Consider the following 52701-nt stretch of genomic DNA (forward strand, 5'->3'; position numbering starts at 1 on the left):
ATCATAATCACTGTTTCCTTAAACTTTTGAACAAATATTTTTTTACGGTTAAACCCTTATTGATTGGTTTACTAAATTTACTTCAATGTCGCTGTTACAAAGATTAAATCTTTCCTTCGATACACACTCAGTACAATACCTACAACCGTTGTATTTAGTACAGTGGGCATTAAACCATAGCTTAAATGGCAATGGGATACTAGTTAAAGGTAAAAAACCTAGCACCATAGAAATATTATAGACAGCATGAACAGTAAAGATAGAAATGTCACCCATGACTAGCATTCTTCCAAATTTGTCCGATATTTTATCGGTAAACAACGACCATTCTTGAAATCAAGAACGAAAGTATAATAACTAGTATAATAGCAATTATCCACCCTAACTCATATGCTACACCTAAAAAGGAAAAATCAGTGTGTGCAAACGGTACAAACTCTTTACCACTTTCATTTATCTGACCAAGCCAACCAGCATTTGACCAATACTCTCTAATGAACAAATAAAATTTTCAAATAGTTTTTTGGACCGATAATAAAAAAAAGCACACAAGGTGCCTAAAAAATTATTTATTCAAACAAATTAATATTTGGATCTTGTTTGTAATAATGAACTAATATCGCATGTAGCTGTCCTCTATGGTGATATAGGTGAGCGACAATTTCTAATAGCCAATCAAAACGGGTATATGTAACTCCCCAGTATGAAGTAGTCATTTGCATTAATTCTTTCTCACTATAAAATGCGTACCTTTCTTGCAATAACTGAACGTTATTCATTAACTCCTGTTTAATTTCCTCTTTGCTACTAAATACTTTTGATGAATAATAACTTTCCATTTCTTCTATCTTCTTTTCATCTGAAATATGTAAATCAGCCTCACAAATCATTGCGATATGTTTCAGTAGTTCACCGATTGAATGTTTATTTTCAGTAGGTCTTCTTGCTAAATCAGTATCCTCTAGCTTGTCAATTATGTCACATATTGATTGAGCAAGAACATTTATTTGCCTAAAGGCACTTTCACAAAATAGATTCATAACCTCACCTCAACTGACTCCCCTAATTGAGTGTCTATATATTAGTAACTACGTGTTATTTTACTAGATAAGATATCCACCAAAAACATTGACCAATCGTTATGTCTAAATTTCTAGCATAAGGTGTAAAAATTTCACGCAATTCAGCTTCGTTATAATAATTCTTAATTACTTCATATTGTGAACCGTTTTCTAATGTTCTTAATTTATATGTATCTTTACTACCTGCTTTTTCAATTAAGGATCCACCAATCGATTCAATATACACATTATCTGCCATAAAAATTTGTGCCCCTGTACCAACTCGTGCATGAAGTTGCTTTAAGAATTTTTCAATTTCATTTTTAGGAATATGAGAGAACCAATAGTTAGCAAAACTCGCATTAAAATTTCCTTGAACTTTATTCAACTCGTACGCATTTGCCTGCTGAAACAGAACTTTATTAGATGGTAGATTTTTTTCTACTGCTATCTCTAATACTTCTTCTGAAAAGTCAATAGCAGTAATATGGGATGCATCTTGAGCAACAAACTGCGTCCAATAACCCGTTCCACACGCAACTTCTAGCACATGTTTGTTTACAAATAGTGTACTCATCGATTCACGAATCGCCGCTTGCTCCTTCTGCCGTACTTCATCATTTCTATAATATACCCTTTCATACTCTTGAGCACGATTACTATAATATAAGTTCAATTGAATTCCCCCTTTGCACAAATTGGTTTATTTTAACATAACAAAAAGGTTATTTCAATACAGCTATCTCTTTAATTTTGATTTTATTTAGGTTCTTAATTTGCTGCTTTTTTCTCAAATTAGAACAGCTGCCCATTGTTTTGTTTTGGTTATTTTTATCTAAAAAATTTACAATAAAAATTTTTTTATGAATGATCATTAATTATAAATTTTCATTAAAAGAAGAGTTATATAGATGGGAATATATTGAAGCTGCTTCTTTTATTGGCATTGGTAATGGTCATAAGGTTATTAAGCTTACATACACGAACGGAGTAGAGCTTGAGCTTCAGGACGCAGTTTACAAAAATAATATGAAGATTATTAATGAAATTTTAAAGAAACATGAAGTAGCAATCGGAGTCAGTAATGAAAATGATAGGAAATAGTTCGTCCTTACTTTCTACTTTTCTCAATATGAATTTCACTACTATATTGCAAAAATAGTAGAAAAATGGTAAATTTTTTATAACTTTAAAAGGGGGATATTATGTATTCATCTAAACACACTATACTATTTTCAATAGGAGTCATTTTATTATTATCTTGCTGGCTAGCTCCTTTTTTCATTATTCGGATTTTTCAATCATTGTTTGTTGAAGGTTTGGAATATTCATGGTATTTTGCGCCGAACCTATCAGCATACTTTCTAATGGGAATAGCTTTAGGTCTTATAGGGCTAGCCTTAATGCTTTATGTTTTTTTATCAAGTAAAAAGGTGAAGAAGCTTATTACAAACAGTATGATGCTGATTGTAACTGTGATATCTGCAATCTTGATCTTCTTTGGTATGAATGATTATCTTTATATGACAAATGATGGTATCGTAGTCAATCAAACCACCTCTACAAAAGAGAAACTATACAAATGGGAAGATGTTGAAACTGCTAATTTAATTGCAAAAGAAAATGGAAAAAGAGTGATAGAATTTAAATATAGCAATGGTGATGTAAATGAATTCCGTGATAGGGTTTATATCCACAACGGTCAAATGATCAACCATATATTAAGAGGTAACGGTGTTGTAGTAGAGTTCATTAACAATAGTAAATAATGTTGGGACATTTAAGGTGCTGTCTCATAAGCCAAATAGCTTATGAGGCAACGCTCTTACAGGTACATTATGAATTACTCTATACAATGTCATCTCCTAATCTTATTTTCTTCCTACAATCATTTAATTAATCTATCTCACCATTCAGCCATGTACAGTTAATTATGAATCATGGCATGAAAAGCTACATTTATAAATTAACCTTTCATTCTTATATTCTAAAAATGATTAAATTCGATTCTTGTTAGAGATCTTAACCGAGTGATTAAGGACTATACTTTCTTACAAACATATATCATTTCTTGACTACTTTCATTTAACGGAGTTTGATCCCAAGAGCCGTAATCATCTATAATAGTGAACCCATGTTGATTTAATAACCTTTCCATTTCTAGCGGAAATACAAAGCGTAACGAAATACTATCTTTTTCTGTAGTAATCACATCTCCATCATTATTAATAATTTCTCTTCGTGATTTACAATGTAAAACTTGTGTAGGAGAATGATACGACTCACTGCGATATTCAACTACGCTTCGGTTACACTTATCAATATACATAGTTTTCTTTTCCGCTTTGTCGTCCCAATCCCTTACATTTGGATACCGAGCTATTATTTTCTAACGATAGCTTCGTACAATCCTGCATCATCCATTGAATTGATAACTTTGTATTATTCGTTTTCTTTGTTGCTTTTTTCAACATACCCTCATTTATATCGATACCTATCATACTAAAGCCACGTTTAGCTAATGGTATCGTTATTCTACCTGTACCACAGGCAAGATCAACAATCGTACCTTGCTGCTTCTCAGCCCATTCCAACAGTAGGATGTATAGGATGCTAGAATCATTAACAGTTGTTGGCTCAAATACCCAATTTTTAATTATTTCTCCGTAATTGTTAGACCATCTCCCATTACCGTTTGGTTTATCTAATTTTTCATATCTCCACGTTTCGCTATTTCCCACCTCTGGTAGATCAATAGTCTCTAAAACTCTCTCATATGTTCGACAAATTATGACACTACTTCACTTTAAATTATGGTAAATTAAAAAGCCGTAGATTTAAAAAGGGGGAAAACAGCTATGACTGAAGTGGTTCTCAAAGTTAATAAGCTAGGGAAGTATTTCAAGAAAAAATCCATCATTCAAGACATATCATTTGAGGTCCACAAAGGAGAGATCATGGCCATCCTAGGGCCTAACGGTGCTGGTAAATCAACAACGATCCGAAACATTATGGGTATTTTGTATCCTGACGAAGGATCAGTAGCTTTCAATAATCATGCTGAAAAGGAAATTCCACGCTACAAAATTGGCTATTTACCTGAGGAACGTGGGCTCTATAAAAATGTTACTGTAATGGATATCCTGCTTTATTTCGCAGAACTCAAGGACTATCCAAAAAAGAAAGCCAAACAACGCGCTTTACACTATCTTGCTAAATTAGGATTAGAAGGAAAAGACAAGGTTTCTGTTGAAGAATTGTCAAAAGGAATGGGGCAAAAAGTTCAGTTTATTGCTTCAATTATTCATGAACCTGAATTATTAATATTGGACGAACCGTTCTCAGGTTTAGATCCTGTTAGCCAAGAGCTATTCAAAACGGAAATTAAAGAATTGGCTAACAATGGTACAGCTATTCTATTATCTTCTCACCAGATGAACTTAGTTGAGGAACTATGTGATCGTTTATTTATGATTCACAAGGGACAAAAAGTTATTTCTGGAACGATGGATGAGGTGAAAACACAGTTTGCCAACTTTAAATGTACGATTCTAGGAAAAAATGACCTTGCCACATTAGAAAATATTCCTATGGTTGAACGTGTGGAACAGCATGAAAATACGTCTATACTTTATTTATCCCAACATGTAAGCATAAACAGTTGGTTAAAGGAAATTCCAAACGATCTAAACATTCAAGAGTTATCAATTGACCGTATTTCACTTCATGAAATCTTTGTTGATATTGCAACCGATAATCAATTACATCAGTCAGTAGGTGAAGCTAATGCGTAATAGTATGAAGGTAGCTAAATGGGAATTTAAACGCAACATTAAGAATAAATCTTTTTTAATCTCACTTATTATAACACCAATCATTTTTATCTTATTTGCAACATTACCTTCTTTATTAGAAGGGCTTGGAAATGACGATGAAGCAGTTACTGTCTATCTTTATGATGAACTGAACATCATGCCTCAAATTGAAAAGATTATAAAACAAGATGAATCCATAAATTGGTCCATCAAAAAAACAACATCTAATGAAGCAACAATGCTTGAGCAACTTAAAACTGAGGAAAATACAGCTTATATTCCTTTGTCGAAATCAATTTTATTAAGTGGGAATATACAAGTTTACACTAGTAAAGGTATAAACGATGATTTCTCAAGAGATCTACGTATCTTTACCCAACCTCTGCAATTATCAAGGTTGAATCAACTAGAATTAACCTCTGAGCAGTTGCAAGTGGTTACAAGTGAAATTGTATTTTCACCTGTGTTAGTAGAAGATACAGCTAAGGAAGGAAACAGCGCAACAGCTACTAGTCAAGACCCTCTAATAAGAATTATTCCTGGACTATTCGCTGGCATAATTTTGTTTTCGATAAGCATGACAGGAATGATGATATTCCAAAGTGCATCTCAGGAGAAAAAAGAGAAAGTAGCTGAAATTGTATTATCATCTGTAACGCCAGTAGAGCTAATGCAAGGTAAAATTATTGGTTACTTTTGGCTTGGAATGACTCAAGTAATTGTTTGGTTAGGGATCATTGTCCCAATCGTAGTCTTGAATTTCGATGAAATCCCAATTATTGAATATTTATTAGTTCCAGAGCTATTACTGTTATTATTTATCGCTATTGTTGGTTACCTTCTATTTGCTGCTATATTTGTAGGATTAGGAGCGACAGTAGAAGATGTCAATTCATCTAGTAATTTTCAAGGACTTGTATTGATGTTGCCATTTATGCCGTTTATATTTATTGGCCCTATTTTAGATAACCCATCAGGTTTAGCTGCTAAAATTGGCACGTATATTCCGTTTTCTTCACCTACAGTGCTATTAATGCGCCTTTCAATGCTAGAGGTTTGGCCATGGAAGGAGATTATTATTGCATTAGTCTTATTACTTATAAGCGTTTGGCTATTAATGAAAATCGCTGGGAAAATATTTAAAGTTGGTATTTTAATGTATGGTAAGAATGCTAGCCCGAAAGAAATTTGGAAGTGGCTAAGAGCATAAATTACAAAAAGGGCTGTCTACTAAGTCGTTTCTTGACTTATAGACGCCCCAGTTTAAAATTTCTACATTGGATATCATTTCTTTTTAATATTATCAATTCATAGAATGACAATGATATTAATCTTCATCCCAAAACAACTCATCTAGCGTTTTATTTAGTGCTTTACAAATAGCAAGACATAAGTGCAATGTAGGGTTGTACTTACCGAGTTCTATTAGACCAATTGTTTGCCTAGATACACCAACCTTGTTTGCCAATTCTTGTTGTGATAAATCATGTTCTACTCTGGCCATTTTTAGTTTTAAGTTTTTCACTTCCACTCACCTTGAATATCCTCCAGCCCTTTTCGTACAACTTGGCCACTCTTCTTGTTTGTAATTAGGAACGGTATGGATATAATACCAATAAAAAAAGGTACATACATCATAAAGGATGCGATGAAAACAATAATAAAGAAGTAGATAGATTCTCCTTTACTATTTGAATAATTTATGGCACTACTTGTTGCTAAAATGACTGATATAAATATTCCAATGATAAGACCAACAATTACATTTTTCGTAGATAGCTTTATCTTGCTATTACGATCATGCATCTCTGCTTCATCTGTAAAAATTCCTAAGTTCCCCGCTCGTATCATATAATACAAACCCGTAATAATTAAAATAATCAATTCTGTCAAAATAAATTTTGAACCTATCCCATACGCTATAAACTTTACAATTATTGAGATAATAGCTATACACATGATCATGAAATATATTTCTTTGTATATTTTGTTTTGCATATTCACAAGGCGCTCATCAATTTGTTTATGTCTTTTCCACCCTAACAATATTTTCACCCCTCGTTTTGTTTGGACACTTAAACCTATGAAAAATTATACAACTACATATTTCTTATTGCAATATATATATGTCATTTTAGCTTTTATATTTATCATTTAATGGTTTTATCATTAATACTTCTGACATATATTTCAGCTCGTCCTACGAAATGATCAAATAAAAAAAGCACCTCTGATGATAGGCACTAATTACTAATATTATATAATCACTATATAAATTTTAAAGCTCATCGTACAATCCTATCTTATTTCCTTACGAGCCATCAAAGGTAATTAAAGCAACTGATGTTCCTTCTATTGTTACGATGTCTTTAATATTGGCTGTTTTCGCATTGATAATTGTTTTTCGTATTAAGAAATAAACACGCACACAACTAGAGTTCGTGGCACCTTTACTTCTTTACAACGATGACTAACATATAGAACCACTGTTTATGGTGCTAATTTGGTAACAATAATAACAAAGTTTACGAAAAGAGCCTTAATTTTAGTACTTAATTCTTCTATGAGACATTCTCTTTCTAGCTCCATATTTTCTATACCTACACTCAAAAAGCCATTCCCAATAGGTGGTTGCCCCTCTGCAACTTGGAGCCATGCATTTTGTACAATTTTCCACTTTGCAAAACTCTCAATTACTACGATAAAATCAGACTTCCTATTGAAAAGCCTCTCGTTCCATCGCACCCCATCTTCTTAATCAGGTACTCTCACTTAAAAAGCGACACCTATATTCATTTCTAACTAAATCCCCTTCTATCTAATCATTCGCTGTAATATTCCAAATTGCATCTTTTCTTATATTATGTAACATTCAAATGATTTTAAAAGAAGACTAGCAAGATCATACTTTACTATTTATATATGCTTATTCTGGCTGACAACAAAGTTCGCCTTCACCCTTCTCTAATGCAGATTTCAGACTTCCAAGTGCCCCATGCCATGCCATCTCATGCCATTTAAATGCTTCTTCCCAAGCTGCTCCGAATCCCCACCCAAAATGCTCAAGTGTAACCTTGGTTTTTTCTTCCTCTTCTTCAAAAAGAACATTTACAAGTGTAAGATCATCTTGGTTGTTCATAATGGAAGCAAACTGATCAGGACCTTTCCAAGTGAATTCTAATTGCTTTGTTGGAACAAACCTTTTTATTTTGCAACCTTTTGTATTCATACCTTCAACATTTTCAGGGTTAAAATATAACTCAAATGCCCCACCTTCCTTAGGTTCAACTACGGTTATTGGTGCAAACCATTTGGAGACTCTATCGGAATTCGTCCATGCATGCCACACAAGATTTAATGGAGCATTAATAAGAACATCCTTTTTCAAGATACTTTTTCCTGTAGATGTTTTCAACAAAACCCTCTCCTTATAAATATGGACTTTATTTTATTGATTGCGAAAATATCATGTAATACTATACCCTCAAGCACCATTGAATTTAGTTTAGACTGTTTTCGCATAGATTGTTGTTTTTCGTATTTAGAAATACAACTAGCGTTCGTTGCATTTTTTCTTCTGTACAACGATGACTAACAATATATATAACCACTAAATTGATAAACAATAGGAATAAGCCTTAGTTAAGATTAGTAAATTCCTCGTTGTTTTTCTAATCATAACGTTTATTATTCATCGCTCTCTGCTTTTAGCTCTTTACACTTGTCGGTTACTTCAGGAAAATAAAAAGGTTGAATTGTGAAGCTCATGGAAAACAAAATTCCTTGACCGTTCTAAATGCACAAATATAATCAATTAAAGTTTGAAAACTCAACAAGTTCAATTTGATTTCCTGCTGGATCCTCTATGACAAGGTAACGACCCGGCGGGCATGGTTTAGGTTCACTGAATAGGAGCCTTACCCCTCTGGATTTTAACTCCGTCAAATCCTTATCAAGATCCTCTGATATAATACCAAATAGCACATTTTGGTTTGATGCGGTATTTTTCGTCCCTGTTTCCTCTAGAACAATCGGTACTTCATCTTGTACTAAACTAACTATCTTGTCACCATAATGCTCAGACACTTTAAAGTCCAACATCTTTGTATAAAAGTGAATTGCTTCTTGCATATTGTCTACTTTAACCGTAATGACACATACTTTATTTAACATAACACGACCTCCTTATTGTTCACATCCTTATTTTAACAATAATACATAGATAAAATTTCTCCTAGTTTGCTTTTTATTGTAACTACAGACAAGGTATTCTTTGTCTTGTGCAGTAGAGGGTGATGGAGTATGCCCCCTCATCATAAGCAGATAAAGTCTATGAATAAACGTGTTGATATGCACATCCTTTTCAAGTGATTACAGTCATTTTTTCCGTACTTTTTGTACCTGTTCTAATAATAATTGTGGTAAGTTGATTAAGATCGGTGGATCGAACGGCAAAGGGCTCCTTAACTTAATGTGTATCTCCTTATCTGTAGTACCTGTAACGTGAATCGGATCATCGTACATCCCACGGAAAGCATGTTCTAGCAAGAAATAATCTTTAGGATTCATACTTAGCGGTATACCTGCAGCAAGAGCATAATAGGTCCCAGTAGGGATTTGAGAAAATATACAACTCGATTGTTTTTGGGTAAATGCAGTTCCAATAGCTGGTCTTTCATCAGGGATCGGTCGAGGAAATAAGCCAACAAATATGAATCCTTTAAATTGCGCTGGTGCTTCTATATGACACGTTAGAACTGGTGGATGAAAGTATTGAATAACTGAATTTTCTCCTTCTGTGTATTGATTAACAAAATGATATAAGTCGTTTGTAGTTACCTGAAACTGCTTCGGTGGTAAACCTACAAATTGTTTGAATTTTGCACTAAAGCTTCCTAGGCTGCTAAAACCTATGGACATCATCGTCTTGATAATAGATGGAGAGGAATGTCTGACAAGCATTTGCTTACCCGCCTCAATGCGTAGCGCAGACAAATAATGACGAGGTGATATTCCTGTCACTTCTTTAAAAAACCTTGAAAAATGGAAAGAGCTATAGCCTACAAGTGACGCTAATTCTTCAGTCGTAATCTCTTTATCTAAGTTTTTTTTCATATATTCTACCGCTTGGACAACAGCTTTGACATGATCACCATTTCTTGTCAAGTTGTTCACCTGCTTTAAAAAATCTATTTTTCTTTTTTTAGTATGAGTTTTCTACATCACATCATTTCTTCTAGTTGACAGAATGCATTACAGGTATCATTAACTGAAAATAAGTTGCATCCTCACTTTCGTAACGCTCCATTTTTTGACCCTTAGGAATAAACCCATACTGCTGGATAACTTTCATATAATGAAAACAAATATACTCATTATGAATAGGATACTTGATCGTAGTGAAAAGCGTAGGTGGATAAGATTCGAAATTAATTCCTTCTTCGCTTACTTCATTATAATAACTCTTAATTTGGAAGCCAATTTCTCCTGTCATGTGAGTGTTATTTGTTTCATGTGTTCTTATGTAAATTTCAGGCATAATCGTCAAGCCAAGTTGTAGAGCTTTATGTCGGTCAGACTCAATAAATGCGTGAAATGGGTTCATTTTTCGTTCAACAGTATGTGTAAACCATATAAAATCTCTAGGTTCATTCCATTTAACTAAGTAAATGCCTTCATTTTCGGGATGAAAGCCTCCTAAATACTTTTGTGCAATATGTAATGCAGAAAGCTTTGATTCGATATTTTCTCTCCAACCCATAACAAGCTTTGATTTCGTTTCATGATCAGCTGTTAAGTATAGTTGGATATCAGTGATAGAAACATCTGCCTGTCGAAGTGAATGTATAAACTGAGCTTGCTTAATTTGATTTTCCGTATACATACGGTATCCGTTAGCTAATCTTTCTTCAGGGACAAGAACTTGTTTCCGATCATAAAAACGTAAAGTACTAGATGGTATACCTGTTTTTTGTGCAAAATCGTTTATCTTCATCTATATTCACATCCCAATTAAAGTTAGCTCATCTGATACGTCCACAGATTTATGCGGTTACCATCTGGATCATACACATGAAAACCAGCCCACATATTTGGATCCCCAGCAATTTGGGACGTTATTACTCCTCTTTCTTTAAACAATTCATACGTGTTGAAGAACATGTTCTTTTGTTTTAAATCAAAATAAACTCTTACAGATGGGTTAGAATGTTCAAAATCACTGTCTATCATTTCTTCTAATAATATTGGTATTCGTTCTCTCTTCTCATTCCATGATGAAGTAAAAGCGTGCATAAGGACCCCTCGAGTATCTGGAAAGCTAGTTATTATTTCCATTCCAAAATTATCTATATACCAGTTTGCTGATAACTCAAGATTAGAAACTCCTATAATAGTAGATATTGCAGTTCCAAATTTAATTAACCTAGCATGAGGATACTCTCCTTCAAGCTCGGGGTTATGTATAGCTGTTAATCTCGCGCCATTAAAAGCGCTTATATCAAATGTTTTTATCCCATTAGCGAGTTTCATTACATCAGAAACAACAATGTTGTTTGTTTGAAAATAATCCAGCGTCTTATTAATATCTCCAACATCGAATGTTAGCCTAGCATGACCTTCATTTTGAGCATCCTTTTGAAAATGCTCTATATTTGATTCAAACGATTTCAATGTAATTTGTTCAAAATGATCACGAATAGGAAGACGAAAGAATGCTTTTTTTCCTACATGAGTTTGGAATTGGTCGATACATTCCCACCCCATATACTGCGTATACCATTCACCCCCCCTCTTCAAATTTATCAGAATCGACCATAATGAAACCACCGTCCCAACCAATAGATGAACATAACATATTGAGCACCTCTTTCAAAAAAGATATTTTCATAAGATAAAGAATGGGTAGATTATAAAAATATTGTAATTAATAGGTTTTTCGTACATAGCTATTAGCAGTACATCTAGTGCTCGTGGCATACTTTTAAAATTATTGAGTTCAAAAAATAACTATTCATATTGTCCATTTTTAGTAAAAGTAGCAACAAAGTTGACGAAATAAGCCTATTCCTTATACAATCTTAAAAATTTATCTCCTAATGAAATTTATCATAAAGGTTGTAGTTGATTTAAGGTCAATAGTTTTTTTACTTAATAACATCTTAGTGACCGTTTATTTATAAAAGAAACTATTTTTCTAACAACTTCCTAAGTAATTTTTCGAATTTTTGTGAACTCATTATTTCATGAGTAATAAATTTACCGTCATAAAACAAACCGAATGTTGTCCAAACAGTTGGAGCATTTTGTGCTTGTTCTTTAGTTGTCAATTGATGAGTTGTAAATGGCACTGCATAGCTTTCTGCTACCTTTCTTAAACCTTCTAAAGTAACTAATGCAAAAGGGCATTGTGCAGTATAATATATAGCTATTCCTTTGTTAACGATTGAAGATTTATCCTTCGAATTAAAAGCTGGTCTAGCAGTTTGATCACCCCAACATAATGAAACTAAATGAAAATAATCCACTTCATCCACTAATTCAAAGCCCATATGCTCAAAAAAGCGTTTTTCACTTAAGTACGGATATTTTTTCTTCCCAACAATATGAACAATGCCGTCCATTCCTCGAGCGATTGCATCTTCTTTACATTTGTCTATTAACTGTTTGCCATAATCATTGCTTTTGTATCTACCTGAAACCCATAAACAATTAATATACATATAATTGGGAGCATGAATAGGCACCCATGCCATATGAGCTGGCAAATATTCAATAAAAACTTTTGCTCGTTCATTTAACCGATAAAACACTAACCCCTCGTCCATTCTTTCAGTCAACCATCTCTTTTTCGTATGTACAGCATCCTCATATTGCTTTGCACCTAGAGCACAACATACGTGTTCACTATCAATATTTTCCTTTGTTATTTGGATAAAAGCCATTTTTCATCCCTCACTAATTAATCATGCCTAAACAAACAGTTTACTTTTTCCACTTATTTGGAATTGATTTTTTAATAGCCGCTTACGATATTTCACGTAATTTCACACTATAAAACCTCATTGCTTTAGGTACACCTTGAATCTCAAACACACCATTCATGATTAAATGTCTCACTCGATATTCAAAGAACAAATCACCGTGGTATTGCTCTAAATGACCCATTACATGACCTATCACTCGTGCACACTTCAAGAAATCAGTATGTTGTTGTTTTTGATGTAATTCTTTTGCGGTATTAATAATATATTCATCATAATAATCTTCATTAACACTAAGTATTTTGCCTTGTTCCCATATTCTCAGTACTTCTTGAGTCGTTGATAAACCTACCCATTCTTCTACGAGCTGTATTCGTTCTTCTTTAGAAATAGGCTGAAGCTCATTATTCTTCTCATAAATATCTAACAATTTATCAGCATCAAGTTCTCCTGTATGCAATGGCTTATAATTAATTTCATGATTTTTATATAAGTCTATATAAGATAAGGAAGAATTTATATAAAATATAGGGTTACGTTTATCTTTTAACAAGTGCAAAACAAATCTTAATCCAGTTTGTTCATGAGCATTTTCTCCAGCCCAAATAACGATAGGAATATGTAAAGGAATTGCATTCAACTCGCGTATTGTATCTTTAAAGCGTATAATATCTTTCTCTATTTCCCCATCTTCTAATATTAAATGATTTTCTAACCAGTGATATCTATTGCCTACACCGCTAGAATCCCCTAAATCTGTTAGTGGACCTACAGAGAAAGTGTCTCGGAAAGAGATAATTTTCTCAGTATGATGCTTGTCTAAATTTTTTAACCCATTTTTAAGACTACCTCCAGCTGAGTCACCAAAGACGATATGTACTTTTTCAAACTCTTTATAATCTATAGATTGTTCTCTTTTTATACGAATAAAGTCATCAATAGTCTGTTGAAGATATTTTATGAGATGCTGTGCCTCTTCATTGTTTGGTTCTTTTTCCAATTCAATTCTACGCAACATTAAATACAAAAATGATTTTGCTTCGTTTTCTGGTAGGTTTTCTATCATGTTTTTTAGCTCTAACATCGTTTCATCTCCCCTTAAGTTAAGCTATTCTATGTAAGAAGAATATTTCCTTTCAAAGTTACACAAACATTTTGGTAGAATTTTGTCGTTTGACCGATATCTATTAGATTTTGACCTAATAATATCCGAATTTGACCCGTATATATTCAAAACTGACCCAATTAATGCGAAAGTTGACCTATAAAACCTTATATTTGACCCATAAAAAATCTCTTTCAAGTTTTTTATAATTGGTGACAAACATAGTGTCACTAATTCATTGTTATAATGTCTTTAGATACTTGTTAAGGAGGTGACACCATGTGAAAAGGGCTGACAGGCTGATGGCAATACTCATTGCATTACAGCATAAATCAGAAACTGCACAATCTTTAGCAGATAAATTTGAAGTATCAAAAAGAACCATCTTACGAGACATGCAAGCATTATCCGAAATCGGCATCCCTCTATATTCTATGACTGGTCCTAGTGGAGGTTTTCATTTAATGGATGGCTATCAGCTACCACCACTACAATTTGATGTAAAAGAAGGGTTAGCTATACTATTCGCTCTTCGTGCAATGACCAAAATACAAGACACTCCTTTTAATCAAGAACGATGGACAGCACTAGATAAAATTAAAGCAATCATACCTGATGAAACATTGGAACAAATAGACCCGATTCTTAATCATGTCGAATTAGAAGTTCCTAATAGAAATTATAAAACCCCTTTGTTAATGTCATTGCTAGAATATACGGTAAACTCACAGTGGTTGAACATAAAATATAGATCCAAAAATCATCACCGCTGGGTCGAAATCCTCCCTAAAAGAGTATACACTGCTCACGGATTTTGGTATTGCGAAGCCTACTCTCATTTGCATAAAGAAGATCGCATTTTTAGAGTTGATCGCATGGACAACATTGAAGTCATTGAATCAACAGATAACATGACACCTAGTCAAAAACCTAGTGGAAAGGACACAACAAGACCTGCCCCTCCTATACGAGTTATTGCAAAGTTAACTTATCAAGGTGCATTACAATTGGAGCAAGACCCTCATATCGGACATCTAGTAAAAAACATCACAGACAACGAATGGGAAATTGATTACATGTGCCCAGCAACAGAGTGGAATTATACTGTGAACTACTTTTTCTCTCTCGGATTAAATGCTCATGTGATAGAACCTGAAGCTATGCGAAATGAAATTTTCCAGCTTGGACAGAACATGTGTTATCGTTATTCAGCTAAAAAGAATCCAATTGAGAAAGATACATCAGAAATTAATTTAAAGGAGCAAATCTAATGAAACTAAAAAAATTTACAACAAACTTTATTGTAAAAAATATTAACCAATCCATAATATTCTATCGAGATGTTTTAGGTTTTCAGATCGAGATGATCGTAGATCGTAATCAAAATACCGACAATCAAATAAATGAAAATAAAGACTATGTTTTTTCCATTATGAGCAAGGATCAAATACAGCTTATGTTTCAAACACCAGAAAGTATGGCAGAAGATGTGCCTGCATTTAAAGACATAACATTTGGGACATCTGCCTGCTTTTATTTAGAAATAGAGGGAGTGAAAGAATTCTACGAAGAAATCAAAACAAAAGTTGAAGTTGTAAAAGACTTATACACAACTTGGTACGGTATGGAAGAATTCCATATCAAAGACTGTAACGGGAATTTAATAGGGTTTGGAGAAAGAAGTGAGAACGCATAGTTAAAGGATTACCATGTGGAGAGCCTACCCACATGGTTTTTTATAAGACTCTTTTCGTAAACTATGTTGTTTTTTCACTTATATTTGTGACTGATAAAAAGATGCAGAACGTGTTTAGCACTTATGTCGAAAAGCTTATAAACCTTTAAAAAGCTTTTCGAGCTACATTTGTTGCACTTTCATTCAATAAGTTCTGTCAGAGAAAATTAGTACAAAAACAACACCTACTGCGTAAACAGTCTTACAAAATATAAGTTATTGATCGAATTTCCCTCTTAAGCTATCATGCTTTCAAACATTCAACTAAACCGTGTTTCTCTCTTTTAATCTTTCATTGTTTCCACCATATCCATACCTCACCCTCTTTCATCATGCCCAAGTACTCCTTGCCATTATTACTTCACAACAATAGTTTTACTAGCCTTCACCTAAGCACTTCATTACTGTATCACCGAAAGACCTAATATCCGCTAAGTAGTCGTTCCCAGGGGGTGAACCAAAACTATTAAACATACGGACTGCTACAGTATCATATTTAGGAATAACCAACACGGCAACATTTGTGTATCCTAAAATCTGATACGACCCTTGTGGAACAAGTGCTCCAATCTCTGTCTTTTTTGCGGGCAAATCTTTAACAAACCATAAAAAGCCGTTCTGTGGAAGGTCATCATGTATTAATTTTGGACTTTGAAGGGATGTAGCTAACCTCAAAAGCTCTTTATCAATTAGCTGTTTCCCATTAATTTCACCTTGCTTTAAATGAATATATCCCCAGTAAGCAAGATCTCTCGTAGATACATACATATTCATTTTGTCGCCGTCTTCACTTTTGTGAGATGTCCAATGTCTGTCACTATCTCTAATTACTTCTACTAACTTGTCATTATATTCTCCATGCCACCCTGTTTCATTTAGCTCTAAAGGATGAAACACTTGTTCATTAAGAATTTGAGCGACTGTTTTTCCTGTAGTATTTTTTACAATTTGTGTTAATAAATTTACCCCTATATTACGATAAGCCCAATTTTCACCTGGTAGAAATTCTCTAACGATCGTTCCGTTAGCAGTTTCCATTAAACCATGTGTATGTGTAAGCAAATGTCTTATCAAAGTGTGCTGTAATGACTTTGAAGTCTTCATTGGAAGGTACTTTGTCACTTCATCATCTATTGATTTTATGAACCCGTGATAGACTGCATACGCGACAGCAAAACCAATATAGCTTTTTCGCACAGATGCGACATGAAATTGAGAATCTTCTTGAATTAGTCTTGCAGACGGAGCTTTTGAATGCTTACCCCAATATTTTTCTAAAACCATTTTATTCTTGTGAATAACCATCACACTTGAACCTGTACAATTTACATTATTGGAGGAATTTCTCACATGAGTGAGCAAAGAGTTGAACTGGTTAGTGATTTTTTTATCAATGTTCATACTTGATTCCCTGCTTTCAATAAAATATCCCTTTATTACACCAGTATTATAAGTTGGTGTAAATATCCAAAAATTACGATAAACGCTATTATATGTCGATAAGACGCTATTTAGTTGATATATAATCATTATTCATACCAAATACTTACTATTTCGTTAATATACTCCTAATATTGTTCAAGCTTATTGAAAGCGCATTCAATACCGTGGTAGCATAATTTTACATAGCACATAAGGAGGGTAATCAATGGCAAGCTTATCAATTACATCCTATCTATTACTATTTAGTATGCCTTTGTTAATCGCATTATCTGTTTTGACTTATCTACTTGAAAGGAGAAATTCATAATGCATGAAGCAACTCTTATTACTTTCATTGTATATCTCATTTTAATGCTCGTTATCGGTTTTATCTCCTACCGTTTAACAAAAAACTTATCAGATTATGTATTAGGTGGGAGAAATTTAGGTCCAGGAGTAACGGCACTTAGCGCTGGGGCTTCTGATATGAGTAGCTGGTTGTTATTAGGTTTACCTGGATCAGCCTACCTTTCAGGTATGAATGCGCTATGGATTACAGTAGGATTAGCCATCGGTGCTTATTTAAATTGGCAATTCGTGGCACGGCGACTTAGAGCCTATACTGAAATATCCAACAACTCAATTACGATTCCAGATTTCTTAGAAAACCGCTTCAAAGATCGATCAAAAATTTTACGCATCACGTCTGCTGTTGTCATCCTCATATTTTTCACTTTATACATATCTTCAGGAATGGTTGGCGGAGCCATTTTGTTTGAAAACTCATTCGGTTTATCTTATAGCTCTGCTTTATGGATTGGTGCACTCGTCATTGTTTCATATACATTTTTAGGTGGTTTTCTTGCTGTTAGTTGGACAGATTTTGTGCAAGGTATTTTAATGTTTCTTGCTTTGGTTATTGTCCCTATAGTGGCCATCACCGAAATGGGGGGGATCGGTGAAACGATAGACCGAGTAGCATCGATTGATCCAACATATTTAGATGCTGCTGCCAATACAACCTTTATTGGAGTTGTTTCCTTATTAGCTTGGGGACTTGGGTATTTCGGACAGCCACATATTTTAGCAAGATTTATGGCTATAAAGTCAGTAAAAGATATTCCCACAGCTAGGTTAATAGGGATGACTTGGATGATACTAGCTGCGTTAGGTGCAGTTTTTACCGGCTTTGTCGGAATTGCCTATTTTGCAGATGTGTCTTTAGCAAATCCCGAAATTGTATTTATCGAATTTACGCAAGTATTATTTGATCCTTGGGTTTCTGGGTTTTTATTAGCTGCAATATTAGCTGCAATTATGAGTACAATTGATTCTCAGTTACTCGTATCATCAAGCGCAGTCGTTGAAGACTTTTATAAATCGTTGTACAAAAAGCAAGCTGGCGATCGTGAGTTAGTGTGGATTAGTCGATTATCTGTTGTAATCATCGCTATTATTGCCATCCTTCTAGCCTCAAATCCTGAGAGCTCCGTACTAGAGCTAGTAAGCTACGCCTGGGCAGGCTTTGGTGCTGCATTCGGTCCAGTAATCCTCTTTTCGCTATTTTGGAAGCGGATGAATGGAAGTGGAGCAGTTGCTGGGTTGTTTGTAGGGGCACTGACTGTTATGCTTTGGAAAAATGCTGAAGGTGGCCTGTTTGATCTTTACGAAATTGTACCAGGATTTATTTTTGCGTCATTAGCCATTGTGATCGTAAGTTTAGTAGGAGAAAAGCCCTCTAAAGAAATTGAAAACGAATTTGAACAAGTAAAATGAACTATGGTATAAAATATTAAAAAACTACTCTCATATCCTTTGGGAGTAGTTTTTCATTTAAACTCTAGAAAAATATTTTCATAAAATTAACACTTACAAATCATTAAGTGATTTCCGTCAGGATCTTTGAAATTAAAATAATGATTATGTTCAATTTCAGAAGTTAACTGAACCCCTTTTTGTTTCATATATGTATAAGCTGCCTCAATATCTTCAGTATTAAAGTGGAATAAAGGCGTTGTAAAAATATTATCCTCTGAAAATATTTTACTGTCTAATACAATACCTGAACCTTTCATAGGTATTACATATATATGGCCAAATTGTACTTCTCCGTCTACAGTTAAACCTAAAATGTCACAATACCAATCACGTGCATTTTCTATATTACTTACTGGTATAAAAACGGTCCCAATTTCATTCAAAACAGGAATACTCATAACCATACCTCCTACTTTTTTAAAAGACTCATTTTTTAAACTAGTTGCTATTGTTCCTAAATCAAAAGAAATAGCTTTAATTTTACAGTAACACGAAAAATGTCAATTAATGCGAAAATAACGCTTGATCACCCTCTAGGTCAAGATACCATAAATACAATTATTTCAAATAATAAGAATTTTTACAATATATTTTTTAGTATTAGACAAATACTATCAACAATGACTACGAATAATATTATATTAATTTATACTTACTTTAACTACATGTTCCTTCTACGTAATTTTTATTGTTGCGAAGCCCTCTACCAGGAGAATAAGAACAACGATCATGCGAGAACAGCCTGTTTTAAAAGAGAAAATGGCTCTTATAATCAAATTACAGTAATAAAGAAAAGTGGGTGATGAAAGGCTAGATTTTTAGAAGAGAAGCCGTCAAACGTTTTGGTAAGCTTGGAATGAAAGAGAGATTGTTGTTTCTTATGTCAATATTTTTATTAAAATTATAAGAATGATACGTGAAAAATTGTAACATGAGATTAAGTTCTTAAAACCAGCGTATGAAAACGAAACCTGATCATTTTAAAGAAATGAACAAGTCGGAATACTTTTTTCGATTCTTCAAGATCAGCTAATGTCTCAACAATCAAGTCTTCAATCTCATCTACCGTTTTGTTTGTATAATCAATCCCTAAATCCTGTGCATATCTACGAAATGGCTCTGATGGCGATACCATATATTGTTTGGCAGTTTTCATGACTTATTCCTCCTTGTAAATTTGGGATTAGCTTGATTTGCTACATATTATTATTGCTCTATGATTCTAATCATTTGCTTTACTTACTACGTATTGTACAAGCTAAATCTTAAATCTAAAGTATAATAAAAATGAAGAATTTCTTAAGAACCATCATCATTATTTTAAAATCTTAAATACAAAAAGCACAGATCATGGCTAACTGTGCTATGTTGAAATGAGACAGTATAGAATATAGAAGGTTATAAGGGAGCTTTGTATATTTCATTAATTTCAGACACCACACGCTCAGCTGATCGTAGGGCGCCTTCAAGATGTCCACCAAACTCTGAATCAGTTTCTGTACCAGCAAAAAATAACTTCTTTTCCCACGCACGAATTCCTGTCGGAGGACCATACCTTGGAAAATCGCTAAGTGAAGTGATGTCCTCTGCTACTACCGTCTCATTATCAGTTGACCAATCCTTATATAGCAAATCTACTGGCTTATTCGCTGATGCTCCAAATAGCCGAGTCAACTGCTCCACGACTAGTTTGAATATCTTTTCCTCGCCTAGTCCTTGGCGCATTTTCGCAGGTATCCTAAAAAAACCAAAGAGTGCGCCTGAACCCGATTGAGGTGACGCATCATGTATTTCCTGCAAGGGACCAATCCAGCTCGTAACTTGACCAGAAAGTCCATGTTCTCTCCAAAAAGGTCGGTCATAAACCGCAATCACCTTTGCCTGTCCTCCCATCCACGTAGGCTTATTAAGGAGGTTTCCCATAAGTTCAGGTGAAAGAGAAGGTGAAAAATCAATATGATTTGCTACAAGTCTTGGGGGCAATGCAAGAATGACAGCTCTTGGGCGAAAATATATTTTTTTGTTTCCAACGAGCGCTTCAACAGTAATTTTTTCTTCATCTTCCCGTCGAATTGTCGTTACACGTGTGTTCATCTCGATTGTCCCTGGAGGTAGTGTAGCTACCACGGCATCAATGAGAGATTGTACTCCACCTTTGAAGCGGGTCGACCTCTCAACAGCCCCTTCAGGTAACAAATATCTCTGTGCTGGTTCATTCTTAAACCTTTCCAAAAGATTATCTCCTTTGATGTGCTGATCAAATGTATGTAATCCAAGCTCTTTAACAAGCCTAGTTATAACCTGCTCATAGTGCGGCCAGAACCATGTCGGCCCCAAATCAAACTTATCAAGACCCCGACTACCTAAACCCAAACTACTTAAAACTCTACCTCCAATTCTCCCTCTACTTTCCAAAACCCTACAATTGATACCTTGCTCAATTAATAAAGACGCAGCACGTAGACCGCTTAAACCAGCACCCACAATTATGATAGGGTCGTTCATCTTCTTTTACCTCCATTCCTAAATTTTTCACTGGAAATAATATTAAAAGCCCTAGATTTATATGTTGAACCATCGTGCCCAAAAAATCTTAATTACCAACAAGATCAGGCTAACCGTCTCATACGTTTCTTGGTTTTCGTACTATGAAATAAATATACCTCAGTACTCGTTGTACCTTTCTTCTGTAACACTATGAAAACCGTAAAAGCTCTTTTTAAGCTAATTTTAGTAAACACAGCAACTATGTGTACTAGAAAAGAGTTATTTGTATAATTTCATTCACAAACATATAATCTATAGCTTTCATTCAAATGAAGCTGTATTTACTAATAATATATTTTATCTACTAATAGGTAAATTTTCAACAGAAATGATTATAGCCATCAACCAACCCTAAGCTAAACGTTTAGAATTCATTTGAATAAATAGTTTAGCGTACGCTCAGCAAAAAGCATAACAACATGGCTGATTCCATATCACCAAGTGAATGGCGGTATGGAATCATCAATGGAGCGTATATCAAATCCTTGATCAAGCAGATAAACTATTACTGCTTCTATATGTTCACTTGTAGCTTTTGTATCATGAAATAAAATAACGGGTTGTTCATTCTTTAGCTCAAGTTTCTTGACATCATTAATGACGTTTTCAACCATTCTTTCATCTTGGGTAACCCAATCTTCGCTATCTATATTCCAATCCCATATTTGATAGCCGATATCTTGAATCGCTTCCTTCCACCCTTCCTCAAAAAAAGGTTTACTTCCATATGGCGTACGAATTAATGTAGTATCAATACCGGTTATTGTTTGGAGGGTTATTCGTTCTTTTTCCATTTCATTAATAACATTTTCCAATGATGCATATACATGACGAGCATCATGGGTCACACCATGAAGGCCGATACTGTGACCTTTCTTTATTACTTCTTTAACAATGTTTGGATATTGTCTCATATAGCCATCGAGCATAAAGAAGGTTACTTTTACATTATATTTATCAAAAAGATCTAAAAACTGCTCAGTATATTCCGAAGGGCCATCATCTATAGTTATATACGCCACCTTACTTTTCGATGTAGTTTCCTCTGTATCATCATGCTCAGCTTTTACAGGATTAACCGCATAGAATAAACAAGAAAGTAGAATGAAAAGAATCATGAAAACCCTGAAAAATATAACGACGGTGTTTAGCGTGAAAAATGGCTTAATACAAAGCTTCTTTGTATAATGTTGATTCACTATCCTTCTCCTCCCTTGTTATTATCTATATTCTTCCACAATTAACAGACCAATTATCCTCGTACAAAAAAATATATTTTCAACTATATAAACAATCTTTTTGTAACTATTTTTACTAAGACCACTTTGTTGCTTAATAATGGACAGTACGAAGAGTTTTTATGAAACTTCAATTATTGTATATTAGTAGAAAAGATGACATGAACGCTAGGGTGATATGTTCTTAAATCTTAGAATGTAAAGTAACAATTAATTCGAAGACAGCTACAATAATTTAAAGACACTTATCGGTATTCTTTCTGTTAATAAAATTAGCAACGATCTGCATAAGAATAGTAATAGATGCTCACTTCATCATTCATTTTCTGGTGATGTAGCGAAATTGCAAGACTGATGGCTAAGGAAGCTTAACACGTTCCTATATAAAAAGGAAAGCAGGTGAATTTGTGCAAATCTTTGTTTATTCTTTTGTTGCAGTTATGATTATCGTTGGGTTTTCTTCAACCATGCTTAGCAAGCGGAAGCCAACATTGTACTGGTTACCAGGAACAGTTTTATCCGTTATTACTTTGGCATTCGCGATAATTAGTTTTTTTACTCTAAATGGCTGGGATGCTATGGGCTTGTTCTTTATGTTTATTAGTGTATTTTTTGGCTCCGTAATAGGAACATTCATTGCAAAGTATAAGAAAGCGACGATACATTAACAAATAGTAGCTAACTATACTCATTTTAATTTCTCCTCATAGCTGTTTTTGTAAGGTTGCTGTCTATCATACAAGAAATATTCCTTCTATATATACAAACAATCTAGCACTGAAATCTAGTCTAGCTGTTCTAATGAAGCATAAGTTGCAACTAAAGATATTAAAGAAGAACCTTCAATAGAAGGTTCTCAATTTTAGCGGGGTTAAACCGTCCCTCATCACTAGCAAAATTAACCGGCCCATACTTACATTTAAGATATTTTTCACACTATAAATTCATAAACATCAAAAAAACAGCAGCTTCCTAAGCTACTGCATCTAATCGTTTATACATCTCATTTCATTTAAATATTTTTAATATCCCGAACATGAAAGTAATAGCTAATCCAATAATGGAGATGAATCTGAGGAAATAGAGCTCAAACATAAAACTAATTATTACAATAGGTAGTCCAATCATAATCATAAGAGATATAAATTTCCTATAGCGAATCACTTCTTCTGAAAGCTCTGGTTCTTCCTTGTACATCCATCTATTTCCAAATAACATACTTTCCTCGGGAGAAATATAAGTCCAAATTAGCAAAGCATATATAGGAATCATAAAAATTACTGCTAAAATCGCTGTAATCATACAGTCTCCTCCATGAGTATTACATTTTAGTTTGTATTAAATACTGTAGACCCCCCACCTGAAGGACCTCATATAATTGCACCATACTTAAGTAAATAAGCTGTTTTTGCATTGATTGTTCCTTGTCGTTCTAAGATATAAGTACTTATACTTCTAGCGTGCTTTTTTACTTTTATAATCATTGAGCTCTCTTAAAACTCATCACACTGTCCATTTTTATTAAAAAGCCCTTTAAAATGTTATACGTTTTCTTGCTACAAAGGTTTCACCGATTTTGCTATTTTACTGAGAGATCTCATTTATATGAAGAAATATAATAAAACAATTAGAACAATGGCATGATTAATAGCCGAAAAATAACAATCCAAATGCAAACCGCAAAAAGTAAATCACCATAGGGTGATGGCATTTTTACAATGTCATTACACTCCCCTAACCTCCTTCTCTTTACTATCCTTTTGGCAATCGATTCATTTTGCTTAACAATTACTTATAAAAAAAATAGGGGAATTTCCCCCTTCGAATAGAGAAGTTCCCCGATATGTAATCTCCTTTCCCTCATTTACAATTGAATTATGGTAATTGTTCGTGAATAAGGAGGAGTTTACATGCAAGCAAAAGCTGCAGTCAATGAAAAAACAGGAAGCCATCTAAACAATGCGTTTGCATCGAACTTTGCTAAGTCAATGTTCTTATCAGTAACAGCACTTGCAATTTTATCTTTCATAGGGACTAGGATGTTTACACATATAGACTTGAACCTCTATGGATATATGGTTGGAACAATCGTCTTTCTAGGAGGCTTCTTCTATCGATTTATTGCTTGGGGAGAACGTCCACCAACAAAGATCATTTTGAAAAAAGGGCTGAAATTGTTATTTAGAAAGTCTACACCAAAAACTTCCGTTGATCATCTTGCAACATACAATTTCATTTGGAATAGGGGAATTTACCGATGGACTCAACATGTGTTAATTGGATGGGGATGTATTCTATCTTGCCTCGTCACCTTTCCTCTCGTTTTTGGATGGATGTATTTTACGATGGATGACAATGGCTTCTATAACATTATTGCGTTCGGCATAAAAGTAATGACTGTCCCTGCGGAGGGCATCATCGCAAACCTTTCTTACAATGCACTAAACATCACTGCGGTTATGGTCATTACGGGCGTATGTATGGCATTGTACCGTCGCCTAAAAAATATGCAAGCAAGAGCAGAGCAGAAATTCCTTTATGACTTCATGCCTCTATACATGCTACTTCTTGTGAGCATAACAGGCTTATCTCTAACGTTTATGAACATCTTTTTAGACGGTACTGGACAGCCAGCAATGTCATTAATTCATCAGTGGTCAGTCATTATTACATTAATCTATCTACCATTCGGTAAGCTAGCACACATTCCTTTCCGTCCAATGAGTGTTCTAGCAAGAAACTATAGAGAGCATTATGCTGAGCAATCGATGAAAGAATGTAAAGTTTGTGGAGATCAATTTGTGTCATCAGAACAATCGCAAGATGTCGTCGATGTGCTTAACGTGAATGATATTCAATTCACAACGAAGGAAGGTCATCATCTAGCGGAATTGTGTCTTCCATGCAGAAGAAAGTATCGGATTTCACAATTTTCAGGGTTCCCTACCCATGAAGTGAAGGTCAAGGAGGCAAACCAGAATGCAAAGGGATAAGTTTTATAAGGAAGTTGAGAATGTATACCATCCAAATGAAACATTAGTCAAAACACATTGCAGTTATTGTGGTATGCAATGCGGGATGAATCTACGTGTTAATACCCAAACAAATAAAATAATTGGGGTTGAACCTCGTTATGATTGGCCAGTTACGGTCGGAAAAATGTGCCCAAAAGGTGTAACAGCCTATCAGCAAACAAATCATAAAGACCGCTTGTTAAAGCCGTTGATCCGTGATAATGCTGCACTCAAAGGTACTACGGAAGGCTTTCGCGAAGCAAGCTGGGATGAAGCGTATGAGCTGATTTCAAAGAAATTCATAGAGCTTCAAAAAGAGTATGGTAAAGATACTTTATCGGTATTCAGTGGCGTGTCCATGACAAATGAAAAGTGTTATTTAACTGGGAAATTCGCTCGGGTTGGTCTCGGAACGCGCTATATCGATTATAACGGTCGCTTTTGTATGTCAAGTGCAGCTGGAGGGTTCCTCCGTACATTTGGTGTTGATAGAGGCTCTACGCTTCCATGGACAGATATCCATGAGACAGACTGCTTATTTATCGCTGGAAGCAATACTGCTGAATGTCACCCAACATCCATGTTTAGGGTTTGGAACGTGCAAGAAAGAGGCGGCTATATCATTGTAGTTGACCCGCGTGAAACACCAATTGCAAGAAGAGCTGACCTTCACCTAGATCTACAGCCTGGTACTGACCTGGCACTTGCTAATGGCATTGTAAATCAGCTAATCCAATTGGGCTATATAGATGAAGATTTTATCAATAACCATACAAACGGCTTTGAAGAAACGAAGGAACTTGTGAAAGATTACACGCCAGAATACACGAGCATGCTGACAGGTGTAGCACCTGAAAAAATCATTCGTGCAGCAGAGCTGTACGGTAAGGCACCAAATGCAGTTGTTATGTTTGCCCGTGGAGTGGAGCAGCAACACAAAGGGGTAGATAATGTTTCTGGTTATACGAATATGGCGCTTGTTACAGGGAAAATTGGCCGTCCGAAGTCAGGTGTCGCAACTTTTACAGGGCAAGGGAACGGTCAAGGTGGCAGGGAGCATGGACAGAAATCAGACTTGCTTCCAGGATACCGTAAGATTACTAACCCTGAACATGTGAAAGAAATATGCAAGGTTTGGAATATTACACCTGATGAAATGCCACAAGCTGGTGTATCAGCCTATGAAATGTTCGAGCTGATGGAGGAGAAAACGATTCGAGGTTTATACCTCCTCTGCTCTAATCCGGCAGTTTCTGCACCAAATCTAAATTATGTTCGCAAAACATTAAAGAATTTAGACTTTATGGTTTGTGCGGATTTCTATCTATCAGAATCAGCACAATTTGCCGATGTCGTTCTTCCTGCAGTCACTTGGTCAGAGGATGAAGGAACAGTTACTAATATTGAAGGGCGTATTATCAAGATTAATAAAGCTCAGGAGCCTGTAGGAGAATCGAAGCCTGATTGGCAAATACAAGTTGAACTTGCTGAACGCCTAGGACGTGGTAAATATTTCTCTCATTTGACAACAGCTAAAGCTATTGCAGATGAGTTCAGATTGGCAACAAAAGGTGGTAATGCAGACTACTATGGTGCAACATGGGACAAAATCGATAAGCAGGATGGAGTGTTTTGGCCTTGTAAGGATGAGCATGATGAGGGTACTCCACATATGTTTTTAGATAAGAAATTCTATCATCCAGATGGAAAAGCAAAGATATGTGCACTTCCTTATCGTCCTCCTGCAGAGGAGCCATGTGATAAATATCCTCTTCGTTTAACAACTGGACGAGTTGTCTATCACTATCTATCAGGAAACCAAACAAGGAGAATATCGTTCCTGCATGACATGTGCCCAGAGCCATTTGTGGAGATTCATCCGGAAACAGCAGCTAAATACAATATGGACCATGAGGAACAAGTCCGCTTGTTTACTAGAAGAGGCGAAGCAATTTATAAAGTTAAAATAACAGAAGCGATTCGAAAGGATACCGTTTTTGTTCCGTATCACTTTGGTAACGAGGATTCTATTAACCTATTAACAATTGCAGCACTAGATCCTATGTCCCGTATGCCAGAATTTAAGGCGTGTGCTGCACAATTGGAAAAAGTCGAAATAAAGAAGGTGCAATAAATGAAAAAGAGGCTGTACTTAGAACTTGAAAACTGTATAGGGTGCCGTTCATGCCTCGCTGCATGTACGCAATGTGGTGGGCATGAAGAACGTAACAGGAACTACGTTTATGATGTTAACCCTCTTGTTAACCGGCAGACGATGCCTCTTATGTGTCTACACTGCGAAAATCCAGCATGTGCAAGAAGCTGTCCAGCCCAGGCTATCCAAATACATGAAACAGGGGCAGTATTATCAGCACTTGTTGAGAAATGCATCGGCTGTCAAAACTGTACAATCGCATGTCCTTATGGCATACCGAAATTTGATACAGAACAGAATTTAATGTATAAATGCGATTTATGTATAGATCGGACAAAAGACGGCATTCCACCTATGTGTGCTAGCGTATGCCCTTCCAACACACTTCAATGGTTGACAGAAGAAGAAATTGCAAACAAAAAGAAGCAGTTTAACCTAGATAACGACAAATGGGTTACGAGCATGCCATACCTAGAAGGTGAAACAAACGTGAAAGTAAATCTTCCTGGGATCTTGCAAGGCATTACAAAGTTATATTAGGAGGGATGAGGGATGTCTGATAACAACAAAATTCCCTTTAATGAAGATAATTATACTCATAATATAGAGCGGAATAATGAAAGAAGACTGGACAGACGCGGGTTTATGAAAACATTGGTTGGAGCTGCAGGTGTATTCGCAGTGTCTTCACTTCCATGGGGAGCAGTAGCAGCTAAAGAATTAATGGATCTAGGAGACAAAGAATATCCACTTAAGAAAATAACTGACGTAAGCAACTTACCAATTGGTGATGCAGTAGAATTCAAGTTCCCTAGTGAGCATGATGACGCCATTTTGATTCGCTTGGCAGAAAACAAATATGTTGCATATCAGAATGCATGCACACATTTACGTTGCCCAGTTTTCTGGGTGAAGGAGGAAGGTGAAATGATTTGTCCTTGCCATCATGGCAAATTTGATGTTGAAACAGGTGCACCTACTGCAGGACCTCCAAGAAGACCTCTGCCTGAAATAAAGGTCAAAGTTGAAAACGGTGCAATTTATGCAGAAAGGGTGAAGCGTTATGAAACGTAGCTATATAGGTGTAATCATCTTAAGCGCTATTTTATTATTAAATATTGTCTTTACCCAGTATATGGTTCATCAATACTATTATGAAAACTACGTAAATGTGTTGATTTTTGCCGGTTTAAATTTTGTATCATTCCCCTTAGCAATACTAGCTTATAAAAAGACGATTAACGTGAGGCGTGAGTGTGATGAACAGTGAAACTTATATTGATTTTTGTTTCGTAAGGAAGTCAACTGGCAACTTTATAGCTGTTGTTGAGCCTATGCTAACCGAGCTATTCAATGAGGTTAACTTAAACTGGTATCTTGAAGAAAAGAACGAGCAAGGCATCGATATCGTCGTAGCAGAGGTTAAGGGTATGAGCAGATGGAAATCTGAAGAAGAAACAATCCATTATATCGAAGACCACGCTCGCGACCAATTTTGGGAATATTTACAAGGATACAAAATGTATATATATCCTCCTAAGAAAGGGTGCAGCACTTGTGGAACTCGTTAACAAAAACGACTTGAATTCTTTTGTCCTACAAAATGTGGAGGTAGCTATTTTCGGTGATCAAGATGATGACAAAGCTCCCTTTGTACCTAGAATCATTCAAAAAACAGCTTTGTGTCCAGATGAGACTCATTTGCGCATTTATTTTGATCATATGAACTTCTTTGCAGTCCCGTTAAGTTCACATGTAAACAAACACGATAATGAATGGAAAGCTTTCGATTCAGAGCAAGAATTATATTACGTAATTAGAAAGGTGAGTGCCTAACATGAGTAAGAACAAACGAATTACCCAGTGGAACCCAGAAGATGACAAGTTTTGGCAACAAGAAGGAAAAAAACATGCGACAAGAAATTTGTGGATATCAGTTCCAACATTAATGATGGCTTTTATTGTATGGCAAATTTGGTCAGTAGTAGCTGTACGCTTAAATGATATCGGTTTTAACTTTACGGCTGAGCAGCTATTTACACTAGCTGCAGTTCCTGGACTTGTAGGCGCAACATTACGATTCTTTTATACTTTTGCGGTAGGAACATTCGGTGGACGTAACTGGACAGTATTCTCAACAGCAATCCTTGCAATTCCTGCAATCGGAATTGGGTTCGCGGTTCAAAATCCCGAAACTCCATATTCAGTTATGCTATTGCTAGCAGCACTTTGTGGACTTGGTGGAGGGAATTTTTCATCAAGCTCTGCTAATATGAGCTTCTTCTTCCCTAAGAAAGAAAAGGGAACAGCTTTAGGCATTAATGGTGGATTAGGTAATATGGGTGTGTCTGTAGTACAATTTGTAACACCACTTATTATTGCAACTGGATCTTTAGCGTTTTTAGGAAAAGGGCAACAACTCACAAACGGTGAAGTAATATGGCTACACAATGCTGCATTTATCTGGGTTGTACCTATCGTCATATTGACCATTGTTGCATATTTCGGAATGGATAATATTCCTACTGCAAAACAATCTGTGTCAGATCAATTTGTTGTTCTTAAACGCAAGCATACATGGGTTATGACCGTTCTTTACGTAGCAACATTCGGTTCATTTATCGGTTATGCAGCAGCTTTTCCTTTACTATTAAAAGCTCAATTCCCAGAATATCTATCTGTCGCTTTCCTAGGTGCATTTCTTGCTGCAGCAGCAAGACCAGTTGGGGGATGGATGTCTGATAAATTCGGAGGAGCAATTGTTACCGCTTGGGTTTTTATATCAATGATCTCTGGATCTTTAGGTGTAATCTATTTTACAAATATGGAAGTTTTCTCTGGTTTCCTTGCATCATTCCTACTGTTATTTATTGCATCTGGAATCGGTTCTGGATCAACGTTCCAAATGATACCTGGTATCTTCCCTGTTAAAGAAGCAGCTCCTGTTTTAGGAATTACGGCTGCATTTGCAGCATATGGTTCATTCTTTATTCCAAAACTATTTGGGTGGTCTGTTGAATCAACAGGAACACCAGTCAATGCTTTTTATATCTTTATTGGATTGTATGTCATTTCATTAGTATTAAACTGGTATTATTATCAGCGAAAGGTACACTCAAAAGATAAAGAAGTTGCAAAAGCATCATAAATAAGACCTGGTGTGCTGCAATCATACTTTACATGTTAAAGAAATAAGGGGGGTGCATGAAAGACATGCCTAAAAAGCAAAAGAATGTTTCATCATATATTATTCAGTCTCAAGAGGATGAAATTAAACGAATTGCTCTAGAATTACATGAAGGTGTGAGTCAAAACCTCTATAGCTTATATACGAGTATGGAATTTTTAAGAACGGCAATAGATCAACAAGGAATGAAAGAATATATTGATGATATGACGCAAATGTTAGAAAAAACAATAAATGAAATGCGTATTCTTGCTGTCGAATTGCATCCACCTACCCTTCCTACTCTTGGCTTACTGCCTGCTTTGAAAAGCTACTTAAAGCTTTATACTTCAACATATGGAGTTATTGTTGAGGTAGTAAGCGAAGGTGATGAAATGAGAATGGATGAACGAACAAACATTACGCTATTTCGAGTGTGTCAGGAAGCCTTAGCTAATATAGCAAGGTACGCAGATGTAATGAAAGCTCATATTACTTTCATGTGGAAACCTAAGGTGTTAAAAATAAACATTCACGATTCTGGCAAAGGCTTTGATGTGAACACCGGCATGAAAAAATCCACAGGTCTTGCAGCTATGATCGAACGATTAGTGTTAATCGGAGGCACGTGTACCATTACTTCTAATATAGGAGAAGGGACTTCAATAGACATCTCCCTTCCGTTATAGAGAAACATATACGCAAGGGGTGTGCATAGCATATTCCCTTGTTTCTTTTTTAACATAATGACTATAATATAAGTGCAAACATTAGTAAGGGGGAGCGGGATTGATTACAATTTTGCTATGCGATGACCATGCTGTCGTACGAATGGGATTAAAAATGCTATTAAACAACCAAGGGGATATGCAGGTTGTTGGTGAGGCTTCTGAAGGGAATGAGGGCATTCAACAGGCGCTTGAACTTAATCCAGATGTTGTCGTTATGGACTTAAGTATGCCCCATGGTAAAGATGGTTTATCCGCGACATCAGAATTAAAAAAGCTTATGCCTAATATAGCCATTCTCATTTTGACAATGCATGATGACGAAGAATATTTATTCAGAGCTATCCAAGCAGGTGCATCAGGCTGTATTTTAAAAAGTGCGCCACATGATGAGTTGGTTGCTGCTATTCGCTCTGTTGCGATTGGCGACGCCTATTTGCACCCTAATGCTACGAAACGATTGATGGAAGAATATCTCGGAAATGTGAAAGATGGAAATGCCGACACTTTTAACTTATTATCAAATAGAGAAAAAGAGGTCCTTACATTGATTGCTAAAGGCTTTTCTAATAAGGATATTGGTGAAAAATTGGTCATCAGTGTTAAAACTGTGGAAACGCATAAAGGAAATCTGATGGAAAAACTTAAAATGAAAACTCGTCCAGAGCTTGTAGCTTATGCATTAAAAAAGGGGTTATTAGGCTATGGAATATAAAGTAAGTAGGTTGGCAGCCTGCGATGAGCAGATTAATCAAGTATGTGAAAAATTATTATTACAATTAAAATGCGATTTTATTGGCTTAGCCCTGCAAAATACGGAAGGGCCCAACATAAAATGGCATTATGCTGCTGGAAACAGCAACGATAAATATAAACGCATAACACTTAGGTTTGGCAAAGGGATAGCTGGGAGAGTGATCTCTACAGGTAGGCCCATGTATATAGAAAATTTCCCAGAAAAAATATTGGGAAAGGCGCTTGAGTATCCTATTATGCTTGCTGAAAATATTCTTTTTGCGTATGCTGTCCCGATTTTTTTAAATAACATCCCTAAAGGAGTCATATTGGCAGGTAACAGGGAAAAAAGAGCTATAAATGAACCCGAACAAGCAACAGTTAGAGAAACAGCGAAAATATTGGAAGAGAAATTAAACAGACTAATTTAATGCAACTGGAGGCCAATAATATGGACAGGAATCATCTTTCACTTGATCCTACTAAGATTGATCCTGGTTCAAGAGATGCTACCATTCTCCTTAATGGTTCTGGCATCATCTCATATATAAACCAGCACGGATGTAACAATTTTGGTTATAAGGCAAAAGAATTAATCGGAAAGACGCTGTCATACATACTTCCTGACTTAGTTATAAATGAAAATCGTGAAGGTAAGATCATACACCAATACGGGAGACACCGTGATGGTCACACATTTTCACTTTTTATTAAAATAAGCTCTTTTAAACTACATAACGAGTTATTCTTCCTCATGAACTTATACACTGTAAAAGATAGGTCGAGATTAAACGAGCAACAAAGCTACCAATTGAATGAGCTTGTTGACCTTAAATTTGCACTCGATGCCTCCTCCATTGTCGCGATCACTGACCAAAGAGGTATCATTAACTATGTTAATGATCAATTTTGTAAAATCTCAAAATACTCAAGGGACGAGCTTCTTGGGAAAGATCATAAAGTTATTAATTCTGGCCATCATTCCAAAGAGTTTTTTAAAGAGCTTTGGACAACAATTTCCTCAGGTCATGTTTGGAAAGGCGAATTAAAAAACAAAGCGAAGGATGGTACGTATTATTGGGTGGATACTACTATTGTACCGTTCTTAAATGAGGATGGGGTACCTTATCAGCATTTAGCCATTCGCCATGAGGTGACTCAAAGAAAAAATGCTGAAGAAGAGCTTAAAAAAATGATGACAAAAATCATTGATATACAGGAAGATGAAAGGAAACGCCTATCACGAGAGCTGCATGATGGCATAGGACAAAATTTATATAGCCACCTCATAACGATAAATAGGCTGAAGGAAGAAATAAACCACCCACTTCTTGACCAACTTCAAGACGAAGCGACTGAAATTATTGAAGAGCTTCGTGATATTTCTTGGGAATTGCGTCCATCTGTTCTGGATGATTTAGGTCTCATCCCTGCCATTAGATCGTATTTAGTCCGTTATACAGAATACTATCATATTAGCGTCCATTTTGATTGTTTTTTAAATTATCGACTAAACTCAAACAAAGAAATCACTATTTATAGAATTATTCAGGAAGCACTTACGAACATTAGAAAATATGCTCATACCGAAGACGCAACTGTTACCATTAGAGAAATGGATGAAGAAATCCGTGTAGTCATTGAAGACAAAGGTAAAGGTTTTAATATTAATAATATTTCGCGTGGAGTAGGACTGTTCAGTATGAAGGAAAGAGCAAAAGCCGCTGGAGGTTCTATTCGAATACATTCCACCGAAGGCAAAGGAACGACAGTTGTCTTAGAAATTCCGCTGGGGGCCTGACCCCCAACACTTTAATGTAATAACGTCATAAAACCCCTTTGTTTATTTAATATATGTTGATTGAAACAAAGTTAAGCAGCCAAAAGAAAAATTGCTTTGAAAAAAATGATCTAAATGCACTGCTAATGTATTTACTAAACCTCTACTAAAACTGTTTTTGTAACCTTTTGTTTCTTGTTGTCATTACCATAAAGAAGAAGCCATGCCACGATCGTGTTTATGATTAGTGTGAAAACAACCTTATAAAATGATACCCTTTTTCCTGAAATGCTCATATCAATTTATTGCTTCTTAATAAACATATACATCCCCTTCCTTCACTTAGTATCTCAAACATTATAGTAGCCATGAAATCATGAAAGAAATTCCTAAATACAAGCAAAGAGGGGAGTATAATATTGTATCGTACTTTGAAAAGGTTGTATTTTTCACTCTCTTAAAGAACCCCAAATATTTAAAATCACCTATTGCTCTAATCAAAAAAATGAATGTAAGAATGATACTCGCCCATTTCACCCCAGAATTTAATTCCCAAAATGGAATGAGTTCATTTTGACCTAATAATATAACCCCCACACAAACTAACCCGACTGCAACAATGAGGGTTTCAAACCATCTAGGGGTAAACAATGTGCCTCCCTCTGTTTTTTCTGGTAATGAAGCTTGAAATCCCCATGTACCACCAAAAAGCCAATAAAAATGCAACAAACTAACTAAACCTAAAATCGTTACCGGTAAGTAAATAAACAATAGCTGCACCATATTACCTCCTAATGTAGGTTTTCGTACTTCGAGCCTCCATCAATTCCTTGCCAAACCACTTCAAACTGATCTTGGAAAATAGTAAAGATATCGTTACTTTGGCCTTCATTAACAGACCAACTAATTAAAGTATTAAAATAGATTCCTATTAATACTGAGGCAATCGTCTTTGAGGAAAAATGTGTAGGTAACATGTCGTTTGTTATAGCGTCTTCAAGCAATTCAGCTAAGCTTTCTTTAAAAAAACCAATATTCCTTGTTTCATCCTTTAATGCTGATCTAATGGTTTCAGATAGCGTAAGCTTTAGGAGATCAGTATTTTCCAAATAGACGGATAATAGTTCCTTAAAAATAAGTAGAAGCTTTTTTTTAATTTTTAAATCCTGATGTTTTTTTATGACCTCTTGAAGTAAATCATTTTGAGAATGACCCAAATACAATAAAACGTGTTCCTTCTTCGGAAAGTAATTAAAAAATGTTCCTTTAGCGATTCCACATGAAGAAGCAATATTTTCAACTGTCACATTGTCATACCCATATTCTTTAAACAATTCAATTGATTTAAGAAATATCTGTTTTTTTAATTCTTTTTTTCGTTCTTCACGTAACATAGATTTTCCTCCTCTCTATTAAAATGACCATAGTCAATTTATGACTATGGTCATTTTAACACATACTCCTTCAAATTACAAATAAATACATTTAATAATCTCACATTCAACTCAAAACACTTCTTATTACTCATCCGTTCACGTAATTAGATCCATACACGTGAGTTATTTCAACGGCTGCTTCATAGTATCATTGTTAACCAGCTATAACACTTAATGTAGTTTTTGTAGGTTCACCTAGATCAATGGTCACTTCCATCACATTGAATAACATTGCTTAATATGTATAATTTTATTCTTCACCAATTATGAATACTGTTCAGTCAATAATGAACTAAAATGAATGATCAGCTCTTGAATGACTTAATCATTTACTTAACAACCAACACTGAGACTGCTCGTATGGTTACTCAACAATCTCGGACAAATCATAAAGAAAGACGCTTTTTTAATAAGATCACCGAGAGTTTAACTCAGATAAACCTTTATATATTTCTAATGCTTCAATAAGAAATTGCTTATCATACCCAGTAATCATATATATTTTTTCTGACCATTCCTATACTGTGTTTAAAGGCTTTCATAGAGTAATCCATCATTCGTACTTAGTAAAGAGGATATTTTCTAACACCTACCACGGCCAAAACAATCACATAAAAAATATTTTCTAATGAGTCATGGTAGTCTTATATATTTAAAGCAAATAATTTAAGCTCTTCCGTATCATTTGGAAGTGTCATATACCCTTCAAGCTCCATACCAAGCTTCTCTAATAATTTGGCAGACGAATAGTTATCTTTCGAGGTGATTGCTACAAGACGGTTTAAGTTCAGTCCTTTAGCAAATTCCACTGTCCCTCTAGCTGCCTCATACGCATATCCTTTAGATTGATAGTCAGCCAAAAATGCGAAACCAATATCCACATCCTCAAGACTGGCCCTCTTAATCAACCCACACAAACCAATCGGAGTGTGATCTTCCTTAGTCTCTGTCAAGAAAAGGCCAAAACCCTCTCGTTCATACATCGCTCGAGGTCCAGATGCAATATAATCTTTCGCATCATCCAATGTCTTAATTCCCTTATCTCCTATGTATTGAAGCCATCCAGGCTCATTCAATAATGTTAGGATAAATGCATCATCACTGTATTCTACCCACCGAAGAATTAATCTATCAGTTTCGATAACTTTCACTCGAATCACCTCGTTTATGATCTCGATTTCTATTAAATAGTATAACATTTCGACCTAACTTATGACGTCATGCAACTTGGGAGTCACTTCTTTTTCGGGTTATTTATTTTTTCCTACAAGATTCTTTGTTTATGAGATACACATTATATTGATTAAGGACACACACAGAGGCTATTTCGGCGTTTATTTATTGCTTTTCGTAATAAGAGCTAAACATGAATATAACTAGTATTCGGGGCATCTCATCTTTTATAAAAAATGATTTAATGCACATCATGTCCTATAATGTAATCGAAAAAGCAACAAAGGTTACGCACAGATTTTATAAAGAACATTTGGATTAATTATCCTCTAATATTCCCCTGCCCACAATTTCTAGGACAGGGTACAAAGTCTATTACTGGATGGGATTGTAGCTCCACCTAGTCAATCGCTTGCTCTAGCACGGAGTTTTATATTTATAATATCTATACGCAGCATAGTACATAAAAAAAAGATAATTTCATTTAAAAGCATTTAGTCAATAATCGTCACATACACACCCCATAGTTACATAGGAAAGCTCAAGATAACTAGGATAAAATAGTGCTCATTTTTAATGATAATTTTATGTGCAATTATAGAATGTTTATGACCAAAATTTCCACCATTTTTTTTTCTTGGCTACGGCTTGTTTCTTTGCTTCCATACTTTGATTCAGCAACACCATTAGCTTTTCATCAATCATCTTTAATGTTTCGTCTAATAATTTCTGCTGTTCTTCAAACTTCATAACGTTGTATAAATCACTTATTTTGGAGACTTCCTTTTCCACAACCGCTTCGATATTTCTCTTTGTTGCCAATAATGATTGCAAAAGGACGACCTGACTGCCCGCATTATTCCCCTGTGGCCCTTGTTCTCCTTGCGGTCCTTGTTCTCCTTGCGGTCCTTGTTCTCCTTGCAGTCCTTGTTCTCCTTTCGGTCCTTGTTCTCCTTGCAGCCCTTGTTCTCCTTGTAGTCCTTGTTCTCCTTTCGGCCCTTGTTCTCCTTGCAGCCCTTGTTCTCCTTGCAGCCCTTGTTCTCCTTGCAGCCCTTGTTCTCCTTGCAGCCCTTGTTCTCCTTGCAGCCCTTGTTCTCCTTGCAGCCCTTGTTCTCCTTGCAGCCCTTGTTCTCCTTGCAGTCCTTGTTCTCCTTGCAGCCCTTGTTCTCCTTTCGGTCCTTGTTCTCCTTGCAGTCCTTGTTCTCCTTTCGGTCCTTGTTCTCCTTGCAGTCCTTGTTCTCCTTTCGGTCCTTGTGATCCCTGTTGCCCACGTGGTCCTTCTGGCCCCTGTTTTCCTTGTGGTGGTGGCGGTATGATCTTATAGCTGTTACAAACGTTATCTTTTTCATCGTTATACATCATTTTCACCTCATTTTTTTCTTTATATTATGAGGATTGAAATTAGCATGTATAGACGTGTGTGTAGTCAATCGAATGTATATATGTAGGAGATTCAACCAAACATAAATTGGTATTTACCTTGAGGGTGACTTCCGTTTTGAAAAACCACCTCTCTCACAAAGAAGGTAAGATCAATAATACTTACCTTTAGGTAAGTACCTGTACTAATTGTGCGTACTTACATATATGTGCTGTTGAGTTTATAATAAATTCCGAGGTTAAAATAAATAAAATTTAGGAGGATGACATGAAGACTCTTGTTGTCATAGCACACCCAAATATAGAAACATCCGTTGTTAATAATAGATGGGTTGAAGAATTAAAAAAACACCCTGAAAAATATACTATCCATGAGATATATAAAGTTTATCCTGATGGGAAAATAGATGTAGAAAAAGAACAAAAATTGGTTGAATCTCATGGAAATCTTATTTTTCAGTTCCCTATCTTTTGGTTTAATTGCCCACCTCTTCTTAAACAATGGATGGACGATGTTTTAGCTCACGGATGGGCCTTTGGTCCAGGAGGAGATAATTTACAAGGTCGTAAGCTTGCTCTTGCTGTATCTGCCGGAATAAGAAATGAAGATTACAGTGATAATGGAAGATATCAATTCACACTTGAACAGATTTTAGTTCCATTTAAAACAACTGCTTTATATTGCAAAGCAGATTATCGTTCGTTCTTTGCGTTTTATGGCGCAGAATATGAACCATCCAAGAGTGAAATTGAACAAAGTGCGCATGATTATCTAGAATTTCTTAAGGCACTATAACAAAAAAGAGTATTCTCTAATTCAGAGAATACTTTTTTTTATAACTCCTACTTGCCAACTTCGGAGACTGACAAACGATTTTTCTCTCCCCACTCGCACATCATATCTAATAACGGAATGAGGGAAAGTCCTCGTTCAGATAATGAATATTCAACTTTTGGAGGTATTTGGGGAAACTCTTTTCGTATAATGAGATCATCTCTTTCAAGCTCTTTCAACATGACACTTAACGTTTTAAATGGAATTGTAGCAATACACCTTTTCAACTCATTATGACGCATAACTTTATTTTCAAAAAGCCAATACATAATAATCATTTTATATTTACCGCCTATCAAGGACAGTGTATAACCAAAATCAGTACTTTTTAACTCAACACCAGTTGGAACGCATGTTTCACTCACAACTTATATCCTCCTTCTGATCAAATAGTACATCCTCTAAGTAGCTATATTTAATAATATATCATAGTCATTATTCATTATTCATCAAATAGGGGTTCAGTCCCGAACATGTGGATTTACAATGCTAAGCTATTTAAGGGCTTATAACCCCTCTTCAGCAACAACAATCGATCAAGCTTAGCTTGGCTATTTATTTGTTTGATTTTTTCACGTAGATAAATGAATGTCCAAACTCTGGAGCTTGAATGGCAATTTAAGTATTGATATGGCCTTTTCACCTTCTGTTTTTATCAATGATTAATAGAGTCGGAAAAATTCAGTTGTAGTAAAAATAATCAAGATCTAAATAGTAGAAAGTCTAAAAATAAGGATAATACATTCTACACATGCCCATTACTGTACCATCCCTTTGACTTGTTGTTTCACAAACGTATAGACTTGTTTGATTACATTTTCAAATACATGCAAAAAAACTGGTTAGCTCTATAACTAACCAGTTTTTTATTATAAAATCATTGTTCGAATCCAACCATTCAATATTATACTAATAAAGCTAAGCTGTAATTTGAAAACTCTTTTCTAAAATTTAATCAATCCTACTCAACAGTTACTGATTTGGCAAGGTTTCTAGGTTTGTCAACGTCGCAGTCGCGGTGTAGGGCTGCGTAATAAGAAATAAGTTGTAAAGGAATGACTGATACGAGTGGTGTGAGTAGCTCGTGAACAGTAGGGATGACAAAACGATCATCATCACTCTCCAAACCTTTCATAGTGATAATACAAGGGTTAGCACCACGTGCAACGACTTCTTTTACGTTTCCTCTAATACTTAAGTTGACAAGGTCTTGCGTGGCAAGTGCAATGACAGGAGTACCGTCTTCAATAAGGGCAATTGTTCCATGCTTTAACTCTCCGCCAGCAAAGCCTTCTGCTTGGATGTATGAGATTTCTTTTAACTTAAGTGCACCTTCAAGTCCTACATAATAGTCTATTGAACGACCTATAAAGAAGCAGTTTCTCGTTGTTGACAAGTACTCACGTGCAATTTGTTCAAATTCTTCTTTTTCATTACATAGCACTTCCATTGCATTTGCAGCCATTCCAAGCTCTGTCACAAGGTCAAAATCTAAGCGTTCACCTTTTCGTTCAGCTGTTACTGCAGCTAATATCGCCAGTACAGCGATTTGGGCAGTATATGCTTTTGTTGATGCAACTGCTATTTCAGGTCCAGCATGTAGCAATAATGTGTAATCCGCTTCACGTGATAGTGTAGATCCCGGTACATTTGTAATCGTTAAGGCTTTATGACCAAGTTCCTTCACTTGGACAAGGACAGCTCGACTATCGGCTGTTTCGCCACTTTGAGATATAAAAATAAACAGTGGTTTTTTCGATAACAGTGGCATATTGTAAGAAAATTCACTTGCTACGTGTACCTCAACTGGTACTTTAGCCATTCTTTCAATAAATTGTTTTCCGACTAAACCGGCATGATAACTCGTGCCACAAGCTACAATATAAATGCGATCTGCTTCGTCTAATGCCTCACTAATATGATGATCAATAGCCAATTTTCCACGGTCATCTTGATATTGTTGAATAATTTTGCGCACAACAAGTGGCTGTTCATCGATTTCTTTTAACATATAGTGTGGGTATGTTCCCTTTTCTATATCACTCGCATCAAGCTCTGCAGTAAATGGCTCACGTTCTTTGACGACGCCTTGTAAGTTTTTAATAACCATTTGCTGCGCCGTAACGATAACAATTTCCTTATCCATTAATTCGATGAACTGATCTGTTACTTGTAACATCGCCATTGCATCACTTGCAACAACATTAAAGTTGTCACCGACTCCAACTAATAATGGACTTTTATTTTTGGCTACATAAATCGTCTCATCATTTTCTGCATCTATCATTGTAATCGCATATGAACCTTTCAGCGCACTCATTGTTTTACGAAAGGCTTCTTCTACAGATAAACCTTCAACGACAAATTGCTCAATCATTTGGACAATAACTTCTGTATCTGTCTCACTTTGCAAAGTAATATTCTGTAAATATGCATTCTTTAACAATAAGTAGTTCTCTATTACACCATTATGCACTAACGTGAATCGACCAGATGCACTTTGATGAGGATGCGCATTAGTTTTACTAGGTACACCATGTGTAGCCCATCTTGTATGGCCAATCCCCATCGATGAGTCTACGTGACTATCTACATTTTCTCGTAATGTAGCAATTCGTCCCTTTTCTTTAAATACGTGTACACCAGATTCATTTACAACTGCTATTCCAGCTGAATCATAACCACGATACTCGAGTTTCTCAAGCCCTTTTAATAAAATTTCCTTTACATCCTGTTGACCAATATATCCTACAATTCCGCACATGTTTCTTCGTCCTCCCTAATAATAAGGGGGCAAGGAAGTATGGGGACTTACTCGCCCCCTTGCCAAGTTGTTTTTTTTGCTGATTATACACATACGCTTGTGCAAAAAGTCACCTCTTTGTTTTCGTATATGCTTGCGGTCGTAATCAGTGCAACCGGGAGGTATCCGCCGATAAATCGATAAACCTCCTCCTCGTCAACTAAGTTGTTCGTCCTTTACTTAGTTCAGGCGCTTAAATATGTCGTTTTCCTACCCTACCTTTCTGTCCTTGAATAAAGCTATACCTAATATCTTACATGATTTCCATTCGTATCGTCAAATTTAACTGTATATTTTCACCACTGACCTCTAATCTTAAGCTATTGCTCTATTTATAAAATATGCATGATAAACACATTACGTGTTAGTTAAGCTGCCCATGAGAGGATAGCATACTAAAACACCCTCACATATCTATTTCTTGTGAGGGTGTTTTCAGCTATTATTAAGAGCGAACTTGTACACATATTCTTCAAACGTTTAGCAAGCTTATACCTCTGATGTCTCTTCCTTCACGACAGCAACAATGCGTTCAACATATTCTTGGCACAATTCCTCTGTCGATGCTTCTGCCATCACACGAATGAGTGGTTCAGTACCAGATGGACGGACCAGAACTCGACCATTTCCATTCATTTCACGCTCAACAGATTCGATCACTTGTTTGATTTTATCATTTTCTAGCACTTTATTTTTATCAGTAACTCTCACATTCACTAGTAGCTGGGGAAACTTTTTCATTTCATTCGCTAGTTGAGACAATGGCTTTTGTGTTGCTCTCATAATGTTAACGAGCTGAATCCCTGTTAATAAACCATCACCAGTTGTGTTATAGTCTAAAAAGATTATATGACCTGATTGTTCTCCACCTAGGTTATAACCATTTTTCTTCATTTCTTCGACAACATAACGGTCACCTACCGCTGTTTGTATACTTTGTACTTCAATTTCTTCTAATCCTTTATAGAAACCAATATTACTCATTACAGTAGAAACGACTGTTTGATGCTTTAGGCGTCCCTGCTCTTTCAAATATTTACTACAAATAAACATAATTTGATCGCCATCAACAATATCACCGTTCTCATCAATAGCAATTAAACGATCTCCATCACCATCAAATGCAAGACCAAGGTCAGCCCCTTTTTCTTTAACGAGATCTGACAAACTTCCTGGATGTGTTGAGCCCACGTTATCATTAATATTCACACCATTTGGTGAAGTTCCCATCGTTGATATATCTGCTTCTAAATCAGCAAAAAGATGTGGCGCTAATGATGAAGTAGCACCATGCGCACAATCAAGTGCGACGTGTATGCCAGAAAAGTCTTCATCAACAGATTGTTTTAAAAACTGTAAATATTTTTGTCCACCTTCAAAGTAGTCATTCACTTGCCCTAAGTCGCCTCCGATTGGACGTGGCAACTCATCTTCAGGTCGATCCAGCAATTCTTCTATCTCTGCTTCTTGTTCATCTGACAATTTAAATCCATCAGGACCAAAGAATTTAATCCCATTATCTTGAACAGGGTTATGAGAGGCAGAAATCATTACACCTGCTTGAGAACCTAGCGCCTTCGTTAAGTAAGCAATACCTGGTGTAGAGATAACTCCTAATCTCATCACTTCGGCTCCAATTGATAGTAGACCTGCGACAAGAGCCCCTTCAAGCATATGACCAGAAATACGGGTGTCTCTCCCGATAAGGACTTTAGGACGTTCTTCATCCTTTGTTAGGACATACCCTCCAAAACGACCAATTTTGAATGCTAATTCAGGCGTCAACTCACTATTAGCAACCCCGCGCACTCCATCTGTACCAAAATATTTACTCATTTCCTTTATTCGCTCCTTTTTAGGACAATTACCGTTTATATATTTACTCAATACCAGATATATTAACTTTCACATTTTCTATAGGTATTTCCAAAGAAATATCAACTGGTTCAATGCCTTCTTCATTTAAAATAGACACCTCAACAGGTACTTCATAATCTCCTACAGGTAAATTTGCTACATCAATCGTTACTTTAATATTACTGTTGCTTATATTTTCAATAGAGCTCTTTCTACCTGTTACCGTTATATCTAGTCCTCCGTTTTCTAGGTCAGAAAAGCTTAGGGCTAAGCCTTCTCCTAAACCTTCAGAAACGATCGGTATATCGGTAAAAGTTTCTGTAACCTCTTCTTCTACATCAATCGCAACCTTCACTTCTACAGGATCTATTTTCGTAGCTCCTTCAGGAAGCTTAATAGGGATGATGATTTCTTCATCTTTAGTTATACTATTAAGATCGATAGGAATGTCGATGACATCATCTTTTGTAATACTATCAATGACGTTTTTCGGTCCATAGACTGTTACTTTATCCGGAACCATTTCAATGTTCTTGATGTATATACCTTGTAACGTTCCTTCTTCTATAAAATTAAGGGGTACTACTTTATTTGGACTTATAATAGAGACCCCAACACTAATGTTTGCCGGTTCAACCTCTACATTTAATGGTTGCCCGTCTTTATCATGTACTGTCACTGATGATTCAAGCGTTACATCATCAATAACATCCTGTAAATCAATATAAGCTCTTACGATTGCAGTCCTTTCAACCTCTTCTTTTGCCCCTGTTATGGAGACTATAGTAGGTTCAGGTACCAAGTTCTCTACAGTATATCCTTCTGTTACTAAAGATTCGTTATAATCCACTTTGATAGCGAATTCTTGCGTTACTTTTTCATGCAATGCTACCTCATATCGGGATGTGGGTTCAAATGTAACGTTTACCTTATCATCCACATTCTCATATTCAAGCGTTACTAAGTAATTGCCCTCTGATTTGTTTTCTAGGTTAGCGTAAACTTTTATATTTCTTAGTGCTATTATCGTTTTAACTTTGCTTGTTGGCCCTTCTAATCTCACATCAACTGATTGAGGAACACCTGTTACAACAAATCGCTCTTGATCATATAAAACCTCAACAGGTATATCTTCTAATATTTCAGTTGAATCATCAAAAAGAGGGAGTGTGAGGCTTCCATCACTCTGCTCTTTCTGTTCCTGAATATAGACAGACATATATAACATCAACGCCAATAACAGGGCGATAATCCTCATAAACCACCGATTGTTCATGAACTTATCCATTTTTTTGCCACCTCCATTGCCAACGAGTAGAAGTAGCTTGGTTTTGAGTTGGTTTTAGTTCATTTGTAAGAAGTTCTCGAAAAGAATCTTGTGTTAAATCTCTATGTAATTCACCATTCTTAGTTAGAGAAACACTACCAGTTTCTTCTGAAACAACGATCGTAAGGCTATCAGTTACTTCACTCACACCTAGCGCTGCTCGATGCCTCGTTCCAAGCTCTTTAGATATAAATGGACTTTCTGACAATGGTAAATAACACGCAGCTGCAGATACTTGATTATTTTGTAACACGACTGCGCCATCATGAAGTGGTGTATTTGGGATAAAAATATTGATAAGCAATTCGGAAGAAACCTTAGCATGAAGTGGTATTCCTGTTTCAATATAATCGCTCATCCCTGTTTCACGCTCAATCGTAATCAAAGCGCCAATACGACGTTTTGCCATATAATCTGTAGCTTTTACAATGGCTTCAATCGAGTTTGCTTGTTCTTCTTCCTCATTAATCGTAATTCTTGAAAAGAATCTACCTCGTCCTAATTGTTCTAGTGCACGACGTAGCTCAGGCTGAAAAATAATAATGATAGCTAAAAATCCCCATGTTATCACTTGATTCATTAACCATCCTAACGTTTTTAAGCCCAAATACTGACTTAATATGTGAATGGTTATAATAACAGTGATTCCTTTGAGAAGCTGTACAGCTCTCGTTCCTCGTACGACCATTATTAGCTTATAGATAACATACCAAACAACGAGAATATCGACGATAATACCTAGATAATTAAAGATTGAGAGACCCTCTGAAGACATTCTCACACTTCCTCCATTATTCAAGTACTTGACTTACTCTTCTATATAAATATGACTATTATAGCATATATCATACCAAACCTAATTAAACCTAAAATAATGTATTATATATTATTATTAGTATTAAGTTTTTTCGCAAACGTTGTAGCCAACGTGAAATTTACAAAAAAGCTATATGGGGCCTTCATTTCAAAAAAAAATATACGCTCTTTTCGTAAACCTTGTTCCTTTTTCTACTTTAATTTGAGTAAATGGTGAGTATTATATGGTTTACATAGTTTTAGAGGAGAAAAGATGCCCCTCGCTTAGAGATATTCGCGTTTAGCTCTTATTGCACAAACCAACAATTACTGCGAAAACAACCTTAGAAAAAAAGGGCATCTTTATTAAGATGACCCTCATTATTCTGTATCTACTTTGACTGATCTTGGTCAAATAGATTTACTGTATCCTTTGCAATATCCTTTAGATGATACCATAACCATTCAAATAATTCATTAATTTCCTTAATTTCGCCCGTAACATTACCAGCAGAAGCAAGATACTGGTCTCCATTAATCACTGTTGCATCACCGTTAATTTCTCCTTCTATTTTGAGCGTACCATTTTTTACAATGACTGGCCCTTCAACTATTTCACCTTCTGGAACGGTCACAGTAGTGTTTTGGATAATTAGATTCGGTTGCTTAGATACAGAAAACTGGTCATCCTCTGTCCAGTTTGAAAAAATACTACCTGCCATTAAGACGATAAAAAGCGATGCCGCTGTTAGAAAAGGATGATTTCTCAACCAACGCCTTGCGCCAGCTGATCGTTTTTCTTTAGGCAAACTTTGCATGACGTTATTTGTGAAATTGCTAGGTGCCTCTACATGTGAAATACTTTGGACGAGTGCAATTGATTTTTTAAGTTCATGGAAGTGCGCCTCACAGTCTTCACAACTTTTCACATGATCAATTAACATGTTTTTATCTTCTAGTGAAATATCTTCATCTAAATATTCATGCATTAAATAAACAATGTTCTCAGGACATTTCATTTTTAATCACCCCTTCATTATACATTTCGAAGTTGGTTTCTTAATGCTTCTCTACCACGATGAATCCGTGTCTTTACCGTACCTATAGGTAAATCCAATATTTTACTAATTTCCTTCAAAGGTAATTCATCAATATATTTCAATACGATGACTGTACGATATTTTTCTGGAAGCTTCAATATTTCGCCTTGGATCGTTTCATGTAATTCTAGTCTCTCAAGCTCTTCTTCAGGCAAAGCTTCATCGGCAGCTACATTAGAATACATAGTCAGCCCGTCTGTTCCAGAAACTTCTGCATCTAAATAATAGTCTGGTTTCTTTTTCCTAATTCTATCAATTGAAAGATTTGTAGCAATTCGGTATAACCAAGTCGAGAATTTGAGATCTTGATTAAAGCTTTGAATATTTGTATATGCACGAATAAAAGCTTCTTGGGCAATATCCTCAGCCTCATGACGATTTCCGAGCATTCTATAGCATAATTGAAATACTTTATCTTTATAAATCTCTACAATTTCTGCAAATGCGTTTTGATCTCCTTTAATAACTTGTTTTATTCTTTTTTTAACAATTGTTTCCATATCATTCATACCCCCGCTCCATGCGGCTAGCTTATTTACGTCTCTAACTTATAAAAGGTTTCAAAATATGCATATAAATATTTTAACAAAATTAAGGAAGGGTGTGTTTAAAATAGTATAATTTCCATGAGGATTACAAAATTCGATGATATAGGAAGGGAAAGTTCGTAATAAAGAGAGAGTTTATAGTAAGCAATCATTTCTAATATATTATATTATCTATAGTCAACGTGTTTCTTAATAAAATTAGGTGGAGATTTCACTCCACCTAAAAACACAGTCCATACATCTATTCATTAAAGTAGTTTTTCTCCAAATAGCGAGCCAATTAATGCTACTGCAACAGTAGCTGTAGTATTTCTTTCATCAAGTATAGGGTTTACTTCAACAAATTCAGCAGATGTAATAATATTTGCTTCTGCTAACATTTCCATTGCTAAATGGCTCTCACGATAGCTTATCCCACCAATTACTGGTGTGCCTACACCTGGAGCATCATGTGGATCCAAGCCATCTAAATCTAATGACAAGTGTACACCATCAGTACGATCTTTAAGGTAATTAATAGCCTGCTCCATAACATTAGCCATACCTAAACGATCAATCTCATGCATTGTATAAACAGTTATACCTTTTTCTTTAATAAGTTCTTTTTCTCCGTCATCAAGTGATCTTGCACCAATAATAACGATATTTTCAGGTTTAACCTTTGGAGTATATCCTGCTATCTCTGTTAAGGTCTTATGACCAATACCCATACTTGTTGCTAACGGCATTCCATGGATATTTCCTGTCGGAGAGGTTTCCTCTGTGTTTAGATCTCCATGAGCATCGTACCATATCACACCTAAATTATTATAACTCTTCGCAACTCCAGCTAATGTTCCAATGGCAATACTGTGATCTCCACCAAGAACTAATGGAAAACGTTTTTCTTTAATTACCCCCTGGACTTTATCTGCTAAACGTTCACTCGCTTCAGCAACCGCTTTCAAGTTTCGGAGTTTATGATTTTCAACGATAGCATTTGCTCTCTCAGGTTTACCAATTTCAATATCCCCTAAATCTTCTATTTCATAAGATAAATTCTCAAGTCTTTCTGTAACACCTGCGTAACGAATCGCGCTAGGTCCCATATCTACCCCTCTACGCATTTGTCCTAAATCCATAGGTACCCCAATTATTGATACTTGTTTCATCACAACATTTTCCCCCTTCTAGACTATACTTATATTTTATCTGTAATAGCATCAATGATTCAACTTAACAACATTTTGTATATATATACAAAGAAACATCTAAATCACATGATTTAGATGTTTCTGGTAGTATGTATTTTTACCTATCAAAAAGATATCGTCTTAAGAGTGAGCCATGGAGGACTCGAACCTCCGACCCTCTGATTAAAAGTCAGATGCTCTACCAACTGAGCTAATGGCTCAAAACAAAAAACTAAAGTGGCTGGGCTAGCTGGATTCGAACCAGCGCATGACGGAGTCAAAGTCCGTTGCCTTACCGCTTGGCTATAGCCCATTATTATTCAAAAAACATGGTGGAGGGGGACGGATTCGAACCGCCGAACCCTCAGGGAGCGGATTTACAGTCCGCCGCGTTTAGCCACTTCGCTACCCCTCCATATGTTTATAGATGGTGCCGGCGAGAGGACTTGAACCCCCAACCTACTGATTACAAGTCAGTTGCTCTACCAGTTGAGCTACACCGGCTTAATATTTAATGGTGGAGGATGACGGGATCGAACCGCCGACCCCTTGCTTGTAAGGCAAGTGCTCTCCCAGCTGAGCTAATCCTCCGTGGTGACCCGTACGGGATTCGAACCCGTGTTACCGCCGTGAAAGGGCGGTGTCTTAACCACTTGACCAACGGGCCAATACTTTTCATTGTAAGCTCCCAACCGGGCTTGAACCGGTGACCTCTTCCTTACCATGGAAGTGCTCTACCTGCTGAGCTATGGAAGCATGGCTCCACAGGCAGGATTCGAACCTGCGACCGATCGGTTAACAGCCGATAGCTCTACCACTGAGCTACTGTGGAACAATGAGCCTGGCAACGTCCTACTCTCACAGGGGGAAACCCCCAACTACCATCGGCGCTGAAGAGCTTAACTTCCGTGTTCGGTATGGGAACGGGTGTGACCTCTTCGCCATCGCCACCAGACATAATATATAGGAATAAGTTGATATTCCTTCAAAACTAGATAATAGACATTCATTGAACAAAGCTTGCTCTGCATTTCTAACTTGGTTAAGTCCTCGATCTATTAGTATCTGTCAGCTCCACGTGTCACCACGCTTCCACCTCAGACCTATCAACCTCGTCATCTTCGAGGGATCTTACTAGCTTACGCTATGGGAAATCTCATCTTGAGGGGGGCTTCATGCTTAGATGCTTTCAGCACTTATCCCTTCCACACATAGCTACCCAGCTATGCCCTTGGCAGGACAACTGGTACACCAGCGGTGTGTCCATCCCGGTCCTCTCGTACTAAGGACAGCTCCTCTCAAATTTCCTACGCCCACGACGGATAGGGACCGAACTGTCTCACGACGTTCTGAACCCAGCTCGCGTACCGCTTTAATGGGCGAACAGCCCAACCCTTGGGACCGACTACAGCCCCAGGATGCGATGAGCCGACATCGAGGTGCCAAACCTCCCCGTCGATGTGGACTCTTGGGGGAGATAAGCCTGTTATCCCCGGGGTAGCTTTTATCCGTTGAGCGATGGCCCTTCCATGCGGAACCACCGGATCACTAAGCCCGACTTTCGTCCCTGCTCGACTTGTAGGTCTCGCAGTCAAGCTCCCTTATGCCTTTGCACTCTTCGAATGATTTCCAACCATTCTGAGGGAACCTTTGGGCGCCTCCGTTACTTTTTAGGAGGCGACCGCCCCAGTCAAACTGCCCACCTGACACTGTCTCCCGAAGCGATTAGCTCCGTAGGTTAGAATTTCAATACAGCCAGGGTAGTATCCCACCGACGCCTCCACCGAAGCTAGCGCTCCGGTTTCTACGGCTCCTACCTATCCTGTACAAGCTGTACCAAAATTCAATATCAGGCTACAGTAAAGCTCCACGGGGTCTTTCCGTCCTGTCGCGGGTAACCTGCATCTTCACAGGTACTATAATTTCACCGAGTCTCTCGTTGAGACAGTGCCCAGATCGTTACACCTTTCGTGCGGGTCGGAACTTACCCGACAAGGAATTTCGCTACCTTAGGACCGTTATAGTTACGGCCGCCGTTTACTGGGGCTTCGATTCAGAGCTTCTCCTTACGGATAACCCCTCCTCTTAACCTTCCAGCACCGGGCAGGTGTCAGCCCCTATACTTCGCCTTGCGGCTTCGCAGAGACCTGTGTTTTTGCTAAACAGTCGCCTGGGCCTTTTCACTGCGGCTTCTCAGGGCTATTCACCCTAAAAAGCACCCCTTCTCCCGAAGTTACGGGGTCATTTTGCCGAGTTCCTTAACGAGAGTTCTCTCGCTCACCTTAGGATTCTCTCCTCGCCTACCTGTGTCGGTTTGCGGTACGGGCACCTCTCACCTCGCTAGAGGCTTTTCTTGGCAGTGTGGAATCAGGAACTTCGGTACTATATTTCCCTCGCCATCACAGCTCAGCCTTTATGACAAGCGGATTTACCTACTTGTCAGCCTAACTGCTTGGACGCACATATCCAACAGTGCGCTTACCCTATCCTTCTGCGTCCCCCCATTGCTCAAATGGTGAGGAGGTGGTACAGGAATCTCAACCTGTTGTCCATCGCCTACGCCTTTCGGCCTCGGCTTAGGTCCCGACTTACCCTGAGCGGACGAGCCTTCCTCAGGAAACCTTAGGCATTCGGTGGAGGGGATTCTCACCCCTCTTTCGCTACTCATACCGGCATTCTCACTTCTAAGCGCTCCACCAGTCCTCTCGGTCTAGCTTCGCTGCACTTAGAACGCTCTCCTACCACTGTCCGTAAGGACAGTCCACAGCTTCGGTGATACGTTTAGCCCCGGTACATTTTCGGCGCAGAGTCACTCGACCAGTGAGCTATTACGCACTCTTTAAATGGTGGCTGCTTCTAAGCCAACATCCTGGTTGTCTATGCAACTCCACATCCTTTTCCACTTAACGTATACTTTGGGACCTTAGCTGGTGGTCTGGGCTGTTTCCCTTTCGACTACGGATCTTATCACTCGCAGTCTGACTCCCAAGTATAAGTCTTTGGCATTCGGAGTTTGACTGAATTCGGTAACCCGTTGGGGGCCCCTAGTCCAATCAGTGCTCTACCTCCAAGACTCTTCACTTGAGGCTAGCCCTAAAGCTATTTCGGAGAGAACCAGCTATCTCCAAGTTCGATTGGCATTTCACCCCTACCCACACCTCATCCCCGCACTTTTCAACGTGCGTGGGTTCGGGCCTCCATTCAGTGTTACCTGAACTTCACCCTGGACATGGGTAGATCACTTGGTTTCGGGTCTACGACCACGTACTATTTCGCCCTATTCAGACTCGCTTTCGCTGCGGCTCCGTCTCTTCAACTTAACCTTGCACGGGATCGTAACTCGCCGGTTCATTCTACAAAAGGCACGCCATCACCCATTAACGGGCTCTGACTACTTGTAGGCACACGGTTTCAGGATCTCTTTCACTCCCCTTCCGGGGTGCTTTTCACCTTTCCCTCACGGTACTGGTTCACTATCGGTCACTAGGGAGTATTTAGCCTTGGGAGATGGTCCTCCCAGCTTCCGACGGGATTTCACGTGTCCCGCCGTACTCAGGATCCACTCTGGAGGGAACGAAGTTTCAACTACAGGGTTGTTACCTTCTTCGACGGACCTTTCCAGATCGCTTCGTCTACTCCGTTCCTTTGTAACTCCGTATAGAGTGTCCTACAACCCCAAGAGGCAAGCCTCTTGGTTTGGGCTTATTCCGTTTCGCTCGCCGCTACTCAGGAAATCGCTTTTGCTTTCTCTTCCTCCGGGTACTTAGATGTTTCAGTTCCCCGGGTCTGCCTTCAATACCCTATGTATTCAGATATTGATACTGCTCCATTACGAACAGTGGGTTTCCCCATTCGGATATCTCCGGATCGATGCTTACTTACAGCTCCCCGAAGCATTTCGGTGTTAGTCCCGTCCTTCATCGGCTCCTAGTGCCAAGGCATTCACCGTGCGCCCTTTCTAACTTAACCTTAAA

55 protein-coding genes, 8 tRNA genes and 2 rRNA genes are annotated in these 52701 nt (G+C 36.8%); 21 read left to right on the top strand and 44 right to left on the bottom strand.

Annotation, left to right across the window (positions count from 1 at the left end; translation table 11 throughout):
- Window positions 1-48 precede the first annotated feature (48 nt).
- The 4 genes from SLH48_RS22535 to SLH48_RS17580 form a co-directional block, all read right to left on the bottom strand.
- Complete coding sequence (locus tag SLH48_RS22535; protein ID WP_413785441.1) at window positions 49-285, bottom strand: hypothetical protein; 237 nt, start codon at window positions 283-285, stop codon at window positions 49-51.
- A gap of 22 nt (window positions 286-307) precedes the next feature.
- A complete protein-coding gene (locus tag SLH48_RS17570; RefSeq protein ID WP_320259216.1) occupies window positions 308-502 on the bottom strand; it encodes a hypothetical protein in 195 nt (64 codons plus the stop codon).
- Between the two features lie 67 nt (window positions 503-569).
- A complete protein-coding gene (locus tag SLH48_RS17575; RefSeq protein ID WP_320259217.1) occupies window positions 570-1040 on the bottom strand; it encodes a DinB family protein in 471 nt (156 codons plus the stop codon).
- Between the two features lie 55 nt (window positions 1041-1095).
- A complete protein-coding gene (locus tag SLH48_RS17580; protein ID WP_320259218.1) occupies window positions 1096-1737 on the bottom strand; it encodes a class I SAM-dependent methyltransferase in 642 nt (213 codons plus the stop codon).
- 191 nt (window positions 1738-1928) lie between these two features.
- Between SLH48_RS17580 and SLH48_RS17585 the strand changes: the two genes are divergently transcribed.
- Both SLH48_RS17585 and SLH48_RS17590 read left to right on the top strand, forming a co-directional pair.
- Window positions 1929-2165, top strand: a complete 237-nt coding sequence (locus SLH48_RS17585) for a hypothetical protein (RefSeq protein WP_320259219.1) — start codon at window positions 1929-1931, stop codon at window positions 2163-2165.
- A gap of 101 nt (window positions 2166-2266) precedes the next feature.
- Complete coding sequence (locus SLH48_RS17590) at window positions 2267-2830, top strand: hypothetical protein (protein WP_320259220.1); 564 nt, start codon at window positions 2267-2269, stop codon at window positions 2828-2830.
- Between the two features lie 272 nt (window positions 2831-3102).
- On the opposite strand, the gene SLH48_RS17595 is transcribed toward SLH48_RS17590, so the two are convergent.
- Together SLH48_RS17595 and SLH48_RS17600 are read right to left on the bottom strand one after the other, a co-directional pair.
- Window positions 3103-3390 (bottom strand): hypothetical protein, encoded by a 288-nt coding sequence (locus SLH48_RS17595; RefSeq protein ID WP_320259221.1) that lies wholly within the window; start codon window positions 3388-3390, stop codon window positions 3103-3105.
- The gene (locus SLH48_RS17600; RefSeq protein WP_320259222.1) at window positions 3380-3802 is read right to left on the bottom strand and encodes a class I SAM-dependent methyltransferase; all 423 of its coding nucleotides are present in this window, start codon (window positions 3800-3802) and stop codon (window positions 3380-3382) included. Before SLH48_RS17600 ends, SLH48_RS17595 begins: the two co-directional genes overlap by 11 nt.
- A 117-nt stretch (window positions 3803-3919) precedes the next feature.
- Between SLH48_RS17600 and SLH48_RS17605 the strand changes: the two genes are divergently transcribed.
- Both SLH48_RS17605 and SLH48_RS17610 read left to right on the top strand, forming a co-directional pair.
- Window positions 3920-4855, top strand: a complete 936-nt coding sequence (locus tag SLH48_RS17605; RefSeq protein WP_320259223.1) for an ATP-binding cassette domain-containing protein — start codon at window positions 3920-3922, stop codon at window positions 4853-4855.
- Window positions 4848-6086, top strand: a complete 1239-nt coding sequence (locus tag SLH48_RS17610; RefSeq protein WP_320259224.1) for an ABC transporter permease — start codon at window positions 4848-4850, stop codon at window positions 6084-6086. The genes SLH48_RS17605 and SLH48_RS17610 overlap by 8 nt, the downstream gene beginning before the upstream one ends.
- Window positions 6087-6203: 117 nt before the next feature.
- On the opposite strand, the gene SLH48_RS17615 is transcribed toward SLH48_RS17610, so the two are convergent.
- The 10 genes from SLH48_RS17615 to SLH48_RS17660 all read right to left on the bottom strand — a co-directional run bounded on the left by SLH48_RS17615 (window position 6204) and on the right by SLH48_RS17660 (window position 13942).
- Window positions 6204-6401 (bottom strand): helix-turn-helix transcriptional regulator, encoded by a 198-nt coding sequence (locus SLH48_RS17615; protein WP_320259225.1) that lies wholly within the window; start codon window positions 6399-6401, stop codon window positions 6204-6206.
- A complete protein-coding gene (locus SLH48_RS17620; RefSeq protein ID WP_320259226.1) occupies window positions 6398-6922 on the bottom strand; it encodes a DUF6773 family protein in 525 nt (174 codons plus the stop codon). The genes SLH48_RS17615 and SLH48_RS17620 overlap by 4 nt, the downstream gene beginning before the upstream one ends.
- A gap of 444 nt (window positions 6923-7366) precedes the next feature.
- Window positions 7367-7621 carry a hypothetical protein gene (locus SLH48_RS17625; protein ID WP_320259227.1) on the bottom strand — a complete coding sequence of 85 codons (255 nt, stop codon included), beginning with the start codon at window positions 7619-7621 and terminating at the stop codon, window positions 7367-7369.
- Between the two features lie 181 nt (window positions 7622-7802).
- The gene (locus tag SLH48_RS17630; protein ID WP_320259228.1) at window positions 7803-8291 is read right to left on the bottom strand and encodes an SRPBCC domain-containing protein; all 489 of its coding nucleotides are present in this window, start codon (window positions 8289-8291) and stop codon (window positions 7803-7805) included.
- Between the two features lie 395 nt (window positions 8292-8686).
- Entirely contained in the window at window positions 8687-9049 is a 363-nt protein-coding gene (locus SLH48_RS17635) for a VOC family protein (RefSeq protein ID WP_320259229.1), read from the bottom strand.
- 204 nt (window positions 9050-9253) lie between these two features.
- Window positions 9254-10051: an AraC family transcriptional regulator gene (locus SLH48_RS17640; RefSeq protein WP_320259230.1), complete on the bottom strand. Its 798-nt coding sequence runs from the start codon at window positions 10049-10051 to the stop codon at window positions 9254-9256.
- 61 nt (window positions 10052-10112) lie between these two features.
- Entirely contained in the window at window positions 10113-10871 is a 759-nt protein-coding gene (locus SLH48_RS17645) for a MerR family transcriptional regulator (RefSeq protein ID WP_320259231.1), read from the bottom strand.
- Between the two features lie 23 nt (window positions 10872-10894).
- Window positions 10895-11641, bottom strand: coding sequence for a VOC family protein (locus SLH48_RS17650; RefSeq protein WP_320259232.1), 747 nt, complete (start codon window positions 11639-11641; stop codon window positions 10895-10897).
- A gap of 422 nt (window positions 11642-12063) precedes the next feature.
- Window positions 12064-12819: a GNAT family N-acetyltransferase gene (locus SLH48_RS17655; RefSeq protein ID WP_320259233.1), complete on the bottom strand. Its 756-nt coding sequence runs from the start codon at window positions 12817-12819 to the stop codon at window positions 12064-12066.
- An 82-nt stretch (window positions 12820-12901) separates the two neighbouring features.
- Window positions 12902-13942, bottom strand: coding sequence for a DUF1835 domain-containing protein (locus SLH48_RS17660; RefSeq protein WP_320259234.1), 1041 nt, complete (start codon window positions 13940-13942; stop codon window positions 12902-12904).
- Window positions 13943-14244: 302 nt separating this feature from the next.
- Between SLH48_RS17660 and SLH48_RS17665 the strand changes: the two genes are divergently transcribed.
- Window positions 14245-15234, top strand: a complete 990-nt coding sequence (locus SLH48_RS17665; protein ID WP_320259235.1) for a helix-turn-helix transcriptional regulator — start codon at window positions 14245-14247, stop codon at window positions 15232-15234.
- A complete protein-coding gene (locus SLH48_RS17670) occupies window positions 15234-15659 on the top strand; it encodes a VOC family protein (RefSeq protein WP_320259236.1) in 426 nt (141 codons plus the stop codon). The genes SLH48_RS17665 and SLH48_RS17670 overlap by 1 nt, the downstream gene beginning before the upstream one ends.
- A 417-nt stretch (window positions 15660-16076) precedes the next feature.
- Here the strand turns inward: SLH48_RS17670 and SLH48_RS17675 are convergent, their stop codons facing one another.
- Entirely contained in the window at window positions 16077-17099 is a 1023-nt protein-coding gene (locus tag SLH48_RS17675) for a serine hydrolase domain-containing protein (RefSeq protein WP_320259237.1), read from the bottom strand.
- Between the two features lie 348 nt (window positions 17100-17447).
- On the opposite strand from SLH48_RS17675, the gene putP reads away from it, so the two are divergent.
- Window positions 17448-18896: a sodium/proline symporter PutP gene (putP, locus tag SLH48_RS17680; RefSeq protein WP_320259238.1), complete on the top strand. Its 1449-nt coding sequence runs from the start codon at window positions 17448-17450 to the stop codon at window positions 18894-18896.
- Window positions 18897-18982: 86 nt separating this feature from the next.
- Here the strand turns inward: putP and SLH48_RS17685 are convergent, their stop codons facing one another.
- From SLH48_RS17685 to SLH48_RS17700, 4 genes are all read right to left on the bottom strand, one after another.
- Window positions 18983-19336, bottom strand: coding sequence for a VOC family protein (locus tag SLH48_RS17685; RefSeq protein ID WP_214483918.1), 354 nt, complete (start codon window positions 19334-19336; stop codon window positions 18983-18985).
- 539 nt (window positions 19337-19875) lie between these two features.
- Window positions 19876-20094: a hypothetical protein gene (locus SLH48_RS17690; protein WP_320259239.1), complete on the bottom strand. Its 219-nt coding sequence runs from the start codon at window positions 20092-20094 to the stop codon at window positions 19876-19878.
- A gap of 242 nt (window positions 20095-20336) precedes the next feature.
- On the bottom strand, window positions 20337-21443 hold the full coding sequence (locus tag SLH48_RS17695) for a flavin monoamine oxidase family protein (RefSeq protein WP_320259240.1): 1107 nt from the start codon (window positions 21441-21443) through the stop codon (window positions 20337-20339).
- 476 nt (window positions 21444-21919) lie between these two features.
- Window positions 21920-22684, bottom strand: a complete 765-nt coding sequence (locus tag SLH48_RS17700; protein ID WP_320259241.1) for a polysaccharide deacetylase family protein — start codon at window positions 22682-22684, stop codon at window positions 21920-21922.
- A gap of 446 nt (window positions 22685-23130) precedes the next feature.
- On the opposite strand from SLH48_RS17700, the gene SLH48_RS17705 reads away from it, so the two are divergent.
- Window positions 23131-23391: a YesK family protein gene (locus SLH48_RS17705; RefSeq protein WP_320259242.1), complete on the top strand. Its 261-nt coding sequence runs from the start codon at window positions 23131-23133 to the stop codon at window positions 23389-23391.
- A gap of 340 nt (window positions 23392-23731) precedes the next feature.
- On the opposite strand, the gene SLH48_RS17710 is transcribed toward SLH48_RS17705, so the two are convergent.
- Window positions 23732-24025, bottom strand: a complete 294-nt coding sequence (locus SLH48_RS17710) for a hypothetical protein (protein ID WP_320259243.1) — start codon at window positions 24023-24025, stop codon at window positions 23732-23734.
- 608 nt (window positions 24026-24633) lie between these two features.
- Here SLH48_RS17710 and SLH48_RS17715 point away from each other — a divergent pair.
- The 12 genes from SLH48_RS17715 (at window position 24634) to SLH48_RS17770 (ending at window position 34322) form a co-directional block, all read left to right on the top strand.
- A complete protein-coding gene (locus tag SLH48_RS17715; RefSeq protein ID WP_320259244.1) occupies window positions 24634-25716 on the top strand; it encodes a hypothetical protein in 1083 nt (360 codons plus the stop codon).
- Window positions 25703-27871 carry a molybdopterin oxidoreductase family protein gene (locus SLH48_RS17720; protein ID WP_320259245.1) on the top strand — a complete coding sequence of 723 codons (2169 nt, stop codon included), beginning with the start codon at window positions 25703-25705 and terminating at the stop codon, window positions 27869-27871. The genes SLH48_RS17715 and SLH48_RS17720 overlap by 14 nt, the downstream gene beginning before the upstream one ends.
- Window positions 27872-28432 (top strand): 4Fe-4S dicluster domain-containing protein, encoded by a 561-nt coding sequence (locus SLH48_RS17725; protein ID WP_320210679.1) that lies wholly within the window; start codon window positions 27872-27874, stop codon window positions 28430-28432.
- Between the two features lie 12 nt (window positions 28433-28444).
- Complete coding sequence (locus tag SLH48_RS17730; RefSeq protein WP_320259246.1) at window positions 28445-28966, top strand: Rieske (2Fe-2S) protein; 522 nt, start codon at window positions 28445-28447, stop codon at window positions 28964-28966.
- A complete protein-coding gene (locus tag SLH48_RS17735) occupies window positions 28956-29162 on the top strand; it encodes a hypothetical protein (RefSeq protein WP_214483908.1) in 207 nt (68 codons plus the stop codon). The genes SLH48_RS17730 and SLH48_RS17735 overlap by 11 nt, the downstream gene beginning before the upstream one ends.
- Window positions 29152-29463, top strand: coding sequence for a hypothetical protein (locus SLH48_RS17740; protein ID WP_214483944.1), 312 nt, complete (start codon window positions 29152-29154; stop codon window positions 29461-29463). Before SLH48_RS17735 ends, SLH48_RS17740 begins: the two co-directional genes overlap by 11 nt.
- Window positions 29450-29728, top strand: a complete 279-nt coding sequence (locus SLH48_RS17745) for a hypothetical protein (RefSeq protein ID WP_214483907.1) — start codon at window positions 29450-29452, stop codon at window positions 29726-29728. Before SLH48_RS17740 ends, SLH48_RS17745 begins: the two co-directional genes overlap by 14 nt.
- A gap of 1 nt (window position 29729) precedes the next feature.
- Window positions 29730-31040, top strand: coding sequence for an MFS transporter (locus SLH48_RS17750; protein WP_320259247.1), 1311 nt, complete (start codon window positions 29730-29732; stop codon window positions 31038-31040).
- A 65-nt stretch (window positions 31041-31105) separates the two neighbouring features.
- Window positions 31106-31747, top strand: coding sequence for a sensor histidine kinase (locus SLH48_RS17755; RefSeq protein WP_320259248.1), 642 nt, complete (start codon window positions 31106-31108; stop codon window positions 31745-31747).
- Window positions 31748-31847: 100 nt separating this feature from the next.
- Window positions 31848-32501: a response regulator transcription factor gene (locus tag SLH48_RS17760; protein WP_284730479.1), complete on the top strand. Its 654-nt coding sequence runs from the start codon at window positions 31848-31850 to the stop codon at window positions 32499-32501.
- Window positions 32491-32952, top strand: a complete 462-nt coding sequence (locus tag SLH48_RS17765) for a GAF domain-containing protein (protein WP_214483904.1) — start codon at window positions 32491-32493, stop codon at window positions 32950-32952. Before SLH48_RS17760 ends, SLH48_RS17765 begins: the two co-directional genes overlap by 11 nt.
- A gap of 20 nt (window positions 32953-32972) precedes the next feature.
- A complete protein-coding gene (locus SLH48_RS17770) occupies window positions 32973-34322 on the top strand; it encodes a PAS domain S-box protein (protein ID WP_320259249.1) in 1350 nt (449 codons plus the stop codon).
- A 336-nt stretch (window positions 34323-34658) separates the two neighbouring features.
- Here SLH48_RS17770 and SLH48_RS17775 read toward each other — a convergent pair whose 3' ends face one another.
- From SLH48_RS17775 to SLH48_RS17790, 4 genes are all read right to left on the bottom strand, one after another.
- On the bottom strand, window positions 34659-35081 hold the full coding sequence (locus SLH48_RS17775; protein WP_320259250.1) for a DUF3995 domain-containing protein: 423 nt from the start codon (window positions 35079-35081) through the stop codon (window positions 34659-34661).
- Between the two features lie 11 nt (window positions 35082-35092).
- Window positions 35093-35695 (bottom strand): TetR/AcrR family transcriptional regulator, encoded by a 603-nt coding sequence (locus SLH48_RS17780; RefSeq protein WP_320259251.1) that lies wholly within the window; start codon window positions 35693-35695, stop codon window positions 35093-35095.
- Between the two features lie 686 nt (window positions 35696-36381).
- Window positions 36382-36888 carry a GNAT family N-acetyltransferase gene (locus SLH48_RS17785; protein WP_320259252.1) on the bottom strand — a complete coding sequence of 169 codons (507 nt, stop codon included), beginning with the start codon at window positions 36886-36888 and terminating at the stop codon, window positions 36382-36384.
- A gap of 628 nt (window positions 36889-37516) precedes the next feature.
- A complete protein-coding gene (locus tag SLH48_RS17790; RefSeq protein WP_320259253.1) occupies window positions 37517-38269 on the bottom strand; it encodes a hypothetical protein in 753 nt (250 codons plus the stop codon).
- A 289-nt stretch (window positions 38270-38558) separates the two neighbouring features.
- On the opposite strand from SLH48_RS17790, the gene SLH48_RS17795 reads away from it, so the two are divergent.
- Window positions 38559-39086: an NAD(P)H-dependent oxidoreductase gene (locus SLH48_RS17795; protein WP_320259254.1), complete on the top strand. Its 528-nt coding sequence runs from the start codon at window positions 38559-38561 to the stop codon at window positions 39084-39086.
- Window positions 39087-39133: 47 nt separating this feature from the next.
- Here the strand turns inward: SLH48_RS17795 and SLH48_RS17800 are convergent, their stop codons facing one another.
- The 18 genes from SLH48_RS17800 to SLH48_RS17885 all read right to left on the bottom strand — a co-directional run bounded on the left by SLH48_RS17800 (window position 39134) and on the right by SLH48_RS17885 (window position 52696).
- Window positions 39134-39490 carry a winged helix-turn-helix transcriptional regulator gene (locus tag SLH48_RS17800; protein WP_214483894.1) on the bottom strand — a complete coding sequence of 119 codons (357 nt, stop codon included), beginning with the start codon at window positions 39488-39490 and terminating at the stop codon, window positions 39134-39136.
- 596 nt (window positions 39491-40086) lie between these two features.
- The gene (gene glmS / locus SLH48_RS17805; protein ID WP_320259255.1) at window positions 40087-41889 is read right to left on the bottom strand and encodes a glutamine--fructose-6-phosphate transaminase (isomerizing); all 1803 of its coding nucleotides are present in this window, start codon (window positions 41887-41889) and stop codon (window positions 40087-40089) included.
- A gap of 528 nt (window positions 41890-42417) precedes the next feature.
- Entirely contained in the window at window positions 42418-43764 is a 1347-nt protein-coding gene (gene glmM / locus SLH48_RS17810; RefSeq protein ID WP_320259256.1) for a phosphoglucosamine mutase, read from the bottom strand.
- 43 nt (window positions 43765-43807) lie between these two features.
- Window positions 43808-45073 carry a YbbR-like domain-containing protein gene (locus SLH48_RS17815; protein WP_320259257.1) on the bottom strand — a complete coding sequence of 422 codons (1266 nt, stop codon included), beginning with the start codon at window positions 45071-45073 and terminating at the stop codon, window positions 43808-43810.
- Window positions 45066-45887 carry a diadenylate cyclase CdaA gene (gene cdaA / locus SLH48_RS17820; RefSeq protein WP_214483889.1) on the bottom strand — a complete coding sequence of 274 codons (822 nt, stop codon included), beginning with the start codon at window positions 45885-45887 and terminating at the stop codon, window positions 45066-45068. Before cdaA ends, SLH48_RS17815 begins: the two co-directional genes overlap by 8 nt.
- A gap of 412 nt (window positions 45888-46299) precedes the next feature.
- Window positions 46300-46926: an anti-sigma factor gene (locus tag SLH48_RS17825; protein ID WP_320259258.1), complete on the bottom strand. Its 627-nt coding sequence runs from the start codon at window positions 46924-46926 to the stop codon at window positions 46300-46302.
- Window positions 46927-46943: 17 nt separating this feature from the next.
- Window positions 46944-47507 carry an RNA polymerase sigma factor SigW gene (gene sigW / locus SLH48_RS17830; protein ID WP_214483887.1) on the bottom strand — a complete coding sequence of 188 codons (564 nt, stop codon included), beginning with the start codon at window positions 47505-47507 and terminating at the stop codon, window positions 46944-46946.
- Between the two features lie 296 nt (window positions 47508-47803).
- A complete protein-coding gene (rocF, locus tag SLH48_RS17835) occupies window positions 47804-48706 on the bottom strand; it encodes an arginase (protein WP_214483942.1) in 903 nt (300 codons plus the stop codon).
- A gap of 169 nt (window positions 48707-48875) precedes the next feature.
- Window positions 48876-48948, bottom strand: a tRNA-Lys gene (locus SLH48_RS17840).
- 17 nt (window positions 48949-48965) lie between these two features.
- Window positions 48966-49040, bottom strand: a tRNA-Gln gene (locus SLH48_RS17845).
- Window positions 49041-49057: 17 nt separating this feature from the next.
- A tRNA-Tyr gene (locus SLH48_RS17850) sits at window positions 49058-49142 on the bottom strand.
- Between the two features lie 13 nt (window positions 49143-49155).
- Window positions 49156-49231: transfer RNA gene (locus SLH48_RS17855), tRNA-Thr, on the bottom strand.
- An 11-nt stretch (window positions 49232-49242) separates the two neighbouring features.
- Window positions 49243-49318, bottom strand: a tRNA-Val gene (locus SLH48_RS17860).
- 1 nt (window position 49319) lies between these two features.
- Window positions 49320-49394 (bottom strand) — tRNA-Glu (locus tag SLH48_RS17865).
- Between the two features lie 16 nt (window positions 49395-49410).
- Window positions 49411-49483: transfer RNA gene (locus SLH48_RS17870), tRNA-Thr, on the bottom strand.
- Window position 49484: 1 nt separating this feature from the next.
- Window positions 49485-49559, bottom strand: a tRNA-Asn gene (locus SLH48_RS17875).
- 7 nt (window positions 49560-49566) lie between these two features.
- Window positions 49567-49682: ribosomal RNA gene (gene rrf / locus SLH48_RS17880) — 5S ribosomal RNA — on the bottom strand.
- Window positions 49683-49765: 83 nt separating this feature from the next.
- Window positions 49766-52696: ribosomal RNA gene (locus SLH48_RS17885) — 23S ribosomal RNA — on the bottom strand.
- Window positions 52697-52701 lie beyond the last annotated feature (5 nt).

Source organism: Cytobacillus sp. IB215316 (assembly GCF_033963865.1).
Taxonomy (GTDB): Bacteria; Bacillota; Bacilli; order Bacillales; family SM2101; genus Nanhaiella; species Nanhaiella sioensis.

Bases quoted from the DNA above. Each gene is read 5' to 3' on its own strand.
- SLH48_RS22535 (WP_413785441.1), bottom strand. From the start codon at position 285: ATGCTAGTCATGGGTGACATTTCTATCTTTACTGTTCATGCTGTCTAT.
- SLH48_RS17575 (WP_320259217.1), bottom strand. From the start codon at position 1,040: ATGAATCTATTTTGTGAAAGTGCCTTTAGGCAAATAAATGTTCTTGCT.
- SLH48_RS17585 (WP_320259219.1), top strand. From the start codon at position 1,929: ATGATCATTAATTATAAATTTTCATTAAAAGAAGAGTTATATAGATGG.
- SLH48_RS17590 (WP_320259220.1), top strand. From the start codon at position 2,267: ATGTATTCATCTAAACACACTATACTATTTTCAATAGGAGTCATTTTA.
- SLH48_RS17595 (WP_320259221.1), bottom strand. From the start codon at position 3,390: ATGTATATTGATAAGTGTAACCGAAGCGTAGTTGAATATCGCAGTGAG.
- SLH48_RS17605 (WP_320259223.1), top strand. From the start codon at position 3,920: ATGACTGAAGTGGTTCTCAAAGTTAATAAGCTAGGGAAGTATTTCAAG.
- SLH48_RS17610 (WP_320259224.1), top strand. From the start codon at position 4,848: ATGCGTAATAGTATGAAGGTAGCTAAATGGGAATTTAAACGCAACATT.
- SLH48_RS17635 (WP_320259229.1), bottom strand. From the start codon at position 9,049: ATGTTAAATAAAGTATGTGTCATTACGGTTAAAGTAGACAATATGCAA.
- SLH48_RS17645 (WP_320259231.1), bottom strand. From the start codon at position 10,871: ATGAAGATAAACGATTTTGCACAAAAAACAGGTATACCATCTAGTACT.
- SLH48_RS17650 (WP_320259232.1), bottom strand. From the start codon at position 11,641: ATGGGGTGGGAATGTATCGACCAATTCCAAACTCATGTAGGAAAAAAA.
- SLH48_RS17655 (WP_320259233.1), bottom strand. From the start codon at position 12,819: ATGGCTTTTATCCAAATAACAAAGGAAAATATTGATAGTGAACACGTA.
- SLH48_RS17660 (WP_320259234.1), bottom strand. From the start codon at position 13,942: ATGTTAGAGCTAAAAAACATGATAGAAAACCTACCAGAAAACGAAGCA.
- SLH48_RS17670 (WP_320259236.1), top strand. From the start codon at position 15,234: ATGAAACTAAAAAAATTTACAACAAACTTTATTGTAAAAAATATTAAC.
- SLH48_RS17675 (WP_320259237.1), bottom strand. From the start codon at position 17,099: ATGAACATTGATAAAAAAATCACTAACCAGTTCAACTCTTTGCTCACT.
- putP (WP_320259238.1), top strand. From the start codon at position 17,448: ATGCATGAAGCAACTCTTATTACTTTCATTGTATATCTCATTTTAATG.
- SLH48_RS17685 (WP_214483918.1), bottom strand. From the start codon at position 19,336: ATGAGTATTCCTGTTTTGAATGAAATTGGGACCGTTTTTATACCAGTA.
- SLH48_RS17690 (WP_320259239.1), bottom strand. From the start codon at position 20,094: ATGAAAACTGCCAAACAATATATGGTATCGCCATCAGAGCCATTTCGT.
- SLH48_RS17695 (WP_320259240.1), bottom strand. From the start codon at position 21,443: ATGAACGACCCTATCATAATTGTGGGTGCTGGTTTAAGCGGTCTACGT.
- SLH48_RS17710 (WP_320259243.1), bottom strand. From the start codon at position 24,025: ATGATTACAGCGATTTTAGCAGTAATTTTTATGATTCCTATATATGCT.
- SLH48_RS17715 (WP_320259244.1), top strand. From the start codon at position 24,634: ATGCAAGCAAAAGCTGCAGTCAATGAAAAAACAGGAAGCCATCTAAAC.
- SLH48_RS17720 (WP_320259245.1), top strand. From the start codon at position 25,703: ATGCAAAGGGATAAGTTTTATAAGGAAGTTGAGAATGTATACCATCCA.
- SLH48_RS17725 (WP_320210679.1), top strand. From the start codon at position 27,872: ATGAAAAAGAGGCTGTACTTAGAACTTGAAAACTGTATAGGGTGCCGT.
- SLH48_RS17730 (WP_320259246.1), top strand. From the start codon at position 28,445: ATGTCTGATAACAACAAAATTCCCTTTAATGAAGATAATTATACTCAT.
- SLH48_RS17735 (WP_214483908.1), top strand. From the start codon at position 28,956: ATGAAACGTAGCTATATAGGTGTAATCATCTTAAGCGCTATTTTATTA.
- SLH48_RS17740 (WP_214483944.1), top strand. From the start codon at position 29,152: ATGAACAGTGAAACTTATATTGATTTTTGTTTCGTAAGGAAGTCAACT.
- SLH48_RS17750 (WP_320259247.1), top strand. From the start codon at position 29,730: ATGAGTAAGAACAAACGAATTACCCAGTGGAACCCAGAAGATGACAAG.
- SLH48_RS17755 (WP_320259248.1), top strand. From the start codon at position 31,106: ATGCCTAAAAAGCAAAAGAATGTTTCATCATATATTATTCAGTCTCAA.
- SLH48_RS17765 (WP_214483904.1), top strand. From the start codon at position 32,491: ATGGAATATAAAGTAAGTAGGTTGGCAGCCTGCGATGAGCAGATTAAT.
- SLH48_RS17770 (WP_320259249.1), top strand. From the start codon at position 32,973: ATGGACAGGAATCATCTTTCACTTGATCCTACTAAGATTGATCCTGGT.
- SLH48_RS17780 (WP_320259251.1), bottom strand. From the start codon at position 35,695: ATGTTACGTGAAGAACGAAAAAAAGAATTAAAAAAACAGATATTTCTT.
- SLH48_RS17790 (WP_320259253.1), bottom strand. From the start codon at position 38,269: ATGTATAACGATGAAAAAGATAACGTTTGTAACAGCTATAAGATCATA.
- SLH48_RS17795 (WP_320259254.1), top strand. From the start codon at position 38,559: ATGAAGACTCTTGTTGTCATAGCACACCCAAATATAGAAACATCCGTT.
- glmS (WP_320259255.1), bottom strand. From the start codon at position 41,889: ATGTGCGGAATTGTAGGATATATTGGTCAACAGGATGTAAAGGAAATT.
- glmM (WP_320259256.1), bottom strand. From the start codon at position 43,764: ATGAGTAAATATTTTGGTACAGATGGAGTGCGCGGGGTTGCTAATAGT.
- SLH48_RS17815 (WP_320259257.1), bottom strand. From the start codon at position 45,073: ATGGATAAGTTCATGAACAATCGGTGGTTTATGAGGATTATCGCCCTG.
- cdaA (WP_214483889.1), bottom strand. From the start codon at position 45,887: ATGTCTTCAGAGGGTCTCTCAATCTTTAATTATCTAGGTATTATCGTC.
- SLH48_RS17825 (WP_320259258.1), bottom strand. From the start codon at position 46,926: ATGAAATGTCCTGAGAACATTGTTTATTTAATGCATGAATATTTAGAT.
- sigW (WP_214483887.1), bottom strand. From the start codon at position 47,507: ATGGAAACAATTGTTAAAAAAAGAATAAAACAAGTTATTAAAGGAGAT.
- rocF (WP_214483942.1), bottom strand. From the start codon at position 48,706: ATGAAACAAGTATCAATAATTGGGGTACCTATGGATTTAGGACAAATG.